Genomic DNA, 40,926 nt, shown 5'->3' on the forward strand with positions numbered 1-40,926 from the left:
CCACAGGCCTGTGACCTGCGATGATGCTCTCGATCACGTATTTGTTACTTCATTACGTCCCCTTTCGGACAGCAATGGAAACCACTCGCCACGCTCGCTTGTCCGGCTTTTCCACCTCGCCGCTGACCGAGAGCGGCGACTGTCGCTGGCACCGCCCTACTACGAGCGCAGCCTGATACGTCCCCGGGCGCTCGTGGAGTCGCTGGATGACATCAGTGAACAGGAAATCGACTCCCTGCAGGACGAGTTTGCCGAGCTCGTTCCCTTGTTCGATGCCCTCCGGGGGATCGGACGTACGCCGTTTCCGGCGCGAGAGCTGGAGGTCGACTCGGACGTCGAGAACCTCGGGCTGGAGGTCGGCCTCCTCGGCATCGATCTTGGTACCCGCGATGACACCGAGCGATACCGCGTCCCGGAGCTGTACCGAAAGGCACTCGGTATGGGGCGTAAGGGGACGTAATGAAGTAACAAATACGTGATCGAGAGCATCATCGCAGGTCACAGTCCTGTGGAGGGTTCGAAATGCGCAAGTTATTTCATTTCGACTCCTAAGGGCCAGGCATAAAACGAGCGCCGGCTGTAACGGCTCGACTCGAGCCGCGCGGCTGGCCCCGGCCCGCGCGGCTGGTCAGGCCGGCGGGTTCTCGCGCCAGCGGGAGGTGATCGGCAGTCGGCGGTCGCGGCCGAACGCCTTGGAGGTCACCTTCGGCCCGGGCGGGTTCTGTCGGCGCTTGTACTCGGCGAGGTCGACGAGCCGGATCACCTTGTCCACCACGGCCGGATCGTGCCCGGCCGCGATCAGCTCGGCCCGGCCCTGGTCGTGGCTGACGTAGTCGTCCAGGACGGGATCGAGGATGCCGTAGTCGGGCAGCCGGTCGGAGTCGAGCTGGCCCGGGGCAAGCTCGGCGGACGGCGCCTTGACGATGATCTCCTCGGGAATGGGCGGCACCTCGCCACGCTTCTCCGCGGCGGCGTTGCGCCAGCGCGCCAGCTCCCAGACGCGGGTCTTCGAGACGTCCTTGATGGGGGCGTAGCCGCCGGCGCTGTCTCCGTAGAGGGTGGAGAACCCCGTTGCCAGCTCGCTTTTGTTGCCGGTGGTGAGGATCAGGTGCCCATGCTGGTTCGACAACGCCATGAGCAGCGTTCCGCGCACCCGGGCCTGCAGGTTCTCGTCCGCGAGGCCGTGCAGCCCGCCGAGGGGGGCGGCGGCGGCGCGGAACGCGGCGGCGATCGGCTCGATGGGCACCACGGAGTGCCGCGTGCCCTGGCGGCGGGCGAGCTCGGCGGCGTCGGTCACCGAGTGCCCCGACGAGTAGCCCGAGGGCAGGGCGACGGTGTGGACGGCGCCGGCGCCGATCGCGTCGACCGCGATGGTCGCGACGAGCGCGGAGTCGATACCGCCGGACAGCCCGAGCGCCACCGAGGAGAAGCCGTTCTTACGGATGTAGTCGCGGGTGGCGGTGACCAGCGCGGTGTACAGCTCCCCGGCGGGCTCGGGGCGGTCGGCGACGACCGGCGGCAGGGGGGTGAACGGTGCCAGCGGCTCGGCGGCCAGTATCGTGCGCGTCACCGTCATCGTCGTGCCATCCTCGGCGTCGATGGCCCCGGCGTCGATGGCCCCGGACACCGCCCGCGCCGGGCCGGGACCGGCCGCGGGCAGGTCCAGGTCGGTGATCAGCAGCGCCTCGCTGAAGACCGGGGCCCGCGCGACGAGCTCCCCCGCGGCGTCGACGACGAGGGAGTCCCCGTCGAAGACCAGCTCGTCCTGCCCGCCGACGAGGTTGACGTAGGCCAGGGCGGCCGCGGCCTCCCGGGCGCGCTCGGCGCACAGGGCGTCGCGCTGGAAGGACTTCCCCTGCTCGTAGGGGGAGCCGTTGATGCACAGGACGAGGCCGACCCCGGACCGGCGGGCCACGGTGATCGGCCCGCCCTGCTGCCACAGGTCCTCGCAGATCGTCACGCCCACGTCGATCCCGTGCAGCCGCAGCACCGGAAAGGCCGTGCCGGGCACGAAGTAGCGGAACTCGTCGAAGACGCCGTAGTTCGGCAGGTGATGCTTGGCGTAACGCGCGACGACCTCGCCGCCCCAGAGCACCGCGGCGGCGTTCTGCGGTTCACCGGCCGGGCGTCCCACACTCGGCGCGGGTTGCGCGGACGCATCGAGGTAGCCGACGACGACGGCGATCTCGCCACACCCCTCCTCGGCCAGCCGGCGGGCCAGGGCCACCAGCGCCCGCTGGCTCGCGGCGACGAAGGACCGGCGCAGGACGAGGTCCTCCGGCGGATAGCCGGTCAACGTGAGTTCACCGAAGGCGATCAGATGAGCGCCGTCGGCGACGACCCGTTTCGTCCAGGTACTGACCAGGTCGGCGTTACCAGCGAGATCCCCGACGGTCGTGTCCACCTGGGCGAGGGCGATCCGCAGCTGGGCCATGGTTGCAGCGTAGGCGGTCGCGGCGTGGGCCGTTAGGTCCCGTGTCGGGAGGGTAGGTAACACGCCGTTGGCGGACTGGTTGCTACCAGGCAACATCACAGCGACGAACGGATGTAGTCGCTATGCTCGGGATAAGCACATCGGGTGGCCCGTATCGTCGAGTCCACATCCTCAGCGCGGAGGCACTATGGACAAACAGCAGGAGTTCGTTCTCCGGACTCTGGAGGAGCGGGACATCCGCTTCGTTCGGCTCTGGTTCACCGACGTACTTGGGTACCTGAAGTCGGTAGAGATCGCCCCCGCGGAGCTCGAGGGGGCGCTGGCGGAGGGTATCGGTTTCGACGGGTCCGCCATTGAGGGCTTTGCGCGGGTACACGAGGCCGACATGCTGGCCCGGCCCGACCCCTCCACCTTCCAGGTGCTTCCCTGGCGCGGTGAACATCCGCTCACTGCCCGGATGTTCTGCGACCTCGTGATGCCGGATGGCACGCCCGCCGCCGCCGACTCGCGCTGGGTGCTGCGGAGCGCGCTAGCCAGGGCGGCCGACGCGGGGTTCACGTTCTACACCCATCCGGAGATCGAGTTCTTCCTGCTCAGGGAGCCGCCGAAACGCGGTGGCCCGGTGCCCCCGCCGGTGGACGAATCAGGCTACTTCGACCTGACCCCCAATGACATCAGCCATGATTTCCGGCAACAGGCCATCAGCATGCTCGAACGGCTGGGCATCTCGGTGGAGTTCAGCCACCACGAGGTGGCCCCCGGCCAGCAGGAGATCGATCTCCGCTACGCCGACGCCCTCACCATCGCCGACAACATCATGACCTTCCGCCAGGTGGTCAAGGAGGTGGCGTTGCGGCAAGGTATTTACGCCACCTTCATGCCCAAGCCGTTCGGTAACCAGGCCGGGTCGGGGATGCACACCCATCTGAGCCTTTTCGAGGGTGACCGCAACGCCTTTCACGACCCGACCGATGACTATCAGCTGTCCAAGGTGGCGAAGGCCTTCATCGCCGGGCTCCTCGCGCACGCCGCCGAAATCACCGCGGTGACCAACCAGTGGGTGAACTCCTACAAGCGGCTCATCGGCGACCAGCGGGTCGGCGAGGTGCTGGAGGCGCCGGCCTATGTGTGCTGGGGCCACAACAACCGTTCGGCGCTCGTGCGGGTTCCGCTCTACAAGCTCCACAAATCCAACGCCACCCGGGTGGAGTTCCGGCTGCCGGACAGCGCGTGCAACCCGTATCTGACCTTCGCCCTGGTGCTGGCAGCCGGCCTGCGGGGTGTCCAGGGTGGTTACGAGCTGCCACCGGCTTCGGCGGACGACGTCTGGACGCTCACCGACACGCAGCGTCGTGAGCGCGGGATCACCGCTCTGCCCGGCTCGCTCGCCGAGGCGGTCAAGGTGATGGAGCGTTCCGCGCTTGTGCGGGAGACCCTCGGCGACGAGTTGTTCGACTTCTTCCTGCGGAACAAGCGGGCCGAGTGGCTGGAATACCGTCGGCAGGTGACCCCGTTCGAGATCGACCGGTACCTGCCGGTGCTATGACCGGGCGGACCGGCACCCGGCCCCCCACAGCCGGGGCGGGGCCGGTCGGGCCGGGACCGGTCGCGGCCCATCCGCGGGGGAGCTCGGTCGCCGCGCAGCTCGCGCGACTCGGCTTCACCGACGTCGACCGGGTCGAGACGACAATGCGCCGCCTCGGCCTGCTCAGCCCGGCCGTCCAGTCGCCCACCGCCGGCAGGGATGTCCTGCCCGGTCCCGCCACCGTGGGAATCGTGCGCGAGGAACGGCTCGAGGCCAACGTCGTGGTCGGCTCGCTGGCGGCTGCGGCCGATCCGGACCGGGCTCTCGCCGCGCTGGACCGGCTCGTGGACGCCCTCGGCCCGGCCGGGGGCGCGGCCTTCGTCGGTGCGCTGGCCCGCCACGAGGGGCTGCGGGAACGGCTCGCCGCCGTGCTCGGCGCGAGCATCGCGCTCGGCGATCATCTTGCCCGCCATCCGGCGGACTGGCACATCCTGGAAGCCGACGAGGTGGTCACCACCCCGCCGGAGGCGGCGAGCGTGCGGGCAGGTCTGCTGCGCGCGGTCGGCGCGGATCCGGACGATCCGGCGCCCCGGGCGGCGGGCGACGGTCCCCAGATCCTCGACGCCCTGCGGACCGCGTACCGCAGGGCGCTGCTGGTCCTCGCGGCGCGGGACCTGACCGGCGCGGTGCCACTCGACGAGGCCACGGCCGAACTCGCCGATCTGGCGGGATTCGCGCTGGACGCGGCGCTGGCGGTCGCCCGTGCCGGGCTCGACCCGCGGCTGCCCCCGGTCCGGCTCGCCGTGATCGGCATGGGCAAGTGCGGCGGACGGGAACTGAACTACGTCAGCGACGTCGATGTCGTGTTCGTCGCCGAGCCGACGGCACCCCGCGATGCGGCGAACGGTACGGCGAACGGGGGGAAGATCGGGGCGGAACCGGCCGGGCCGGCGGTACTGACGGCGGCGGCACGGCTGGCGGAGGGGCTGGTCCGAGCCGCCGGCACCGTCACCGCCGCCGGTGCGCTGTTCCAGGTCGATGTGGGGCTTCGCCCGGAGGGCCGGGACGGTGCCCTGGTCCGCACGCTCGCCAGCCATCACGCCTACTACCGCCGCTGGGCCCGGACCTGGGAGTTCCAGGCGTTGCTCAAGGCCCGCCCGATCGCGGGCGACCTGGCGTTGGGCGCCGAGTTCTGCGCGATGGTCGCGCCCATGGTGTGGACGGCGGCCTCCCGTCCCGGCTTCGTGGCCGACGTGCGGGCGATGCGGCGCCGGGTGGAGTCGACGCTGTCCCGCGCGGAGGCGGAGCGCAATCTCAAGCTGGGGCCGGGCGGCCTGCGCGACGTCGAGTTCGCCGTCCAGCTGCTGCAACTCGTCCACGGCCGGGTGGATGCCAAGCTGCGGGTCGCATCCACCCTGGGCGCCATCGACGGTCTGGCCCGCGGCGGCTACGTCGGTCGGCGCGACGCGGCCGGGCTCGCCGACGCCTACCGTTTTCTCCGTAACGCTGAGCACCGCCTTCAGCTGCAACGGCTGCGCCGGGTGCACACCCTGCCCCGGGACGCCACCGAGCTGCGCTGGCTGGCCCGGTCGATGGGGTTGCGCACGGCGGAGGCGTTCGAGGACGCCCACGCCCGGGTGGTCCGATCCGTCCGATCGCTGCACGAGAAGCTCTTCTACCAGCCGTTGCTGGAGGCGGTCGCCCGCCTGTCGACGGAGGAGATCCGCCTTACTCCCCAGGAGGCGGCCGACCGGCTGGCCGCGCTCGGATTCGCCGCGCCGGACCGGTCGTTGCGCCATATCGAGGCGCTGACCAGAGGGGTGAGCCGGACGGCCGCGATCCAACGCCACCTGTTGCCGACGATGCTGCCCGCCTTCGCCGACGCCCCCGATCCCGATGCCGGGCTGCTGGCCTATCGCCGGGTCAGCGAGGCACTCGGGCGCGCCCCGTGGTATCTGCGGCTGCTGCGGGACTCCGCCGGCGCCGCGGACCGGCTCGCCCGGGTACTCGCGACCAGCCGGTACGTGGCGGACCTGATGGCCCGCGCGCCGGAGTCGGTGCGGCTGCTGCGCACCGAGGACGATCTCGTCCCGGTGCCGCGGGAGGCACTGGTCCGGACCATGGTGGCGATCGCCCACCGCAACCCCGACTGGGAGGAGGCCGTCGGGCGGGCCCGGGCGGTGCGCCGCGTCGAACTGGTCCGGGTCGCCTGCGCGGACCTGCTCGGCCTGCAGGACGTCGCAGCCGTGGGCCGGGCGCTGGCGGACGCCGCGGCCGCCACCATCGCCGCGTCCCTGCTTGTCGCCGAGCGCAGGGTCGCCGGAGGTGACCCGGAGTCGTTGCCGGCGCGGATCTCGGTGATCGCGATGGGCCGGCTCGGCGGCGCGGAGATGTCCTACGGCAGCGACGCCGACGTGCTGTTCGTGCACGAGGCCAGGCCAGGGGCGTCAGCGGACCGGGCGAGCAGGGCTGTCGCCGAGGTGGTCGGTGAGCTGCACCGGCTGCTCGCCGTTCCCGGACCCGATCCGGCGCTGCGCCTGGACACAGCGCTGCGTCCGGAGGGGCGCAGTGGCCCGGCCTCACGCACGCTGGAGGCGTACGCGGCCTACTACCAACGGTGGTCGCAGGAGTGGGAGTCGCAGGCGCTGCTGCGGGCGGAGCCCCTGGCCGGTGATCCCGGGCTTGCCTACCGGTTCTGCCGGCTAGCGGACACGGTGCGTTACCCGACCACGCTTCCCGCGGGCGCCCTGGACGAGATCATCCGCCTGAGCGGGCGGATGGAGCGGGAACGGATCCCACGGGGAGTCGATCGCGCGCTGCACCTGAAGTTCGGCCCCGGGGGGCTGACCGACGTGGAGTGGGCGGTGCAGATCCTCCAGCTGCGCCACGGCCGGCAGATTCCCACGCTGCGCACGACGTCGACGCTCGAGGGCCTGGGGGCCGCGGTCGTCTCCGGTCTGCTCGACGCGAGCGAGGCGGAGATCCTGCGCGCGGCCTGGATGTCCGCCTCCCGCATCCGGAACGCGAGCACGCTGGCCGGCTGGCCGCGTCCGGACGTCGTCCCTGACCGCCCGCCCGGTCTGGAGGCGATGGCGAGCGCGGCGGGATATCCCTCCGACCGGGCCGGCGAGCTCGTCGCCGAGCACCGCCGGTCGGCGGCGCTGGCCCGCGCCGTCGTCGAGGAGGTGTTCGCGCGCGAGCGGACCGCGGATTTCGGCTAGCACGCCCGGTGGTGCCGGAACCGCGCCACCGTAAGACCGGGCAGGCGGTCGTGTCGTCGGGAGTACCGCCACGGCAGCCTGTGCTCCGGCCTGGTGACCGTTCGTCAGACGGTTGCCCCGGCCGGGGCCGGGGTGGTCTGGGACGGCACGAACAGCGTCGGCTTATCGCCGGCCAGGGCGCTGCAGCAGGTGTCAATCATGAGCGCGGAGACCAGGTACGGGTCCATGTTCGCGTTCGGGCGGCGGTCCTCCAGCCAGCCCTTCTTGGCCTTCTCGACAGCCCACGGAATCCGGATCGACGCGCCGCGGTCGGAGGCGCCCCAGGAGAACTTGTTCCACGGAGCCGTCTCGTGCTTACCGGTCAGTCGGTCCTGGATGCCGTGACCGTAGTGGGTCACGTGCTCCAGCACCCGGGTGCCGAGCGCCTCGCAGCAGGCGACGATGGCGTCCCAGCCCTCCATCGTCTGCCTGGTGGAGAAGTTGGTGTGCGCGCCGGCACCGTTCCAGTCGCCCGGGACCGGCTTGGCGGCGAACGACACCTCGACGCCGTAGTCCTCGGCGATCCGGTGGAGCAGCCAGCGGCCCAGCCAAATCTGGTCGCCGATCGCCGGGGCGGGGAGCACGCCGATCTGGAACTCCCACTGGCCCATCATGACCTCGGCGTTGGTGCCCTCGATGGCGAGACCGGCGTCGAGGCAGGCCTGCGCGTGCCTTTCGACGATCTGGCGGCCGGGCATCTTCGAGCCGCCGACGCCACAGTAGTACGGTCCCTGCGGCGAGGGGTAGCCGACCTCCGGCCAGCCGTAGGGACGGCCGTCCTTGAAGAAGGTGTACTCCTGCTCGATGCCGAACATCGGCGTCATGTCGGCGTACTTCTCGGCGACGGTCCGGGCGGCGGCCCGGGTGTTCGTCGGGTGCGGCGTGAAGTCGGTCAGCTCGACCTCGCAGAGCACCAGGAGGTTGTCGCCACCCCGCAGCGGGTCGGGCGTGACGAAGACGGGCCGCAGCACGCAGTCCGAGTTCGATCCGGGCGCCTGGTTGGTGCTCGAGCCGTCGAAGCCCCAGATCTCCGGCTCCTTACCGTCCCTGATGATGCGGGTCTTGCTGCGCATCAGCGGCTCGGGCTCGGTGCCGTCGATCCAGATGTATTCGGCCTGATAACTCACTCATACTCCCCGTGGTTGATCCTGCACGTTACGGAGCGGCTTCGTGATCGGCCTGGCCAGCCGACCCAGGCCGCGAATGACGGGAGGGTTCGACCGGAGCCTTGTCGTGCCCAGTTACCTTCCTGTTCCGTGATTGTTAATTTTCGGTCTCTGCTATGTCACGAAAGGCTGACCCTGGGCGATCGGGGCCGACTGCCGTCCGGGATTTTCGGAGTCCCCGGCTCCGCTTTCGTGTCGTGGTGTCCCGGCGGGTGTCGGAGGGAGATGGCCGGTATTCCGGACCGCGCCGTTCCGCATAGACGTGAGGCCCGCCTCCGACGTCGTCGAAGTAGGGCCTCGGGGAATTAGTATATTAATTTTCAATGTGGGTTCGGGGGTTTCGCCTGGTACCCCGGGAAAGGGTCCGGGCATCCCCTGCCCGTGATCTTTCTGGCGCTCGCCGGCACTCGGTGGATATCGGCGGGCCTTCGGCCGGTCTCCGCCCGGAGATGGCGGCGCGACCTGGTTTCCGTACGCGTCCCCGGCTCGAAGAGGCCTTCTGCCACCGCGGCGAAGGACCAGACGAACCGCAGGGGTCAATCGGGGCCGCCCGCCTCGAGAGCGTGACCGACCCCCCGCGGTTCACCGTGCCGCACCTGTCTGGGAGCAGGCCGCGGTCACCGCCTCGGCGCCCGCCGGATCACCCGCGGCCCGGCGATGGGTCAATGGCCGGAACCTTACGGCTGGGCGTCAGATGTCGTAGTAGAGGGTGAACTCGTAAGGATGCGGCCGCAGGCGGATGGCGTCGACCTCGTTGACCCGCTTGTAGTCCAGCCAGGTCTCGATCAGATCCGCGGTGAAGACGTCACCCTCCCGCAGGAACTCGTTGTCCGCCTCCAGCGCGTCGAGCACCTTCTCCAGCGAACCCGGGACCTGGGGAACCGCGGCCAGCTCGTCCGGTGGGAGGTCGTAGAGATCCTTGTCGATCGGGTCCGGCGGATCAATCTTGTTCCGCACGCCGTCGAGCCCCGCCATCAGAATCGCGGCGAAGGCGAGATACGGGTTGCAGCTCGGGTCCGGCACGCGGAACTCGACCCGTTTGGCCTTCGGTGAGTCACCGCTGAGCGGGATGCGGCAGCACGCCGACCGGTTGCGGGCCGAGTAGACCAGGTTGACGGGCGCCTCGTAGCCGGGCACGAGCCGACGGTAGGAGTTCGTGGTGGGGTTGGTGAAGGCCAGCAGCGCCGGGGCGTGGTGCAGCAGCCCCCCGATGTAGTAGCGGGCGGTGTCCGAGAGACCGCCGTACCCGTTCGGGCTGTAGAAGAGCGGCTCCCCGTCCTTCCACAGGCTGGAGTGGACGTGCATACCGGATCCGTTGTCCTCGAACAGCGGCTTCGGCATGAAGGTAACGGTCTTGCCGCGGCCGCGGGCGACGTTGCGGATGATGTACTTGTAGAGCATCAGGTTGTCGGCGGTCTTCAGGAGCGTGTCGTACCTGATGTCGATCTCCGCCTGGCCCGCGGTGCCGACCTCGTGGTGCTGCATCTCGACGGTGATACCCGTCTCATAGAGCACCCGGGTCATCTCGGAACGCAGGTCGGTGAAGTGGTCCGTGGGCGGCACCGGGAAGTAGCCGCCCTTGAACCTCGGCTTGTACCCGAGGTTTCCGCCCTCTTCCTTCCGGGAGGTGTTCCAGGCGGCTTCGACCGAGTCGACCTGGTGCATCGACCCGTAGGGGTTGTAGTCATAGCGGACATCGTCGAAGATGTAGAACTCCGCCTCCGGACCGAAATACGCGGTGTCCGCGACGCCGGTGCCCCGGAGATAGGTCTCCGCCTTCTTGGCGATGTTGCGCGGGTCCCGGGAGTACTGTTCCTTGGTGATCGGGTCATGGATGAAGAACGTCATGGCGAGGGTCTTGTGCTCGCGGAAGGGGTCCACGAAAGCGGTGTGCGGGTCCGGCAGCAGCAGCATGTCGGACTCGTGGATGGCCTGGAAGCCGCGGATCGACGAGCCGTCGAACATCAGGCCTTCGGTGAACACCGACTCCGCGAAGACCTGGGTCGGGATGGTGAAGTGCTGCATGATCCCGGGAAGATCGCAGAACCTGACATCGATGAACTGAACGTCTTCGTCCCGGATATAGCGAAGCACGTCTTCTGCTTTTGCGAACATTCGTCCTCCAGCATCGCGTCACGCTTCTTAGGGCCACAGGTTACGCCATGTTGGCGTGTCTCCGGTCACCAGGCCGTCGGCGCACGACATCACGGGATAGTTTCCGTAGCGTTACCGAAACCTACTTAATCACTCAACGTGATGAGTTGGGTGCATGTTGCGGTGCCACATAAGCTTGCGTCGTGGGACGAGCACTTGGAGGCTGGCTTGACGGGCCAGGTCTGCCGCGGGACACCCCGCCCGGGGTACGCCTCGGGTTGCCGCGGGACGGCCGAGGATCCGTGGTCGGGTTCGGTCCGCGCCTGCTGGCCTACCTCGTGGACGCGGTCGCCGCGAACCTGATCGTCGGCATGCTGTACATCGTCGGACTGAGCTACACCGCCGACGCGCGTGGCCTCGCGATCTACGCGGTCTTCCTGCTCGAGGAGCTGATCCTCGTCGGTACGGCCGGCCAGACGATCGGCATGCGGCTGGTCGGCATCCGCGTGATCCGGCTGCGTGACTGTGGTCGGCAGTCCTGGCCGTGGATCGTCGTGCGTACCGTTCTGCTGGGCCTGTTCATCCCGGTGTTCATCTGGGACCGTGACCTACGCGGCCTTCACGATCGCGCCGCCGGGACCGTGGTGGTGCGCGACCCCGTGGGCTCCGGCCCCGAGAAGCCCGGCCCCGAAAAGTAGCGCGGATCCCTCCACTACGGGGCTTCGGGGGTGGTCCACCGTGGGTGGCACGGCGGACCACGCCTGGCGGCGGCGCTAGCGGATGCGGCCGCCGCGCGGGATGTTGCGGGGGATCGGTCCCTTCGGGATCGGCAGCGCTGCGCCGCCCATCGCCCGCAGGCGACGGTCAAGGGCATCGACCTCGCCGCGGCGCAGGGTGCGCCGCAGCCGCATCAGGGTGCTCTGCAGCTTGGGCAGGGGAGTCTCCCCCTCACTGGTGCCGACGATGATGTCGGTCACCGGCGTGTCGCCGACGGCCTTGCGGATCCGGCGCTTCTCGGCGGCGAGCAGTTCCCGCGGGCCACGCCCGTGACCCTCCGCGATGATCACGACCCCGGCGCGGCAGACGACACGGTGCACCACATCCTGATGCCGGTTGACGCCGACGGCGGGGGTGAGGCGCCAGTCGCCCCGCATCCGTTCGATCACCCCGGCGGCGGCGCCCGGTTTGCCTTCCATCTCGGTGTAGGCGGTCCGCTGCACCCGTCGGCTGAACAGGTTCAGGGCGACGACCACCCCGAGCAGGAGGGCGATCGGAATCCACAGGTACAGCGGACCGACGAAGATTGCGAGCACGATGCCGACGGCGACCGGAGCGAGGAAGCCTGCCAGGGTGATCCAGAGCGCCTGCGGATCGCGTTGCCGGGTGACCTTGTAGATCATCCGGAGTTGGGTGACCCGGGTGGTGAATCCCTTTCCCGGTCCCGCCTCGCCGCTGCGGCCGTTCCGACCGGCCGCGCCACCCTTGCCGGCCGTGCCGGGGATCTTCCCCGCGGCGCCAGGATTGGTGCCGCGCCTGCCAGCCGCGCCGTTCTTGTCGGCTGCGCCCGCCGACTGGTCCTTCCCCGCCGCTCCCGGGGTCGCCGACCCCGGGGCGTCCGTCGGCTTCTTCTTCAGTGCCATGACCGCGAGCCTACGGCCTCCTGGCTGGCGGTAGGCATGCTCGTCCCGCGCCCGCCGATCGCCATTGGCCGGCGGGAAGTCCGGCGGATCTGACTGCCGGGCGTGATCAGGGCGTGACGCGGATCAGTGCTGGGTGGCGACCGCGAGCGGACGCGGGGCGGCGGCCCGGGGTGGTGACTCGGGGCGGCGCGGGCGTGACCGGCGTGACCGACAGCGGCACGGTGGTGTCCATCCATCGATAGCCGGTCGTCACGTGCAGATCGGTGGCCGCCCGCCACGCGTTACGACGCGCGGTCTTCTGACCTCCGTGCGGCAGCAGCAGCAGGGTCACTTCTTCGAGAACGCTGAGCAGTGAACGGAGCACGATGGGAACGACCTCCCGGCACGGTCGTGGGCACACACCTCGATGATGGGCGAAGAGGATGACCCCCACGTAACAAGGGGGTAACGCTAAGCTAATTCTAGCTGCTTCGAGGAATGGTCACCACGGACTCGGCCGTTGCCCGTGAGAGTTCTCCGACCCACTTTCCGGGGGAACGGACATTTCGCTGCGACCCTGGTCACGTGCCGTCATCGCTTGCTGGTAGAGACGGCCGGCCCGGTAGGAAGACCGGACGAGCGGACCGGACATCACCCCGGAGAAGCCGAGCTCCGCGCCGACACGTTCCCAGTCGAGGAACTCCTCCGGCCGCACCCACCGCTCGACCGGATGGTGCCGCGGCGTCGGGCGCAGGTACTGGGTCACGGTGAGTAGCTCACACCCCGCCGACCGCAGATCCCGCAGGGCCGTGTGGATCTCCTCCGCCGTCTCACCTAGACCCAGGATGAGGTTCGACTTCGTGACCAGCCCGGACTGGCGGGCCTGGCGCAGCACGTCGAGTGAGCGTTCGTACCGGAACGCCGGCCGGATCCGCCTGAAGATCCGGGGTACGGTTTCGAGGTTGTGGGCGAGTACCTCGGGCGCCGCGCCGAACACCTCGCCCAACTGGTCGGGCCGGCCGCCGAAGTCCGGGATCAGGACCTCCACGCCGGTACCGGCCGAGCGAGCGTGGATCTGGCGGACCGTCTCCGCGTACAGCCGCGAGCCGCCGTCCGCGAGGTCGTCCCGAGCGACTCCGGTGACCGTCGCGTACCGCAGGCCCATGGTGGCGACGGACTCCGCCACCCGGCGCGGCTCGTCATGGTCGAGCGGTGCGGGCCGCCCGGAGTCGATCTGGCAGAAGTCGCAGCGGCGGGTGCAGACCTCCCCGCCGATCAGGAAGGTCGCCTCGCGGTCCTCCCAGCATTCGTAGATATTGGGACAGCCGGCTTCCTCGCACACCGTGTGCAGCCCGGCCGATTGGACCAGCCCCTTGACGTCCTGGTACTGCGGGCCGGTGCGCAGCCGAGTCCTGATCCACGATGGCTTGCGTTCGATCGGCGTCTGCGCATTACGGGCCTCGATGCGCAGCAGCGGACGACCCTCGGGGGCGACGGCGATCATACCACCAGCTCCATCTGCTCAGCTTGCTCAGCGACCGGTGCGAAGAAGGGGCCGCTCCGCGGCCAAGCGAATTTCGGCGAGGAATCGCTGTATGTCCCATGCTTCGCGGTAGGGGACCGCGGAAAGCCTGAGAACATCCACAATCATAAGCCTGCCGGCTCAGTCGCGGGGCACCGCGGGTAGCAGACGGGGCACCACCGCGGTCTCCACGGCGGTGCCGTCCGGACCGCGTTCGACCCGCCAGGCGTGCACCCCGGGCCGGTCGGCCACCGCCTCGACGAGATCGGTGCCGTGGAAGTGCAGACCCACTCCGTCGTCGGTCGCCCATCCGGCCGGCAGCGTGCCCTCGGCGACCAGCCGCTGGAACAGCGGCCGCCGGCCGGCCTCCGAGTCGTAATGCGGGGTGTTGCTGAAGGGCAGCAGGCCGAGGCCGTTCGCCACCGGGCGGAGATCCGGGCCGAAGGAGTCGGTGGTGCCGCCCATATGCCAGCACAGTGAACCGGCGGAGACTCCGCCGAGCACGACCCCCGCCTCCCACGCCTCGCGGAAGATCTCACCGAGCCCGTGCACGGCCCAGACCGCGAGCAGATTGGCGACGCTGCCCCCGCCGACCCAGACGACGTCCTGCGCCAGCAGATGGGCGCGGATGTCGGCGATGTTCGGCATCGGGAACAGCGTGAGGTGGGAGACCAGCACGTCGGGTCGGTCGCGGTTGAACGCCGCGTACCCGCGGGCGTAGGCGGCCTGGTCGTCGCCCAGGGCGGTCTGCAGCAGGCAGACCCGGGGCCGTGCGCCCGTTGCGGACAGACTGATGGCGTGATGGAGGATGGGACCGACCTTGGCTCCGTAGCGGCCGTCCGGAAGGAAGCCACCGCTGGTGGCGAGGATCTGCACAGGTTCGTCGCTCTCTGAAGGCTGTCGCACGTGACGGTCATCGATCGCATGCCCCGCGGCGGATCGTAAAAAGTTATCCACAACCGGACGAAGAGGTATGCAGACCGGACGAGTTTGAGCCTAGCGTCGCTTCTTGTGACCTTCACCGACGATTCCGCGGACAGACCGGCCCGGCGCGTCGGCCGCGTACCCGAGGTCCCGGGGGTGAGCATGCGTTCCCGCCTGCGGGACGCCGGCTCTGGAGAGCTCTGGTCGGGTCAGTTCGACCAGTCCGGGATCGAGTGCGTGGTGCGGCGGGTGCGGCTGGCGCCGGACCCAGTGCTGCGTTCCGCGGCGGTTATCGCGGCCCGGGCCCTCGTGGACCTGGAGCATCCCCATCTGGTGCCGGTCGTGGCGGTGTTGCCGACCGCGGAGGGCCTGGCGTTGATCACCGAGCCGGTCGTCGGCGGTGTCAGCCTCGCGCGGCTGCTCGCCGCCCGCGGGGACCTGGACCCCGGTGAGGTCGTCACGATCGGTCTGCCGATCGCGCAGGCCCTGGCGGCCGCGCACGCCGTCGGCGTCGTGCATGGCCGGCTCGAGCGTGAGGACATCCTGTTGGAGCCGAACGGGCGTCCGGTTCTGATCGGGCTCGGGGCCGCGGCGCTGGCCGACGCCGCCAGACCGGATCCGATTCCACCCGAGGCCGCGTCTGCGGATGTCCATGATCTGGCCACTCTGCTGCTCGGGGCGATGCGTGAGGCCACCGGGCCGGACGCAGCCGCGGTGGCGGTGGTGACCGCCATGATCGACGACCCGCGCCGACGACCGAGTGCCCTGGAACTCGCCGCGTCGCTGGCCCGCAGTGCGACTCCGCTCCCGGTCCGCTTGGTGGGCGGCGGCGAGCCGGGTGGCGCGGCGCGGCGCGGCCCCTCGCCGACCGAAACCCTGCCGGTGATCCCCCGGGTGGACCCGCCCGGCGATCCGGCCCCGCCCGACCGAACCATCACCGGAGCGACGGCCGTCGACGCCGCGGAACTGCTCGACTCATTGCCGCCACCGCCCCGACGGTCGACCCGTGCGACGACCAACCCTCGGAAGGCCGCCCGCGGTGGCGGCCGGGGTGCCGGGGGCAACGGGTCGGCCACCGGGGGTGCGGCCACCCCGGGGGGCCTCAGCTCTCCGGGCCGAAGCACCCGGCCGACCTCCGCGCGCCGACCGCGTCGGGTGGGAGCCCGCCGCCAGCGATTGCTGTTCCCGGTGACCGCCGGGCTGGGCCTGCTGGTGGTCGTGGTGGCCGTCGCGTTGCTGCTGGCCAGCCCGGAGAAGGACGATGCGCCCGGCGCGGCCGGGACATCTGCGCCACCAACCGGTGCAGCCTCCGCGGCTGGGCGGGAACCGACGGCGTCGCCGGTCGCCAATCAGTCGCCCGAGCAGGTCTGGCGTTCGGTACTCGCCGAGTTGAACACCGCGCGCAGCCGTGCGTTCGAGCGGGCTGACGAGAACCTCCTGACAGAGTCTGATGCCGCGGGTAGTGAGCTGCACGCTTCGGACGTCGCGCTGATGAGGCAGGTGGTCGCGAGGGGGGCGCATGCCTCGGCACTGCGCAGCGACATCCTCGATCTCAAGGTCCGGGTCGAGGAACCGGACCGCACCGTGCTGCGGGTCACCCAACGCCTGAACGCCTACGACTTCCTCGACGCCGGGGGGAAGGTGCTGGCGCATCAGGCGGCGAAGCCGCCGGAACGGCGTGACCTCACCCTGATCCGTACCGGCTCCGGCTGGCGGGTCTCGGAGAACGTCCCGGTCCCGGCCGGCTGACCGTCCGGTCAGCCGGCCGGGACCGGGCTACAGACCGAGTTCGGCTTCGAAGGCTCCGTTTTCCAGCCGGTGCTTAATGAAGGCCAGGAAGCGAGCTGCGTCGGCACCGTCGACGATGCGGTGGTCGTAGGTGAGGGACAGGTACACCGTCGAACGAACCGCGATGATCTCGCCCAGCTCCGGATCGTCGACGACGGCCGGCTTCTTCGTCACGATGCCGGTGCCGAGGATGCCCACCTGCGGCTGGTTGATGATCGGTGTGTCGAACAGGGCGCCTCGACTGCCGGTGTTCGTCAGGGTGAAGGTGCCCCCGCCGAGCTCGTCGGGCGAGATTCGGTTGGCCCGGGTGCGGCTCGCCAGGTCGTCGATCTTGCGTGCCAGCCCGATGAGATTGAGATCGCCGGCGTTGTGGATGACGGGCACGACCAGACCACGCTCGGAGTCCACGGCTATGCCGAGGTTCTCCTCCCCGTGGTAGGTGACCGTGCCCGCCTCGACGTCGATGCTGGAGTTGAGCTGCGGGAACTCACGCAGCGCCGCGCAGGTCGCCAAGGCGAAGAACGGCAGGAATGACAGCTTGATGCCCTCCCGAGCCTGGAAGTCGCTCTTCGCCCGGTCCCGCAGCCGTGCGATCCGGGTGACGTCGGCCTCCACCACGGTGGTGAGCTGCGCGCTGATCTGCAGCGACTCGACCATGCGGCGAGCGACCAACGCCCGCAGGCGGGAGAGTTTCTCGGTCCGTCCGCGGACGGGGGCTGCGCCGGTCGGCGCCACGGCCGGGGCAGCCGGGGCTGTGGGGTGGGCCGCGGGAGTCTCCTGCGCTGCGGGAGCCGCGTCCCGCGACCGGGCGGCGTCCTGGATGTCCTGCTTGGTGACACGTCCACCCGGCCCGGTTCCCGCCACGGTCCCCAGGTCCACGCTGAGCTCGGCGGCCATCTTGCGCACGAGCGGGGTGACGTAGCGACCGATGCCGTCGCCGTTCCCGTTGGCGGCGGCCGGGATCTGGGCCGGGACCGGGGTGGGCTCCGGCTGACGAGCGAACGCCGGTGCCGGCGTGGGCGTCGGTGCGGGTGCGGGTGCGGGCGTCGGAGTAGGCGGAGGCGGAGGCGCCGCGGCAGCCGGCTTCACGGGTTCCGGCGCGGCGGGCGCCTGCGCGGCCTGCGCCGGTGCGGCGCCGCCACCCGCGGACCCGTTGTCGATCACCGCGAGCTCGACGCCGACCTCGACGGTCTCATCCTCGGCGACCTTGATCGAGCTGACGACACCGGAGGCGGGGGCGGGGATCTCGGTGTCGACCTTGTCGGTGCTGACCTCGAGCAGTGGCTCGTCGGCCTCGACGCGTTCACCCTCCTGCTTCAGCCACCGTGTGACGGTTCCCTCGGAGACACTCTCCCCGAGCCGGGGCATTCTGACAGATACAGACATGCGGAACGACTCCTTCGTCGCGTCCGGCATCTGCACCGCGCGGGCGGCCGGCCGGAGGCGCTCATGCTTGGCGTGGCCTGAATCCTGGGCGGATCGGGCCGCGGGGGTGGCGCGGGCAGGCACGATCCAGGGCGGTGCCCGCTAACCGTGGACGTGAAGGGGCTTGCCGGCCAGCGCCAGATGCGCCTCGCCGAGAGCCTCGGACAGCGTGGGATGCGGGTGGATGAGCTGGGCGACCTCGGCGGGGAACGCCTCCCAGTTGGTGATGAGCTGAGCCTCGGCGATGAGCTCGCCGACCCGGTCGCCGACCATGTGCACGCCCACCACCGGACCATCGGGGACCGCGATCAGAGTGACCGCACCGGAGGTCCTGAGGATCTGGGACTTGCCGTTGCCCGCCAGGTTGTAGGTGACCGTCTTGATCTCGCCGTACCGCTCCCTGGCGACCGCGGCGGTCAGGCCGACCGAGGCCACCTCCGGATGGGAGTAGGTGACCCGCGGAACGTTGTCGTAGTCGACCGGCACCGGGCCCAGCCCGGCGAGCTGCTCTGCGACGAAGATGCCTTCGGCGAAGCCGACGTGGGCGAGCTGGAGCCCGGGCCGCAGGTCGCCCAGCGCGGACACGGTCGGAATGTTCGTGCGCAGCTGACGGTCGACCAGCACGTAGCCGCGGTCGGTCGCGATGCCGACCTCCTCGTAGCCGAGACCTTCCGAGACCGGTCCACGACCGACTGCGACGAGCAGCAGTTCGGCCTCGATGGTGGTCCCGTTCTCGAGGGACACCGTCACGCCTTGGTCGGTGGACTTCACCCCGGAGAACCGCGCGCCGAGATGCTGCTTGATGCCGCGCTTGCGGAAGGCGCGCTCCAGCAGCTTGGAGCTGGACTCGTCCTCGAGCGGGACGAGGTGCGGCAGCGCCTCGACGATGGTCACCTCGGCCCCGTAGGACCGCCAGACGGAGGCGAACTCGCATCCGATGGCCCCGGCGCCCAGTACCACCGCGGAGGCCGGCACACGGTCGAGGGCCAAGGCGTCATCGCTGGTGATGACCTTGTCGTGGTCGATGTCCAGGCCGGGCAGGGTCTTGGAGTACGAACCGGTCGCGAGCAGGACGTGCCGCCCCTCGATGACCCGGTCTCCGACGGCCACGGCGGTCGGGGAGACCAGCCGGCCGAATCCCTCGACGACCTCGATCCCCCGGGACTTGATCAGGCCGGTCAGCCCCTTGAAGAGCCCGGCGACGACCGAGTCCTTGTAGGAGTTGACCGTGGCCATGTCGATGCCGTCGAGGGTCGAGCGAACCCCGAAGGCCTCGCTTTCGTTGATGTTGTCAACGATCTCCGCCGAATGCAGCAGCGCCTTGGTCGGGATGCAACCTCGGTGCAGGCAGGTGCCGCCGAGCTTGTCCTTCTCGATCAGAACGACGCTCAGGTCGAGTTCCGCGGCGCGCAGCGCGGCGGCGTATCCGCCGCTGCCGCCACCGAGGATGACCAGGTCGACGGGACCGGCCGCTGAATTCGTCACGCCAGGGGTCCCTTCTCGTTGAATCCTGAGGTCTTGCTGGTGGTGCTGAGAGCGTTACTCGTAGTGCCCGCTACGCTCGGCGGCGAAGCCGGTGGAGCGGTTGGCCGCCGCTCCCGACGGCGTTCCCGCCGCTGAGCGCGGCCGCCGAAGCAGGAGCGTCAGGCCACGACTCGCCTAGCCACGGCGACCGGATGCCAGTCTTTCACGTCGTGCGTCCACTGCCGCTCGGATGGGCGTGAGTGTGCTGCATTGCGCGATGCGCCAGCAACCGTTGTGTACCTACCTTCCTCCGCAGGTCAGCTCTCAGCCGGGGAACCAGTGGCCGAACCGGGGGAGGCCACCATCGCCGCGCGGTCCTGCGCCAGCTGGACGAGCGTGCGTACGATCATGCCGGTCCCCCCCTTGGGGGTGTGGCCGTAGGGCTCTCCACCGTTCCAGGAGGGACCGGCGATGTCGATGTGCGCCCAGGACACCTTCTCGGGGACGAACGAGGCGAGGAAGTGCGCGGCGACCAGCATGCCGCCATCCCGGTTGCCTCCCGGTGGCACGTTGGCGATGTCGGCCACTGTTGAGTCCAGTCCCTTGCGCAGATCCGGCGGAAGGGGCATCGGCCAGACGCTCTCGCCGGCGGCGGCGGCCGCCGCCGCGACCGCGTCCACCGCGGCCGCACGACCCATCAGCCCGCTCGTCCGGTGGCCGAGGGCGACAATCTGTGCGCCGGTCAGGGTGGCCACGTCCACGATCAGGTCCGGTGACTCCTCGTTGGCGCGGACGAGGGCGTCGGCGAGCACCAGCCGGCCCTCGGCGTCGGTGTTGAGCACCTCCACCCGGGTGCCGCCGCGCAGGGTGAGAACGTCGGAGGGACGGATCGCGTCGCCCGAGGGCATGTTCTCCGCGCAGGGCATCCAGCCGGTGAGAGTGATCGGGAGCTTGAGCCGGGCCGCGGCGATGACGGTGCCGAGCACCGCGGCCGCGCCCGCCATGTCGGTCTTCATCCATTCCATGGATGTCGACGGCTTCAGGGACAATCCCCCGGAATCGAAGGTGATGCCCTTGCCGACCAGCGCCAGCGCCGGCCGCTCGGATCCACCGCCGCGCCATTCCAGCCGCACCAGCCGCGGCGGATTCGCGGATCCCTGGCCGACACCGAGCAGGCCTCCGAAGCCGCCCTCGGCGAGCGTCACCTCGTCGAGGACCTCGACTGTCACGCCGGCGGCGGTGGCCCGCTCGACGGCGATGTCGGCGAGCAGGGCGGGGGACAGATGGCTCGGCGGAGTGTTCACCAGATCGCGGACCAGGGTGACCGCATCCGTGATGATGACGGCCCGGCGCAGTTCCTCTTCCGCCGTCGGGAGGCTCTGCTCGTCAACGAGCAGCGTCAGCTCCTCGACGGGGCGTGGGCGGCCGTTCGCTGACGTGGTGCGCAGCCCGTCATAGGAGTAGGTGCCGAGCAACGCGCCTTCGGTCACGGCCCGCACCGACTCCGGCGTGACCGCGCCCGGCGCGGCCGCCAGAGCGACGGCCACCCGCGCGGTCCCGGCGAGGGAGCGCACCGCGACCCCGGACGCCCGGCGTAGTGCCTCGGTGTCGATCGGCGTGGACGACATCGGCGTGGACGACGTGGCGAGGGGGCCCAGCCCGACCGCGAGGACCGTCGTGCAGGGCACGGCACCGAGGGTGGCGAAGCGGACCGTTTCGCCGGCCTTGCCGGTCGCACCCAGCGAGGCAAGCACCTCCGTCAGCCGGCCGCCGAGCGCGGTGTCCAGGTCCGCCGCGCCCCCGGTCACGAGGAGCCCCTCGTCGCCGGTGGCGGTGCCGATCACCACCGCGTCCACATCGAGATCGGCGAGAGCGGCGGTACTGGGCACGATGGTGGTCATGCAGTGAGCGTATTGAACGGGACGTCTTCCCGGCGGTGATCCGGACGCCACCGGCGGGTGGCCGGAGGCCAGGCCCGCGGTCGTTTCGGCCGGTGCCGGCCTGATACTAGGCTGCTGGCCATGGCAGAGCTGCGTCGATCCCCAGAGCTGCGTCGATCCCCGCTGTACGACCGGCACGTCGAGCTGGGCGCGAAGATGGCCGGGTTCGGTGGCTGGGAGATGCCGATCGAGTACGCCGGCCGCGGGGTGCTCGCCGAGCACCAGGCGGTCCGCGGCGCGGTCGGGATCTTCGATGTCAGCCATCTCGGCAAGGCCAGGATCGCCGGCCCCGGCGCCGCCGCCTTCGTCAACGCCTGCCTGACCAACGACCTGCGCCGGATCGGCCCCGGCCAGGCGCAGTACACCTTGTGCTGCGAGGAGACCGGCGGGGTCGTCGACGATCTGATCGCTTACCTGTACTCCGGCGAGGAGGTCTTCCTCGTCCCGAATGCCGCGAACACCGCACAGGTCGTCGCTCGCCTTGCCGCGGCGGCGCCGGCGGGCGTGTCCGTCACCGACCTGCACACCGGGTACGGCGTGGTGGCGGTCCAGGGACCGGCCTGCGTCGACCTGCTCGGCGCCCTCGGCCTGCCCACCGGCGGGACGTACATGAGTTTCGTCGACGCGGAGTGGAAGGGCCACCCGGTGATCGTGTGCCGGTCGGGCTACACCGGAGAGCGAGGCTACGAGCTGTTGCCCCGTTGGGACGACACCCCTGCGCTGTGGGATGCGCTGTTCGCGGCAGGTGAGCCGCTCGGCGTCGTGCCGGTCGGCCTCGGCGCCCGCGACACGCTGCGGACCGAGATGGGGTATCCGCTGCATGGCCAGGACCTCTCCTTGTCGATCATGCCGGTCCAGGCCCGCTCCGGATGGGCCGTTGGCTGGGACAAGGATCGCTTCTGGGGACGCGACGCCCTGCTCGCGGAGCGGTCCGCCGGCGCCTCCCGCCTGCTGTGGGGGCTGCGGTCCACCGGCCGGGCGATTCCCCGTCCGCACATGACCGTGACCTCCGCGGCTGGTGCCACGGTCGGTGAGGTCACCAGCGGCACGTTCTCTCCGACGCTGCGCCAGGGGATCGGACTCGCCCTGCTGGACCGGTCCGTGCAGGCGGGCGACACGGTGAACGTCGACGTCCGGGGCCGTCCGAGTCCCATGACGGTTGTCCGGCCGCCGTTCGTCGGGTCCTCGCCCAAGTAGCCCAGCCGCCGGGCGGGCCTGCCCGGCGGACTCCAGCGGGCGGCGTCCGCCGCGCTGTCAGTGCAGGCCGAGGGCGTGCAGGACGGGCGTCGGGATCGTCATGGCCATGGCGAGCAGGGTCGCCGCCGCGGTGATCTCGATAAGCCCGCCGAGGATGTCTCCGGTGATCCCGCCGAAGCGCGTGAGCAGATACCGCCGGAGCAGGAACGAGACGCCTGTCCCGACCCAGACCGCGAGGACCGCTCGCAGCGCCCGGCCGGGGTCGCCGCCGTCGAAGTCCAGCAGTCCGGCCAGCGCCGCGACGGCGCAGACAGCCAGGAAGGACAGCACCGCGTCCCGGGTCCGCACGGTTCCCGCGACCAGCGCACCGAGGCCATCCGGCCGAGCCGGCGGGATGGCGCCGGTACAGGCCAGGGTGGCCGCGAGCCTGCTGGTCATCGCGGCGACCAGAATCGACAGCGTGCCGCGATGCGCCGAGATCGTCGTGCTCAGGGCCCCGACCTGAAGCAGCACCACGAACAGGACAATGATCGCTCCGAAGGCTCCGATGGTCGACTCGCGCATGATCTCCAAGGCGCGATCCCTGCCCCGCGCTCGCCAGGCGCCGAGCCCGTCCCCGAGATCGGCCAGCCCGTCGAGATGCAGGCCCCGGGTGACCAGAGCGAGCACCGCGACGCCGACGACGGCCGGCAGCAGGGTCTGGGTGCGCTGACCGGGAACCGCCGTGACGATCCGGGTGGCGAACACCGCACTGCCGGCAAGCAGCCCCAAGGCCAGGCCGACGAAGGGTGCCAGGGCCATCGCCCGGCCCGCGAGCCGCCGGTCGGTGTGCTCCGGGCCCCGCAGCGGCAGGACGGTGAGCAGCGTGAATGCTGTTCTCGCCTCGAGCATCACGGGGCACCGGCCGCGGGGCCTGAGCCCTCCTGGCTGCCGCTGACCTCGGCTTCCCCGCCGACCTCGGCTTTCCCGCTGACACCGGCCTGGTCGAACGTCGCCATCTCGGCCAGCGTGGCCTGGGCCGCCCGCAGGAACGGAACGGCGAGGAGCGCACCGGTACCCTCCCCGAGACGCAGGCCGGCGTCGACCAGGGGGGTCAGACCGAGTGCGTCCAGTGCGATTCCCTGGGCGGGCTCGGTGGACCGGGTGCCGGCCACCCACCACTGGTTTGCTCCCGGGGCGATCCGCTCTGCGGCCAGCGCCGCCGCGCAGACGATCACACCGTCGAGGATGACCGGCGTCCGTCGCACGGCGGACTGCACCAGCAGCCCGGCCAGGGCGAGCAGATCGGCTCCACCGACGACCCGCAGCACCGAATGCGCGTCGCCGGTGAACAGCCGGCCGCGCCGCATCGCGTCCCGGATCGCGGTCGTCTTGATCATCCAGCGTTGGTCGTCGATCCCCGTCCCGCGGCCGACCACCTCGATCGGCTCCCGGTCGCACAGCAGCGCCACGATGGTGGCTGCGGGGGTTGTGTTGCCGATCCCCATCTCGCCGGGAACAAGCAGGTCCGCGCCCGCGTCGATCTCCTCGTCCGCGATGAGTCGGCCGACGGCGAACGCGGCGTCCGCCTCCGCGACCGACAGCGCATCGGTGCGGTCGATCCGTCCGCTCGACCGTCGCACCCGATAGCGCTCCGGTGCGGCCGATCCATCCACCCCGCCCGGCGTGAGGGGCCGCGCGGTGTCCACGGACACGTCCACCACGCGCACGGCGGCCCCGACCTGGCGGGCCAGCACGTTGACCGCCGCGCCGCCCGCGGCGAAGTTCGAGACCATCTGGGCGGTCACGTCGCTGGGGAAGGCGGACACCCCGGCCTGGGCGACACCGTGGTCGCCGGCGATCACGACCGCCCGGATCCGGGCGAAGGGACGGGGCGGGCAGGTCGCCTGTGCGCCGGCGAGCCAGATGGACAGATCCTCGAGCCGGCCCAGCGCCCCGGGTGGCTTGGTCAGTTCGGTCTGCCGCTGGCGAGCCGTCGCCATCGCGTCGGAGTCCAGCGGGGGAACGGCGGGAACGGCGCTGCCTGACGCATCGGGATCCACGGGATCCTTACTACCTGATCCGCTCGGTCGGCAACGCACCACATCCCCGCGAAGGTATCTCCCAGCGGTCCCCGTACCGCATGATTGTGCCGATCGGCGCGGCCGGGACGGTTGGTCCTTGCCGGCGTGGCTGGCAAAGGCCGGTTGCGGAGGCGGCGGGCTGTTGAGATCGGGTACTTTGCCGGATGTGTCAGCGCCCGCGGTGCCGGTGCCGGCCGTTCCCATCGGGGGAGCGGCGGGCGGGCACGAACGCCGGGTGTTCCTGAGCCACACCGCTGAGCTGCGTCGTTTTCCGCGGGACCGCTCGTTCGTGGCGGCGGCCGAACGTGCTGTCGCGCTGGCCGGGGACCGGGTCATCGACATGGCGTACTTCGGGGCTCGCGACGACGATCCGGCGGAGTTCTGCATCCGCGCTGTCCGCTCGTCCGATGTCTACATCGGCCTCATCGGCTTCCGTTACGGCTCCCCGGTGCCCGGCCGGCCGCAGGTCTCGTACACCGAGCTGGAGTTCGACACGGCAACCGCCGCCGGGATCCCCCGCCTGGTGTTCCTCCTCGACTACTACGCCGAGGTGCCGTTCGGAGACTTCGTCGACGACCTGCATCCCGCTCGCCAGAAGCGATTCCGTGCCCGGCTGCGGGAATCGGGCATCATCACGACCGACTTCCGCAACGCGGGTGACCTGGAGACCGCCGTCCTCGACGCCCTGGTGAAGCTGCGGGAGAGCTAGCGCCGGGAGGCGGCCGCGGGCAGGTCGCTCCTGGCGGGGCCGTCCACCGCGGTGGACCAGGCGGTGCCGGGACGACCGCGTCGACCATGGATGGTGCCTGCGGACCGCGGCGGTGTCGTTGCCCGGCCGGCGCTCACCTCCGCGGTTCTCGCGCAGGTGCTCGCCGGGGCGACGCCCGCGGCCGACGCGGGGTCTTCCGGGGCGTCGGGGTTTTCCGGGGCGTCGGCGGGCGGGGTGATGGACGCACCGGTCGTCCTGTACGGAACGGGCGGAATCGGAAAGACGACCCTGGCTCAGCAGGTCTGTCGGCGTCCGGAGATCGCCAGGCGGTTCGGCGGTGGCGTGCTGTGGGTGACGATCGGGGAGTCGCTCGGCGGCGCGCACCTCGCCGACCGGGTCAATGATCTCAGTGAGGCGCTCTCGGGTCTTCGTCCCGCCCTCTCCGATCCCGAGCAGGCCGGTTTTCATCTCGGCACGCTGCTCGGCGACGAGCCCCGGCTTCTCATCGTCGACGACGTGTGGGAACGCGCCCAGCTCCGCCCCTTCCTGCAGGGCGGTCCGAACACGGTGCGGCTGGTCACCACGCGGCTGCGCGACCTTGCTCCCCGGGCCCGCATGGTTGAGATGCCGACCATGGCCCACGGTGAGGCGATGGCGCTGCTGCTGCGGGACGTCGGCGGTGGTGTGCCGGCGGAGGCCGCGGCGCGGCTGCTGGTCGTCACCGGTCGGTGGCCGATGCTGCTGAGCCTGGTGAACCGGACCCTGGTGCGGCACATTCGGGATGGGATGACCGTGCCGCGGGCCGTCGAGCGGGTGCTGCGTCGCCTCGAGCGGCGCGGTCCGACCGGGCTTGACGTCAGCCGGGCCGCGGACCGGAACGAGGCCGTGGAGGTGACCCTGGGGGCGAGCCTTGGGCTGCTCACCGGGCATCGGTTGGAGCGTTATCTCGAGCTCGCCGTGTTTCCCGAGGACGTCGAGATTCCCCGGGAGGTACTCGAGGTGTACTGGGGAGCCACCGTCGACCTCGATCCGGACGAGGTCGACGATCTCTGCCAGGAGCTCGCGGACCTGTCCCTGGTCGTCGCCTATCGACAGACGCCACCCTCCCTGCTCCTGCAGGATGTGCTTCGCACCTATCTGCGGGTCCGGGTCGGCCCGGCACGGCTGCGTGAACTCGACGCCCTGCTGTGCGATGCCCTCTACACCGCCTTTCTCGCCACCGGGACCGCCACCGCCGGACCGTCGCGGATGCCGGCGCCCTGGTGACTGCTGCCCGACTCCGCCGGATACGCCTGGGCCTATCTGGTCCGTCATCTCACCGGAGCGGAACGGACCGACGAGGTCGCCGCCCTGCTGCACGACCTGCGATGGACCCTCGCCAAACTCGCCCGCCCGCACCTCGGCCCGGTGGCGCTCGAGGCTGATCTGGCCATCGCCACCTCCGCTCTGCCCACCGATCCCGTGCTGGCGGTGCTGAGCCGGACCGTCGCCCAGAGCGCGCATCTGCTGGCCCCCACCGACCCGCCGGAGGCCCTCGGCGCCGTCGTGCTCAGCCGCTTCGACGAACGGCCCGAGCTCGCGGCGGCCCGGTCGCAGCTGGACCGGTACGTCGGCGTACCTCGCCTGGCTAACCGCTGGTCCCTGCCCGACCAGCCGCATCCGGCGCTGCGCCGCGCCTTCGGTGGCCACCGGCGGTGGGTGCACGGGCTCGCCGTTGCTCCCAGCGGCGATTGGCTGGTATCGGCCGGTAGCGATGGAACGGTTCGCGTCTGGGACGTCCCGGAGGGACGATCCCGTGCCGTGCTCACGGGCCACCACGGTCCGGTGCTGGCCTGCGCGGTGGCGCCGGACGGGAGAACCATCGCCTCGGCCGGTGCCGACGGAACGGTCCGCCTATGGACCGCGCCCGATCCCGTCGACGTGCCGGATCTCGGGGATGTCCCGGCTTTCGGGGATGCCCCGGCTCTTGGGGATGCTTCTGGTCTTCGGGATGCTCGGAGTCTCGACGACGGGCAGGCGGACGGCGCCGCTCTGTCCGCCATCACCGCCGTCACCGCCGCAGCCTCGCCGGACCGGCCCGAGCCCCGGGTGCTGACCGGGCCTGCCGGCGAGGTCAACACCTGCGCCTTCACTCCTGACGGGGCGGGGATCATCTCGGTCGGCGGGGCCGGGACCCTGATCCGCTGGGACGTTGTGAGCGGAGATTCTGTCTTTCAGGTCCCCGTCTCCGGCGCGGCGCTGCGCTGCTGCGTGCCGGCGCCGGACGGAAGCTGGATCGCCGTCGCGGGTGACGACTCCGTCATCCGGATCTGTGATGCGACGACCGGAGCCCCGAGGTTGACCCTCACGGGCCATGCCGGATCCGTACTCTCGCTGACCGTCGCTCCAGACGGTAGCTGGCTCGGCTCGTCGGGGCAGGACGGAACAGTCCGCCGATGGTCAATGCCCGCCGGCCGGCAGGATCGCGTGATCAGCGATGGTGCCGGGTCCGTGCGGTGCGCCGCGGTCGGCCCGGATGGCCGCCTCCTGGCGACGACCAGCTGGGAGGGAGCGATCCGGCTCTGGGACGCCGAGCGCGGCACCCATCGCGCGGAGCTGGTCGGCGCCGTCGGAAGCCGCACGTGCGTGGTCTCCCCGGACGGATCATGGGTCGCCGCCGCGGGCCGCTACGGCAGCATCCGGTTGTGGGCAACCGACGTCACCCTGCCCAAGCCCGCCGCGAGTGGCCGGGACGAGGCGATGCGGGGCTGCGCCGTGGTGGTCCCCCGCGGGCGGGACGCGCCCACCCTGGTCGTCGCCTACTCCGACGACGGCACCGCGACCGCCTGGGATCTGGCCACGGGAGAGCCAGGCGCGGCGAGCAGTGGCGGTCGTGTCCAGCAGGCCCGCGGGTCGGTGGCCGCACCCGACGGTTCCTGGGCGGTCGTACCCGTGGACACGAACGCGGTCGGGCTGTGGGATCCCGTCACCGCGACGGTACAGGCCGTGCTGACGGCCGACGTCGAGATCTACGGATTCGCTGTCGACCCCACCGGTTCCTGGCTCGTCGGGGCCTGCGGGGACGGCTCGCTGCGGATGTGGGAGACCGAGGGGGGCGAGTGGCTGGCCACCTTTGCTGCCGCCACCGCCACCGCTGCCGCGTCGAGCGGTTCCGAGGATCCCCGCGGTCTGGTGGGCTCTGTTGATCAGGCGGGTCATCGCGGTCCGGTGCAGGCCTGCGCGGTCAGCCCGGACGGCAGGTGGCTGGCCTCGGGCGGCAATGACCGCACCGTGCGGTTGTGGGACGTGGCGACGTTGGAGCAGCGGGCTGTGCTCACCGGCCACACCGACAACGTGCTGGGCGTGGGGATCTCCCCGGATGGCGCGCTGGTGGCCTCCGCGGGAGCCGACCACACCGTGCGGGTCTGGCGGGTGAGCGACGGCGCGGCGGTGGCGACGCTCATCGGACACGTCCACACCGTGCGCGACGCGGCCTTCTCTCCGGACGGGGCGTGGCTCGCCACCGCGGGCGGCGACGGCGCGCTGCGCATCTGGGACACCTCGACCTGGCGATGCGCCACCATGATGCGTTTCGAGGGCGCGGCCCGGTCCTGCCGGTGGCTTCCCGCGACCGAACTGGCCGGTCTCATCGTGGCCTGCTCGGCCGGGCTCTATCGCTACGACTTCCTCACGGGAGGATTCGTCCCGTGAGGATTCGTCCCGTGAGGACGCTATGACCACTCGTGCGGGAACGGTCGCAGCCGGAGGGGGATGCCCGCGACCACCTGCCACACCTCGTCGGCCTCGGCCGCGAGATCGGCGTTGAGACGGCCGAGCGCGTCGCGGAACCGGCGGCCGGCCTCGGCCGGGGGAACGACTCCGGAACCGACCTCGTCCGTGACCGCGACGACCCGGCGGCCGGTGGCCCGCCAGGCGTCAACGAGCTCCTCCGCGCGGATGCGCAACTCGTCCGGACGGTCCAGCCAGGCGCCGACCCACAGCCCCAGACCGTCGATGAGCAGCGGTGGTCCGGGAGAGCGCAACAGGGGGACCAGATCGACCGTCTCCACGGTCGTCCAGGCGGCCGGGCGCCGCCGCCGGTGTGCGGCGATCCGCTCGGACCACTCGGCGTCGGCCGGATCAGGCGGCGCCGATGTCGCGACGTAGACCACCTCCGGTTCGGCGAGCAGCCGGCGTTCGGCCTCGGCCGACTTCCCCGACCGGGCACCCCCCGTGATCAGGAGCCGGTGTGGTGCCGGGAACACCGGGCGCTGCCACCGCCCTGGTGCCCGTGGTGGCTGTGCTGGCTGAGACGGCTGTGGTGGCTGCCGCCGGGCGGCCGGGACGATGTCATAGACGGTCCCGTCCGCCGGTGCCAGCGCGCCGGCGAGCTGGAGCCGGCGGGCCAGTTCGTCGCCGGGCGGGTTGCGGTGACTCAGATGAACGGCCAGTACCAGGGTGCTCGGCACCACGGCGCCGCGGCGGCGCAGCTCGGCCACGAGCTGACCGAAGGTGTCGAGGTCAAGGTGCTCGCCGAACCCCGGCCGGTCGCCGTTGTTCTCCTCCAGCAACACGACGTCGTAGGCGCGGCCGGTGACCGCCTCGAGCGTCTCCGCCGGCAGCGGCGCCGCGGTGTCGCAGCCGTACAGCAGGCGTCCACCGTCCGGCGCCGTCACGTCGTAGAGCACGGCCGGCCCGATGCTCGCGTCACCGTGCCGGGCGGCGACCGGTCGAACGAGGTAACCCCGATCGCTCGGGGACTCCTGATCCTCCGCGGATCCCCGGTCCTCCGCGGCCTGCCGATCGTCCCCGCCGAGGCGCAGGGGCCCGGGTGCCGTCGGCGTGCCCCCGGGCACCACGGCGATCAGCCGCAGCGGCGAGCCGTCCCGGTCCGGATCGGATCGCTCCCAGCGAGCCAGGAACTCCCGGCACGCCGCCAGCGCCCCCGGCGGACCGACCACGTCGAGGGGCCGTCCCGCGGCTGTCGACCACGAGCGCCACATCAGGCTCTCGGGCCCCAGATGATCGGGATGGGCGTGGCTGATCAGCAGATGACGCAGCCCCGACAGGCGTACTCCGAGCCGGGCAGCGGTCCGGGGCACGTCGGGACCACAGTCGATCAGCAGGGCGTCGTCGATCAGAACGGCCGTCTGCCCGCGTACTTCGTGTTCCCTGGCCCAGGCACAGGATGCGCAGTCGCACCACGGGTTGGGCCAGCCGTCCGCCGAGCCGGTGCCGAGCAGCGTCACCTTCATCGTGTTCCGTCTCCCGGATCCCGTGGCGCCCCGGATCCCCCGGGGTCTCCGCCTCTCCGGGTTCTCAAGCCTGCCAGGCTCCGTGGCCTCCGGAACCTCAGACGTGCGGGTGGCGCTTGCGCTCCCACAGGGTCATGAGGGTGAGCACCACCGCCAGCAGGAAGATCGCCGCGAAGGTGACGAGCGCGGCGGCCCACCAGGTCAGGGGCGCGTCCTCGTGTTCCACGGACTCGGCCACGATGGCCGCTGCGTTGTAGACGGTCGTTCCCACGCGGGTTCTTCCTCCTTGTACCGACGTACTGCTCACGCAGACGTGCCTGTCGTGCGGACCTGCCTTCGACGCGGCTGTGCTCACCGTGCGGACCTCCGCCGGCTCGCGCGACCGGCGATGACCGGTGACGCCGGCTTCGCGATCGTGGTGGTCGCGGTGCCGTCCGGGCATCCACCAGAACTGACGTTACCGGCGTTCACGACATCTTGGCGCCGGTATCGCCGACCGCGCCAGTAGCACGGGCCGACCGGACCCGGGCCCGCGGGCCGGTCGACCAGTGCCACGATGGATCATCGGCCCTGGGGTGGGGCCGGGAGTCCCGCGTCGGCTGGGTGCACGCGGTTGGATGGGGCGACCGGCCGGCGCACTGGCCGATCACGGCCGGCGGTTCCAGCGCGGGCCGCCCGGGTGGGAAGGACACACTCATGACCTGGACCTGGCGCTACGAAGGCGATGACGGCACCATCACGATGGTCGGCGGGGACTCGACCTCCGAGTCGTTCACCAGCCAGGGAGACGCTGAGACGTGGCTCGGGGAGACCTGGCGTGACCTGCTCGATGCGGGGGTGGCGCAGGTGACGCTCCTCGATGCCGGCCGTCGCATCTACGGGCCGATGAGCCTGCGCCCGGTGACCTGAGCCGCCTCCGCCCGTGCCGGTCCCGACCGGTGCCGGTCCCGATTCGTGCCGACCGAACTACCTCTTGACGAGAGGTCGGCTAACGGCGTTAGCTAGCAGTGTTGGCTAGCGGCGTCGGCCTGTCCGGTGTGGTCCGGCCGGCCGAACCATCGAGATCGCTTAGGCTGGCGCCGGGCCGCTCCGGTCGGCAGAGAGGGTGCAGATCTTGACCGAGCACAACAACCCGTCCACTCTGGCTGAAGCGCATTACCTCGCCCCCGGATGGTTCACTCGTAACGTGGCCAACCGCGCCGTCGCGGCGTTGACCCGGGCGGGGATCAGCCTCCTGGGCAGCCGGATCCTCGAGGTACGCGGCCGGATCAGCGGCGAGCCGCGCCGGACCCCGGTGAACCTGCTCATCTTCGACGGGCAGCAGTACCTGGTCTCGGCGCGAGGACATGGCCAGTGGGTGCGTAATCTGCGCGTGGCCCAGGGCGAGCTGTACCTGCTGCGTGGCCGGTCGCGCACGCGTTACTCCGCGATCGAGCTGGATCCGGCGGCGAGCGTCGCCGTGCTGCGGGCCTACCTGCGGCGGTGGAAGGCCGAGGTCGGCGCCTTCTTCGACGGGGTCGGGCCGGGCTCGTCCGATGAGGAGATCCGTCGGATCGCGCCCCGCCATCCCGTCTTCGTGATCACGCCGGCGTGAACACAGGGACGGCAACCTCACCGGTGCGGGCGGAATCCGGGTCGGCGCCGGCGCGGGGAGCACGGTCGGTGGCGGAGGTGCGGCCGGCCGGCGAGCTGCCGTTGCCCAGGATCGCGCCCCGCCCGGTCCTGGGCCCCGTCTCGCCGCGGGTCACCGAGATCATCACGGTCGCGCGAGGGGTGCTGGAGACCGAGGGGGCGGGGGCGCTGACGATGCGCCGGATCGGTGATCTCCTCGGTATCCGGGCGCCGTCGCTGTACAAGCATCTCGCGGGCAAGCCGCAGCTCGAGGCCAAGCTGATCGAGACCATGCTCATGGAGATCGGGGAGTTGCTCCACGACGTGGTCGACCGCAGCGGTTCCGCGGAGGTGGTCCCGGCCCTGCTGGCCGCGTACCGGGGCTATGCCCGAGCCCATCCGAACCTCTACCGCCTGGTCACCGCCGGTTCGCTGAACCGTCGGCTACTGAGCGCCGACGTCGAGGACTGGGCGGGGGAGCCGTTCTACCGGGCGGCCGGGGAACCCTATCTCGCGCAAGCCCTGTGGGCCGCCGCGCACGGCATGATGATCCTCGAACTGGACGGCCGCTACCTGCCAGGATCCGATCTCGACCGGACCTGGCAGGCGCTGGCCTCCGCTTTCCGCCGAACCGACCCGGCCGACGACCAACCTGGCTGATTCGATCCGATTCGATCCGGGGCAGCCGGCGGGCCCGGGGCCAGGCCTGGAGGCAGGCCCGGGTCAGGCCCGGGTGACGACCTTGGCGAGCACGTCGTCGATCCGATCGAGCAGCACCGCGTCGAGCGTCACGCCGGCAGCCTTGACGTTCTCCCGTACCTGCTCCGGCCGGGATGCGCCGATGATCGCTGAGGCGACGTTGTCGTTCTGCAGCACCCAGGCGATGGCGAGCTGCGCCATCGACAGCCCGGCGTCCGCGGCGATCGGCCGCAGCTCCTGCACCGCGGTCAGCACGTCGTCGCGCAGCAGCCGGGAGATGAAGGTGGAACCGGTTCCACCGGTGGCCCGGCTGCCGGTCGGCGGTGGCTGACCGGGCAGGTACTTGCCGGTGAGCACGCCCTGGGCGATCGGCGACCAGACGATCTGGGAGATCCCGGCCTTCCGGCTGACGGGCACGATGTCGGCCTCGATGGTCCGCCACAGCATCGAGTACTGCGGCTGGTTGGAGATGATGCGGTCCAGCCCCAGCTCGCCGGCCAGCCGGACGGCGTCGCTGATCTGCTCGGCGCTCCACTCGGACACGCCGACGTAGAGCACTTTGCCGGCGCGGACGAGGTCGTCGAAGGCCCGCAGGGTCTCCTCGACCGGCACCGTTGGGTCGTACCGGTGTGCCTGGTAGAGGTCGAGGTGGTCGGTGCGCAGACGGCGCAGCGAGGCGTGCGCGGACTCGATGATGTGCTTGCGACCGAGGCCCTTGTCGTTCTCGCCCGGGCCGGTGGGCCAGTAGACCTTGGTGAACAGCTCGTAGGACTCCCGGCGCACGCCCTGCAGCGCCTCGCCCAGGACGCTCTCGGCGCGGGTACCGGCGTAGACGTCCGCGGTGTCGAATGTGGTGATGCCCTCGTCGAGGGCGGCACGCACACAGGCGGTCGCCGCATCCGCCTCGATCTGGTCACCATGGGTGATCCAGTTGCCGTAGGAGATCTCACTGACCGACAGGCCGCTGCGCCCGAGACGTCGATGCTTCACGTGACGACCTTAGCCGTCGGCCCTGACCGTCGATCAGGGGCGCGGGCCGGAGCGGGAGACCCGCGGGCGGGGGAGTCGCCAGCGCCGCGGCAGTAGCGCGCGCTGCACGGCGTAGGCCCGCACCCGCACCCGGGAGTCCGGGTACTTCTCCGCGACGCGCCGGCTCACCTGCCAGGAGAGCAGGAGCGAGTCGATGACGACCGCGACGATCCCGAGCAGCATCAGCAGGGTCGCGGCCAGCTTGATCGATGCGTTCGGGACCAGTCCGCCGACGAAGTAGACGATGGCGATCGGCAGGAAGAACGACCCGACGTTGATCCGCGTGTCCACGAAGTCGCGGGCCAGCACGCGCTCGGGCGCGCGTTCACGCGGTGGCAGCCGGCTGACGTCGCCGGACATCATCGCCGCGCGGTACTCCTGGCTCTGCCTGCGTCGCGCCGCCCGCGCCTCCTGCTTGTTCGCCGGGGCGCCGAGCGCCCCACCGGGCTTCGTACGGGCGGCCCGCGCCTCCGCCCGGCGGGGCGTGGGTCGGCCCTTGGCCGCCGTGCGCCGCGGATCGGCGACCTTCTCCTGTTCGGCCCTCTCCACCTGCTCGGCGATCGGATCCCCGGCGATGGGACCGGAGCCGGCATCGGAGCTGGCGGAGCCGCGTCGTTTCAGCAGAGCCATCAGGGCAGCGCCAACATCTGGTCGAGAGCCTTCCGGGCATAGGGGGCCATGTCCGGGTCGACGGTGATGCGGTTCACCGTCTCACCCCGCACGAGGGACTCCAGCGCCCACACGAGGTGGGGCATGTCGATCCGGTTCATGGTGGAACAGAAACACACCGTACGGTCCAGGAAGACCACGGTCTGGTCAGGGTGCCTCGTCGCCAGCCGCTGCACCAGGTTCAGCTCGGTACCGATCGCGAACGCCGATCCGGCGGGAGCGGCATCGACGACCGAGATGATGTACTCGGTCGAGCCGACGAGGTCGGCCGCGGTGACGACCTCCCGCCGGCACTCCGGGTGGGCGAGCACCGTCACCCCGGGGATCCGGCGGCGGACTTCGTCGACACTATCGCGGGTGAACCGGCCGTGTACCGAGCAGTGACCCCGCCAGAGGATCATCTTCGCCTCGCGCAGCTGCCGGCTGGTCAGTCCTCCCGAGGGCTTGCGGGGGTCGTAGACGACGCAGTCCTGCTCGCTCATCCCCAGCTCCCCGATGGCGGTGTTGCGGCCGAGGTGCTGATCCGGCAGGAAGAGCACCCGGGCGCCCCCACGCTCGCCGAAGGCCCACTCCAGCGCGCGCCTGGCGTTCGACGACGTGCAGATCGTCCCGTCGTGGCGCCCGGTGAACGCCTTGATCGCGGCCGAGGAGTTCATGTAGCTCACTGGAACGGTGCCGGCGGCGACTCCCGCGTCGAGCAGATCGTCCCAGGCCTGCTCGACCTGCTCGGCTGTGGCCATGTCCGCCATCGAGCAGCCGGCGGCAAGGTCCGGCAGGATCACCTGCTGGTGCGCGCCGGTAAGGATGTCGGCGCTTTCCGCCATGAAGTGCACGCCGCAGAAGACGATCGCCTCGGCCTGCGGCCGCGCGGCGGCCTGCTGGGCCAGCTTGAACGAGTCGCCGGTCACGTCGGCGAAAGCGATGACCTCGTCGCGTTGGTAGTGGTGCCCGAGGATGAACGCCCGATCACCCAGCGCCCGCTTCGCCGCCGCGGCGCGGGCTGTGAGGGTCGGATCGGCCGCCGGGGGGAGTTCACCCGGACAGTCCACGCCACGCTCGCTGGCCGGGTCGGCCTGGCGTCCGAGTAGCAGCAGGGCCAGCGGTGACGGAGTCACACCGACCCGGTCGAGGGCCGGGTCGCGAGCAGGGATCGGGCCGCGAGCAGGGATCGGGCCGCGAGCAGGGATCGGGTCGCGCCGCAGGGCCGGGTTGGTGGTCATGGCACTCCTCCGGTCGACCGGCCCTCGGCCTGGCCGCCTCGTCGTCCGCGGCGGCCGATCGAACGATCCCGCCGGACCCGTCCACGAATGGTCGATGAGACTCTAACTCCCGGCGCCATCGTATGCCGAGCTCTTCGTGGTCAGCTGGCGGCCAGACGAAGGTCACTAACGTGAACGGGAGTGACCACCGTCTCCAAGCATGGTCGGGATCTCGACGTGGTTGGCCCGCGCCGGCATCGCTACCATAGGAAGCGGATCCCGGCCGACGGTGTTGGGCATGGATGTCGGCACAGTGGCAGTGCCGTGCCCGGGGGGGTGTGCGCCGGATGGTCGGCGGCGCCCTGCGTACAAGTCAACCGGAACTAGTGGCCTGGCTTGCCAGGCACGTCCACCAAGGGCAGGAGTAGTCCCTATGACCGTTCAGGACACCACCGCACCCGCGACGCAGTCCTCGAGCGTCGTCCTCACCGACACCGCCGCAGGCAAGGTGAAGACCCTGCTTGAGCAGGAGGGTCGGGATGACCTCAAGCTGCGTATCGCGGTGCAGCCCGGAGGCTGCTCGGGCATGCGCTACCAGCTGTTCTTCGACGAGCGGTCCCTCGACGGCGACACCGTCCTCGATTTCTCCGGTGTCAAGGTGGCGGTGGACCGGATGAGTGCCCCGTACCTCGGCGGGGCGACGATCGACTTCGTCGACACGATCGAGAAGCAGGGTTTCACCATCGATAACCCGAACGCCCAGGGTTCCTGCGCCTGCGGCGACTCGTTCCACTGATGCGCTGAGCACCGGGCCGCACCTCCTGCTCGGGCCGCGTCTCGGCGCGAGCCCCGGGGCGCGGTTCGGTGACCGGTTGATCAGACCGGAACGTTCGGGAGAGCCCGGTCCGACCTTTGTTCGTCGGACCGGGCTCTCCCGCATGTGTTGTGTCGGTATCCGCTTGTGTCGGTATCCGTCGTTTCCATTGCCTGCGGGTCCATTGCCTGCGGGCCGCCGGAATCACGGGACACCGCGATCTGACGCCTCCGTAATGACGCGTGTGAACCAGCGCGAGCCGGTGGTTCCGGGCTTCGGGGCAGGCCGGTAAGCTCCTTGATCGTGCGTATCGCCGTGACTGGTTCCATCGCCTCCGACCACCTCATGCGCTTTCCTGGAAAGTTCGCCGAGCAGTTGCTCGCCGACCAGCTTGAGCGGGTCTCGCTGTCCTTCCTCGTCGACGAGCTCGTGATCCGGCGGGGCGGAGTGGCGGCCAACATCGCCTTCGGCCTGGGCCGGCTGGGCCTGCGCCCGATCCTCGTCGGCGCGGTCGGCGAGGACTTCGCCGACTACCGTTCCTGGCTCGACCGGCACGGTGTGGACACCGCCTCCGTGCGGGTCAGCGAGATCGCGCACACCGCGCGGTTCGTCTGCACCACCGACGAGGACCTCAACCAGATCGCGTCCTTCTACCCGGGTGCGATGAGTGAGGCCGCCGACATCGAGCTGAGGCCGATCGCCGAGCGGTTCGGCGGCCTGGACATGGTGATCGTCAGCCCCAACGACCCCGGGGCGATGCTGCGCCACAGCGAGGAGTGCCGACAGCGGGGATATCCGTTCGCGGCGGACATCTCCCAGCAGCTCGCGATCATGGAGGGCCCGCAGATCCGCGAGCTCGTCGTCGGTGCGGCCTACCTGTTCTGTAACGAGTACGAGAAGGCGCTGCTCGCCAGCAAGACCGGCTGGTCGGACGAGGAGATCCTGGCCAGGGTCGGCGTCCGGGTGACCACGCACGGCAAGGATGGTGCGGTCATCGAGGCCCCGGAGAGCGACCCCATCCGGGTCCCGGTCGTTCCCGCCCGCGCCACCCCGGATCCCACCGGAGTCGGGGACGCCTTCCGGGCTGGGTTCTTCGCCGGCCGGTCCTGGGACCTCTCGCTCGAACGCTCCGCCCAGGTCGGCTCCCTGCTCGCCACCCTGGTCCTGGAGACGATCGGCACCCAGGAGTACACGGTGGAGCCGTCGGAGGTGCTTAAGCGTCTCACCGAGGCCTACGGTTCCGACGCCGCCGCCGAGATCGCCGAGCATCTGCCGACAATCTGAGCCGGAAGATTATACAAGCCGCCGGATGACGAACGCCTCCCCGCCCTCCGGGAGCGGGGAGACGCCCACCAGCTCCTGACCCCGCAGCCGGCACCAGGCCACGACGTCCGCGCCGGCGGCGGGATCGTCGGCCCAGAGCGTGATGGTGCCGGTCACCGGAATCCCGCCGAAGGCGCGGGCCAGATCGATGATCGGCAGCGGGCAGCGCCGTCCTCGCGAGTCGACCGTGTGCGGCTGTTCCGTCATCGGATTGTCGGCGTCAAAGCCCGGCGGCGCCCAGCCGGTCCCGCACGGCGCGCACGGCCGCGGGCAGCGCCGTCAGCAGGGCGTCGAGGTCGGCCCGGGTCGACTCGCGGCCGAAGGAGATCCGCAGGTTGCCGTGCGTCAACGCGCCCATGGCGACCAGGACATGGCTCGGGGCCAGGGTGTCGGATGTGCAGCTCGACCCGGAGCTCACGGCGATTCCGGCCCGGTCGAGCTCGGTCAGCAGTGCCTCGCCCTCGACGTAGAGGCAGGAGAACGCGCTGATGTGCGGAACCGTCGCTGCCCGGTCCGGGTCGCCGAGTAGTTCCACGCCGTCGACGAGTTCGGGCAGCCGGCGGCGCAGCTCGGCCACGTAGCCGGCGAGCCGGGGCGCCTCCGCGGCGAGTTCACCCGCCCGGGCGCTCAGCGCCGTGGCGGCGGCGGCGACGGCGGGGACGTTCGGATAGCCCGCAACCCGACCGCCCTCCCGCTCGTCGACGGGACCGGGACTGCGCCAGCGGGTCCCGGTGCGCACGGCGAGAACGCCCACCCCGGGTGGTCCGCCGAACTTGTGGGCACTCGCGGTGAGCAGATCCACCCCGAGGTCGGCCAGGTCGACGGGGATGTGGCCGACTGTCACGGCGGCATCGGTGTGCAGCGGCACCCCGGCGGCGCGCATCCGTTCGGCGACCTCGGCGACCGGCTGGATGGTCCCGACCTCATGGTTGGCGTGCTGGAGGCTGGCGACGGCGGTACCGGCGACGGGGGTGAAGCCGGCGGGGTCGATCCGGCCAAGATGATCCACACCGACCCTGACGACCCGTCCACCGGCCTGTTCGTGCCGCTGCGCAGCGTGCAGGACGCTGGAGTGCTCGACCGCGCTGACCATGACGACGTCACCCGCGCGCCGCCGGGCCGCCGCCGTGCCCAGCAGGGCCAGATGCGCCGCCGCCGACCCGCTCGCGGGAAAACTGATCTCGTCCGGCCGAGCCCCGAGTACGCTCGCGACGGTCTCGCGCGCCGCGTCGAGCAGCATGCGCGCCCGGCGGCCCTCCCGATACAACCGTGCCGGGTCGGCCCAGCCATCCTGAAGGGCCACTAGCAGAGTCTCGCGCGCGGCAGGGTGCAGCGGCGTGGTCGACGCGTGGTCGAGATAGGCCGGCACCTGTGAAACGGTACGCCGTGAACGGCCGGGAGGGGCGTGCGTCACAGGCGCTGACGGGGGCCTGAGGCGAGAAGGTTCGCGGCCGCTGAGATACGCTGCTGCCGCACCATCTACAGCGTGTCGAAGACAGCATGTCGTCCGGTTGGATCGGCGGGGCGACATGGCGTTTCCAGGGGGTCTCGCGCGCGGGGACGAACGCTGTCCGCCCCCGCGGCCGCGGCCCGCTCGTCGTGGGAGGCAGGACCTGGTGAGGAGATCCTTCGGTCGGACCCGGCCGTCGCTCGCGGATGTCGAGGACACGCCGACGACGCCGGCTGGCTCCGACACACGCGCAGCCGCGGTGTCCGCGGTCGGCGTGCACGGGACGCGGCACATCCGGCCGCTTCGGCGTGTCCTGCGTCTCAGCGCCGCGCTCGCTGTCGTGGGGATCATGGCGACCGCCTGCGACAGGCCCACATTCGGCTATCCCGAGGGCGTGACGAACCACACGCCGCGCCTTCTCAACATCTGGCAGGGTTCGGCGATCGCGGCGCTCGCCGTCGGTGTGCTCGTCTGGGGAATGATCTTTTACGCGGTCATCGCCTTCCGGAAACGCAGCGACGTACTTCCCCGCCAGGTGCGCTACAACCTGCCGGTCGAGGTGCTCTACACCGTCGTGCCGGTGGTGATCGTGGCCGGGCTGTTCTTCTACACGGCCCGGGACGAGACCGAGGTCACCAAGCTTTCGTCGAAGCCCGACGTCACCGTCGACGTGATCGCCTTCCGGTGGAACTGGCAGTTCAAGTACCTCGACACCGGATCCGGCCGGCAGGGTGCCAACCCGATCGAGGTCACCGGTCGCCCCGGTGAGCCGGCGGTGCTCGTGCTGCCGCAGAACCGCTCGATCCGTTTCGTGGAGAGCTCGCCGGACGTCATCCACTCGTTCTGGGTGCCGGAGTTCCTGTTCAAGCGGGACGTCATCCCCGGCCGGGTGAACCAGTTCGAACTGACCGTCACGAAGACCGGCACCTTCATCGGTCGATGCGCCGAACTGTGCGGGACGGACCACGACCGGATGAACTTCTATGTGAAGGTCGTGCCGCAGGCCGAGTACGACACGTTCATCGCGGACCGGGAGAACGCGGTGATCTCGGCGACGCCGGCCGCGTCGATGACCGGGACCGCCGCCACCACCGCAACCACCGGGAGTGGACAGTGACCCTCGTACAAGAACCGGGTGTCGGGCACGCCGACTCCCCGGCCCCCCACATCCCCCGGCGGACGAACCTGCTCGGCTATCTGCGGACGACGTCCCACAAGGACATCGCCGTCATGTACTTCGTCACGTCGTTCGTGTTCTTCATCGTCGCCGGCCTCATGGCCATCATGATCCGGGCGGAGCTGGCCCGCCCGGGGCTGCAGCACTTTTCCAACGAGCAGTACAACCAGCTGTTCACGATGCACGGCACGCTGATGCTGCTCATGTTCGCGACCCCGATCGCCTTCGCGTTCGGGAACTTCCTAGTGCCGCTGCAGATCGGCGCGCCGGACGTGGCGTTCCCGCGGCTGAACGCGCTGTCCTACTGGTTCTTCCTGTTCGGCAGCCTGACGGTGATCTTCGGGTTCCTGACCCCGAACGGGTCGGCGTCCTTCGGCTGGTTCGCCTACTCGCCGCTGAACAACGGGGTGTACTCGCCGGGGGCCGGGTCGGACCTGTGGATCCTGGGGCTGACGGTGTCTGGTCTGGGCACCATCCTCGGCGCCGTCAACATGATCACAACGATCCTGACGATGCGGGCCCCGGGCATGACGATGTTCCGGCTGCCGATCTTCTGCTGGAACTTCCTGGTGACCTCGATCCTCGTGCTGG

The 40,926-nt window shown here is 70.7% G+C and carries 35 protein-coding genes; 16 read left to right on the plus strand and 19 right to left on the minus strand.

From position 1 onward, the window contains the following. Window positions 1–460 (plus strand): hypothetical protein (locus tag AC08OU_RS00955; RefSeq protein WP_476604084.1); only part of this gene is annotated, 460 nt, incomplete at its 5' end. A gap of 168 nt (window positions 461–628) precedes the next feature. Here AC08OU_RS00955 and AC08OU_RS00960 read toward each other — a convergent pair. After that, window positions 629–2,434, minus strand: coding sequence for an NAD+ synthase (locus AC08OU_RS00960; RefSeq protein ID WP_476604085.1), 1,806 nt, complete (start codon window positions 2,432–2,434; stop codon window positions 629–631). Window positions 2,435–2,621: 187 nt separating this feature from the next. On the opposite strand from AC08OU_RS00960, the gene AC08OU_RS00965 reads away from it, so the two are divergent. Then, a complete protein-coding gene (locus AC08OU_RS00965) occupies window positions 2,622–3,980 on the plus strand; it encodes a glutamine synthetase family protein (RefSeq protein ID WP_462187556.1) in 1,359 nt (452 codons plus the stop codon). Then, on the plus strand, window positions 3,977–7,180 hold the full coding sequence (locus AC08OU_RS00970) for a bifunctional [glutamine synthetase] adenylyltransferase/[glutamine synthetase]-adenylyl-L-tyrosine phosphorylase (RefSeq protein WP_476602023.1): 3,204 nt from the start codon (window positions 3,977–3,979) through the stop codon (window positions 7,178–7,180). Before AC08OU_RS00965 ends, AC08OU_RS00970 begins: the two co-directional genes overlap by 4 nt. Before the next feature lie 104 nt (window positions 7,181–7,284). Here the strand turns inward: AC08OU_RS00970 and glnII are convergent, their stop codons facing one another. Continuing rightward, window positions 7,285–8,346 carry a glutamine synthetase GlnII gene (gene glnII, locus AC08OU_RS00975; protein ID WP_476602022.1) on the minus strand — a complete coding sequence of 354 codons (1,062 nt, stop codon included), beginning with the start codon at window positions 8,344–8,346 and terminating at the stop codon, window positions 7,285–7,287. A gap of 729 nt (window positions 8,347–9,075) precedes the next feature. Continuing rightward, a complete protein-coding gene (glnA, locus tag AC08OU_RS00980) occupies window positions 9,076–10,500 on the minus strand; it encodes a type I glutamate--ammonia ligase (protein ID WP_462187559.1) in 1,425 nt (474 codons plus the stop codon). A gap of 182 nt (window positions 10,501–10,682) precedes the next feature. Here glnA and AC08OU_RS00985 point away from each other — a divergent pair, with 182 nt between their 5' ends. Continuing rightward, entirely contained in the window at window positions 10,683–11,177 is a 495-nt protein-coding gene (locus tag AC08OU_RS00985) for an RDD family protein (RefSeq protein WP_462187560.1), read from the plus strand. A 75-nt stretch (window positions 11,178–11,252) separates the two neighbouring features. On the opposite strand, the gene AC08OU_RS00990 is transcribed toward AC08OU_RS00985, so the two are convergent. The 4 genes from AC08OU_RS00990 to AC08OU_RS01005 form a co-directional block, all read right to left on the minus strand. Then, window positions 11,253–12,119, minus strand: coding sequence for a DUF4191 domain-containing protein (locus tag AC08OU_RS00990; protein ID WP_476601291.1), 867 nt, complete (start codon window positions 12,117–12,119; stop codon window positions 11,253–11,255). 106 nt (window positions 12,120–12,225) lie between these two features. Next, entirely contained in the window at window positions 12,226–12,483 is a 258-nt protein-coding gene (locus AC08OU_RS00995; protein ID WP_476601290.1) for a hypothetical protein, read from the minus strand. Window positions 12,484–12,600: 117 nt separating this feature from the next. Next, window positions 12,601–13,602 carry a lipoyl synthase gene (lipA, locus tag AC08OU_RS01000; protein ID WP_476601289.1) on the minus strand — a complete coding sequence of 334 codons (1,002 nt, stop codon included), beginning with the start codon at window positions 13,600–13,602 and terminating at the stop codon, window positions 12,601–12,603. A gap of 159 nt (window positions 13,603–13,761) precedes the next feature. Next, window positions 13,762–14,496, minus strand: coding sequence for a Type 1 glutamine amidotransferase-like domain-containing protein (locus AC08OU_RS01005; protein ID WP_476591715.1), 735 nt, complete (start codon window positions 14,494–14,496; stop codon window positions 13,762–13,764). 210 nt (window positions 14,497–14,706) lie between these two features. On the opposite strand from AC08OU_RS01005, the gene AC08OU_RS01010 reads away from it, so the two are divergent. Continuing rightward, window positions 14,707–16,293 (plus strand): protein kinase, encoded by a 1,587-nt coding sequence (locus tag AC08OU_RS01010; protein ID WP_476601292.1) that lies wholly within the window; start codon window positions 14,707–14,709, stop codon window positions 16,291–16,293. A 27-nt stretch (window positions 16,294–16,320) separates the two neighbouring features. On the opposite strand, the gene sucB is transcribed toward AC08OU_RS01010, so the two are convergent. The 3 genes from sucB to AC08OU_RS01025 all read right to left on the minus strand — a co-directional run bounded on the left by sucB (window position 16,321) and on the right by AC08OU_RS01025 (window position 21,122). After that, the gene (gene sucB / locus AC08OU_RS01015; protein WP_476601288.1) at window positions 16,321–17,841 is read right to left on the minus strand and encodes a 2-oxoglutarate dehydrogenase, E2 component, dihydrolipoamide succinyltransferase; all 1,521 of its coding nucleotides are present in this window, start codon (window positions 17,839–17,841) and stop codon (window positions 16,321–16,323) included. A gap of 18 nt (window positions 17,842–17,859) precedes the next feature. After that, window positions 17,860–19,242 (minus strand): dihydrolipoyl dehydrogenase, encoded by a 1,383-nt coding sequence (gene lpdA / locus AC08OU_RS01020; RefSeq protein ID WP_462186327.1) that lies wholly within the window; start codon window positions 19,240–19,242, stop codon window positions 17,860–17,862. Between the two features lie 296 nt (window positions 19,243–19,538). After that, complete coding sequence (locus AC08OU_RS01025; protein ID WP_476599314.1) at window positions 19,539–21,122, minus strand: leucyl aminopeptidase; 1,584 nt, start codon at window positions 21,120–21,122, stop codon at window positions 19,539–19,541. 120 nt (window positions 21,123–21,242) lie between these two features. On the opposite strand from AC08OU_RS01025, the gene gcvT reads away from it, so the two are divergent. Further along, entirely contained in the window at window positions 21,243–22,358 is a 1,116-nt protein-coding gene (gene gcvT, locus AC08OU_RS01030) for a glycine cleavage system aminomethyltransferase GcvT (protein WP_476599316.1), read from the plus strand. Window positions 22,359–22,415: 57 nt separating this feature from the next. On the opposite strand, the gene cobS is transcribed toward gcvT, so the two are convergent. Together cobS and cobT are read right to left on the minus strand one after the other, a co-directional pair. Next, the gene (gene cobS, locus AC08OU_RS01035; protein ID WP_462186333.1) at window positions 22,416–23,249 is read right to left on the minus strand and encodes an adenosylcobinamide-GDP ribazoletransferase; all 834 of its coding nucleotides are present in this window, start codon (window positions 23,247–23,249) and stop codon (window positions 22,416–22,418) included. Next, window positions 23,249–24,400, minus strand: coding sequence for a nicotinate-nucleotide--dimethylbenzimidazole phosphoribosyltransferase (gene cobT, locus AC08OU_RS01040; protein WP_476599318.1), 1,152 nt, complete (start codon window positions 24,398–24,400; stop codon window positions 23,249–23,251). Before cobT ends, cobS begins: the two co-directional genes overlap by 1 nt. 187 nt (window positions 24,401–24,587) lie before the next feature. Between cobT and AC08OU_RS01045 the strand changes: the two genes are divergently transcribed. From AC08OU_RS01045 to AC08OU_RS01055, 3 genes are all read left to right on the plus strand, one after another. Beyond that, a complete protein-coding gene (locus AC08OU_RS01045; protein WP_476604094.1) occupies window positions 24,588–25,130 on the plus strand; it encodes a DUF4062 domain-containing protein in 543 nt (180 codons plus the stop codon). A 90-nt stretch (window positions 25,131–25,220) separates the two neighbouring features. Next, window positions 25,221–26,396: an NB-ARC domain-containing protein gene (locus AC08OU_RS01050; protein WP_476599322.1), complete on the plus strand. Its 1,176-nt coding sequence runs from the start codon at window positions 25,221–25,223 to the stop codon at window positions 26,394–26,396. A 141-nt stretch (window positions 26,397–26,537) separates the two neighbouring features. Further along, window positions 26,538–28,820 (plus strand): hypothetical protein, encoded by a 2,283-nt coding sequence (locus tag AC08OU_RS01055; protein WP_476604086.1) that lies wholly within the window; start codon window positions 26,538–26,540, stop codon window positions 28,818–28,820. A gap of 20 nt (window positions 28,821–28,840) precedes the next feature. Here the strand turns inward: AC08OU_RS01055 and AC08OU_RS01060 are convergent, their stop codons facing one another. Continuing rightward, window positions 28,841–30,364: a bifunctional adenosylcobinamide kinase/adenosylcobinamide-phosphate guanylyltransferase gene (locus AC08OU_RS01060; RefSeq protein ID WP_476599323.1), complete on the minus strand. Its 1,524-nt coding sequence runs from the start codon at window positions 30,362–30,364 to the stop codon at window positions 28,841–28,843. A 97-nt stretch (window positions 30,365–30,461) separates the two neighbouring features. Continuing rightward, window positions 30,462–30,635: a hypothetical protein gene (locus tag AC08OU_RS01065; protein WP_011437513.1), complete on the minus strand. Its 174-nt coding sequence runs from the start codon at window positions 30,633–30,635 to the stop codon at window positions 30,462–30,464. Between the two features lie 425 nt (window positions 30,636–31,060). Between AC08OU_RS01065 and AC08OU_RS01070 the strand changes: the two genes are divergently transcribed. From AC08OU_RS01070 to AC08OU_RS01080, 3 genes are all read left to right on the plus strand, one after another. Further along, window positions 31,061–31,273 carry a hypothetical protein gene (locus tag AC08OU_RS01070; RefSeq protein ID WP_462186322.1) on the plus strand — a complete coding sequence of 71 codons (213 nt, stop codon included), beginning with the start codon at window positions 31,061–31,063 and terminating at the stop codon, window positions 31,271–31,273. Window positions 31,274–31,478: 205 nt separating this feature from the next. Continuing rightward, window positions 31,479–31,958: a nitroreductase/quinone reductase family protein gene (locus tag AC08OU_RS01075; protein ID WP_476599325.1), complete on the plus strand. Its 480-nt coding sequence runs from the start codon at window positions 31,479–31,481 to the stop codon at window positions 31,956–31,958. A gap of 68 nt (window positions 31,959–32,026) precedes the next feature. Next, window positions 32,027–32,635, plus strand: a complete 609-nt coding sequence (locus AC08OU_RS01080) for a TetR/AcrR family transcriptional regulator (protein WP_476599327.1) — start codon at window positions 32,027–32,029, stop codon at window positions 32,633–32,635. 63 nt (window positions 32,636–32,698) lie between these two features. Here AC08OU_RS01080 and AC08OU_RS01085 read toward each other — a convergent pair whose 3' ends face one another. The 3 genes from AC08OU_RS01085 to nadA are packed head-to-tail and all read right to left on the minus strand — an operon-like array spanning window position 32,699 to window position 35,592. Beyond that, a complete protein-coding gene (locus tag AC08OU_RS01085) occupies window positions 32,699–33,664 on the minus strand; it encodes an aldo/keto reductase family protein (protein WP_462186319.1) in 966 nt (321 codons plus the stop codon). Between the two features lie 33 nt (window positions 33,665–33,697). Then, window positions 33,698–34,333 carry a DUF3043 domain-containing protein gene (locus AC08OU_RS01090; protein ID WP_476599329.1) on the minus strand — a complete coding sequence of 212 codons (636 nt, stop codon included), beginning with the start codon at window positions 34,331–34,333 and terminating at the stop codon, window positions 33,698–33,700. After that, a complete protein-coding gene (gene nadA, locus AC08OU_RS01095; RefSeq protein ID WP_476599331.1) occupies window positions 34,333–35,592 on the minus strand; it encodes a quinolinate synthase NadA in 1,260 nt (419 codons plus the stop codon). The genes AC08OU_RS01090 and nadA overlap by 1 nt, the downstream gene beginning before the upstream one ends. Before the next feature lie 412 nt (window positions 35,593–36,004). On the opposite strand from nadA, the gene erpA reads away from it, so the two are divergent. Next, a complete protein-coding gene (erpA, locus tag AC08OU_RS01100) occupies window positions 36,005–36,367 on the plus strand; it encodes an iron-sulfur cluster insertion protein ErpA (protein WP_462186316.1) in 363 nt (120 codons plus the stop codon). Window positions 36,368–36,688: 321 nt separating this feature from the next. Continuing rightward, window positions 36,689–37,669: a carbohydrate kinase family protein gene (locus AC08OU_RS01105; RefSeq protein ID WP_476599333.1), complete on the plus strand. Its 981-nt coding sequence runs from the start codon at window positions 36,689–36,691 to the stop codon at window positions 37,667–37,669. 9 nt (window positions 37,670–37,678) lie between these two features. On the opposite strand, the gene AC08OU_RS01110 is transcribed toward AC08OU_RS01105, so the two are convergent. Next, window positions 37,679–37,915, minus strand: a complete 237-nt coding sequence (locus tag AC08OU_RS01110) for a sulfurtransferase TusA family protein (RefSeq protein ID WP_462186314.1) — start codon at window positions 37,913–37,915, stop codon at window positions 37,679–37,681. A 13-nt stretch (window positions 37,916–37,928) separates the two neighbouring features. Continuing rightward, the gene (locus AC08OU_RS01115; RefSeq protein WP_476599335.1) at window positions 37,929–39,077 is read right to left on the minus strand and encodes a cysteine desulfurase family protein; all 1,149 of its coding nucleotides are present in this window, start codon (window positions 39,075–39,077) and stop codon (window positions 37,929–37,931) included. A gap of 247 nt (window positions 39,078–39,324) precedes the next feature. On the opposite strand from AC08OU_RS01115, the gene ctaC reads away from it, so the two are divergent. Further along, window positions 39,325–40,275 (plus strand): aa3-type cytochrome oxidase subunit II, encoded by a 951-nt coding sequence (gene ctaC, locus AC08OU_RS01120; protein WP_476599337.1) that lies wholly within the window; start codon window positions 39,325–39,327, stop codon window positions 40,273–40,275. Continuing rightward, window positions 40,272–40,926, plus strand: a 655-nt coding sequence (locus tag AC08OU_RS01125; RefSeq protein ID WP_476604087.1) for a cytochrome c oxidase subunit I, incomplete at its 3' end; no start/stop codon positions are given. The genes ctaC and AC08OU_RS01125, both read left to right, overlap by 4 nt.

Source organism: Frankia sp. CcMO1 (assembly GCF_977945845.1).

Bases quoted from the DNA above. Each gene is read 5' to 3' on its own strand.
- AC08OU_RS00960 (WP_476604085.1), bottom strand. From the start codon at position 2,434: ATGGCCCAGCTGCGGATCGCCCTCGCCCAGGTGGACACGACCGTCGGG.
- AC08OU_RS00965 (WP_462187556.1), top strand. From the start codon at position 2,622: ATGGACAAACAGCAGGAGTTCGTTCTCCGGACTCTGGAGGAGCGGGAC.
- AC08OU_RS00970 (WP_476602023.1), top strand. From the start codon at position 3,977: ATGACCGGGCGGACCGGCACCCGGCCCCCCACAGCCGGGGCGGGGCCG.
- glnA (WP_462187559.1), bottom strand. From the start codon at position 10,500: ATGTTCGCAAAAGCAGAAGACGTGCTTCGCTATATCCGGGACGAAGAC.
- AC08OU_RS00990 (WP_476601291.1), bottom strand. From the start codon at position 12,119: ATGGCACTGAAGAAGAAGCCGACGGACGCCCCGGGGTCGGCGACCCCG.
- lipA (WP_476601289.1), bottom strand. From the start codon at position 13,602: ATGATCGCCGTCGCCCCCGAGGGTCGTCCGCTGCTGCGCATCGAGGCC.
- AC08OU_RS01010 (WP_476601292.1), top strand. From the start codon at position 14,707: ATGCGTTCCCGCCTGCGGGACGCCGGCTCTGGAGAGCTCTGGTCGGGT.
- AC08OU_RS01025 (WP_476599314.1), bottom strand. From the start codon at position 21,122: ATGACCACCATCGTGCCCAGTACCGCCGCTCTCGCCGATCTCGATGTG.
- gcvT (WP_476599316.1), top strand. From the start codon at position 21,243: ATGGCAGAGCTGCGTCGATCCCCAGAGCTGCGTCGATCCCCGCTGTAC.
- cobS (WP_462186333.1), bottom strand. From the start codon at position 23,249: ATGCTCGAGGCGAGAACAGCATTCACGCTGCTCACCGTCCTGCCGCTG.
- AC08OU_RS01050 (WP_476599322.1), top strand. From the start codon at position 25,221: ATGGTGCCTGCGGACCGCGGCGGTGTCGTTGCCCGGCCGGCGCTCACC.
- AC08OU_RS01060 (WP_476599323.1), bottom strand. From the start codon at position 30,364: ATGAAGGTGACGCTGCTCGGCACCGGCTCGGCGGACGGCTGGCCCAAC.
- AC08OU_RS01070 (WP_462186322.1), top strand. From the start codon at position 31,061: ATGACCTGGACCTGGCGCTACGAAGGCGATGACGGCACCATCACGATG.
- AC08OU_RS01090 (WP_476599329.1), bottom strand. From the start codon at position 34,333: ATGGCTCTGCTGAAACGACGCGGCTCCGCCAGCTCCGATGCCGGCTCC.
- nadA (WP_476599331.1), bottom strand. From the start codon at position 35,592: ATGACCACCAACCCGGCCCTGCGGCGCGACCCGATCCCTGCTCGCGGC.
- erpA (WP_462186316.1), top strand. From the start codon at position 36,005: ATGACCGTTCAGGACACCACCGCACCCGCGACGCAGTCCTCGAGCGTC.
- AC08OU_RS01110 (WP_462186314.1), bottom strand. From the start codon at position 37,915: ATGACGGAACAGCCGCACACGGTCGACTCGCGAGGACGGCGCTGCCCG.